This window comes from Paraburkholderia sp. Ac-20336, assembly GCF_017105025.1.
Classification (GTDB): domain Bacteria; phylum Pseudomonadota; class Gammaproteobacteria; order Burkholderiales; family Burkholderiaceae; genus Paraburkholderia.
The window spans coordinates 345,650-403,320 of the sequence record NZ_JAAGPS010000001.1; the positions used below are offsets into that span (position 1 = coordinate 345,650).

The 57,671-nt window shown below is 62.5% G+C and carries 48 protein-coding genes (2 of these 48 running past the window's edge); 27 read left to right on the forward strand and 21 right to left on the reverse strand.

The window, feature by feature from the left end:
- Nucleotides 1-276 carry the 5' end (the start) of a mandelate racemase/muconate lactonizing enzyme family protein gene (locus GXB81_RS01500; protein WP_167037325.1) on the reverse strand. Its footprint begins 891 nt before the window's first position, so only the first 276 of its 1,167 coding nucleotides appear in the window; the start codon lies at nt 274-276; its stop codon lies beyond the left edge, outside the window.
- A gap of 115 nt (nt 277-391) precedes the next feature.
- Here GXB81_RS01500 and GXB81_RS01505 point away from each other — a divergent pair, with 115 nt between their 5' ends.
- Nucleotides 392-1,294, forward strand: a complete 903-nt coding sequence (locus GXB81_RS01505; protein WP_167037322.1) for a LysR substrate-binding domain-containing protein — start codon at nt 392-394, stop codon at nt 1,292-1,294.
- A gap of 123 nt (nt 1,295-1,417) precedes the next feature.
- Here GXB81_RS01505 and GXB81_RS01510 read toward each other — a convergent pair whose 3' ends face one another.
- From GXB81_RS01510 to GXB81_RS01525, 4 genes are all read right to left on the reverse strand, one after another.
- The gene (locus GXB81_RS01510) at nt 1,418-2,662 is read right to left on the reverse strand and encodes a citrate synthase (RefSeq protein WP_205988105.1); all 1,245 of its coding nucleotides are present in this window, start codon (nt 2,660-2,662) and stop codon (nt 1,418-1,420) included.
- Between the two features lie 104 nt (nt 2,663-2,766).
- Nucleotides 2,767-3,159, reverse strand: a complete 393-nt coding sequence (locus tag GXB81_RS01515; protein WP_167037316.1) for a VOC family protein — start codon at nt 3,157-3,159, stop codon at nt 2,767-2,769.
- A gap of 38 nt (nt 3,160-3,197) precedes the next feature.
- Nucleotides 3,198-4,520 (reverse strand): MFS transporter, encoded by a 1,323-nt coding sequence (locus GXB81_RS01520; protein WP_205988106.1) that lies wholly within the window; start codon nt 4,518-4,520, stop codon nt 3,198-3,200.
- Nucleotides 4,521-4,573: 53 nt separating this feature from the next.
- Nucleotides 4,574-5,332, reverse strand: a complete 759-nt coding sequence (locus tag GXB81_RS01525) for an SDR family oxidoreductase (protein ID WP_167037311.1) — start codon at nt 5,330-5,332, stop codon at nt 4,574-4,576.
- A gap of 272 nt (nt 5,333-5,604) precedes the next feature.
- Here GXB81_RS01525 and GXB81_RS01530 point away from each other — a divergent pair, with 272 nt between their 5' ends.
- Nucleotides 5,605-6,564: a D-glycerate dehydrogenase gene (locus GXB81_RS01530; protein ID WP_205988107.1), complete on the forward strand. Its 960-nt coding sequence runs from the start codon at nt 5,605-5,607 to the stop codon at nt 6,562-6,564.
- A gap of 143 nt (nt 6,565-6,707) precedes the next feature.
- On the opposite strand, the gene GXB81_RS01535 is transcribed toward GXB81_RS01530, so the two are convergent.
- Both GXB81_RS01535 and GXB81_RS01540 read right to left on the reverse strand, forming a co-directional pair.
- Nucleotides 6,708-8,120 (reverse strand): FGGY family carbohydrate kinase, encoded by a 1,413-nt coding sequence (locus GXB81_RS01535; protein WP_205988108.1) that lies wholly within the window; start codon nt 8,118-8,120, stop codon nt 6,708-6,710.
- Nucleotides 8,117-8,908 (reverse strand): DeoR/GlpR family DNA-binding transcription regulator, encoded by a 792-nt coding sequence (locus GXB81_RS01540; RefSeq protein WP_167037303.1) that lies wholly within the window; start codon nt 8,906-8,908, stop codon nt 8,117-8,119. The genes GXB81_RS01535 and GXB81_RS01540 overlap by 4 nt, the downstream gene beginning before the upstream one ends.
- A gap of 182 nt (nt 8,909-9,090) precedes the next feature.
- On the opposite strand from GXB81_RS01540, the gene GXB81_RS01545 reads away from it, so the two are divergent.
- The 9 genes from GXB81_RS01545 to GXB81_RS01585 all read left to right on the forward strand — a co-directional run bounded on the left by GXB81_RS01545 (nt 9,091) and on the right by GXB81_RS01585 (nt 17,417).
- Nucleotides 9,091-11,211: a bifunctional rhamnulose-1-phosphate aldolase/short-chain dehydrogenase gene (locus GXB81_RS01545; RefSeq protein WP_205988109.1), complete on the forward strand. Its 2,121-nt coding sequence runs from the start codon at nt 9,091-9,093 to the stop codon at nt 11,209-11,211.
- Nucleotides 11,212-11,341: 130 nt separating this feature from the next.
- The gene (locus tag GXB81_RS01550) at nt 11,342-12,832 is read left to right on the forward strand and encodes a sugar ABC transporter ATP-binding protein (protein ID WP_167037297.1); all 1,491 of its coding nucleotides are present in this window, start codon (nt 11,342-11,344) and stop codon (nt 12,830-12,832) included.
- 37 nt (nt 12,833-12,869) lie between these two features.
- Entirely contained in the window at nt 12,870-13,829 is a 960-nt protein-coding gene (locus GXB81_RS01555) for an ABC transporter permease (protein ID WP_167037294.1), read from the forward strand.
- 37 nt (nt 13,830-13,866) lie between these two features.
- A complete protein-coding gene (locus tag GXB81_RS01560) occupies nt 13,867-14,868 on the forward strand; it encodes a substrate-binding domain-containing protein (protein WP_205988110.1) in 1,002 nt (333 codons plus the stop codon).
- Nucleotides 14,869-14,997: 129 nt separating this feature from the next.
- Complete coding sequence (locus tag GXB81_RS01565; RefSeq protein WP_205988111.1) at nt 14,998-15,756, forward strand: SDR family oxidoreductase; 759 nt, start codon at nt 14,998-15,000, stop codon at nt 15,754-15,756.
- Between the two features lie 57 nt (nt 15,757-15,813).
- Nucleotides 15,814-16,203, forward strand: coding sequence for a hypothetical protein (locus GXB81_RS01570; RefSeq protein ID WP_167281312.1), 390 nt, complete (start codon nt 15,814-15,816; stop codon nt 16,201-16,203).
- Nucleotides 16,204-16,326: 123 nt separating this feature from the next.
- Nucleotides 16,327-16,845, forward strand: a complete 519-nt coding sequence (locus tag GXB81_RS01575; protein WP_167037283.1) for a DUF2778 domain-containing protein — start codon at nt 16,327-16,329, stop codon at nt 16,843-16,845.
- Nucleotides 16,826-17,083 (forward strand): hypothetical protein, encoded by a 258-nt coding sequence (locus GXB81_RS01580; protein WP_167037281.1) that lies wholly within the window; start codon nt 16,826-16,828, stop codon nt 17,081-17,083. Before GXB81_RS01575 ends, GXB81_RS01580 begins: the two co-directional genes overlap by 20 nt.
- Nucleotides 17,084-17,159: 76 nt before the next feature.
- Complete coding sequence (locus GXB81_RS01585; protein ID WP_205988112.1) at nt 17,160-17,417, forward strand: hypothetical protein; 258 nt, start codon at nt 17,160-17,162, stop codon at nt 17,415-17,417.
- Between the two features lie 56 nt (nt 17,418-17,473).
- Here the strand turns inward: GXB81_RS01585 and GXB81_RS01590 are convergent, their stop codons facing one another.
- Entirely contained in the window at nt 17,474-19,159 is a 1,686-nt protein-coding gene (locus GXB81_RS01590) for a methyl-accepting chemotaxis protein (RefSeq protein ID WP_241016179.1), read from the reverse strand.
- Between the two features lie 887 nt (nt 19,160-20,046).
- On the opposite strand from GXB81_RS01590, the gene GXB81_RS01595 reads away from it, so the two are divergent.
- A complete protein-coding gene (locus GXB81_RS01595; RefSeq protein WP_205988113.1) occupies nt 20,047-22,707 on the forward strand; it encodes a glycosyl hydrolase family 28 protein in 2,661 nt (886 codons plus the stop codon).
- A gap of 162 nt (nt 22,708-22,869) precedes the next feature.
- On the opposite strand, the gene GXB81_RS01600 is transcribed toward GXB81_RS01595, so the two are convergent.
- From GXB81_RS01600 to GXB81_RS01625, 6 genes are all read right to left on the reverse strand, one after another.
- Entirely contained in the window at nt 22,870-23,301 is a 432-nt protein-coding gene (locus tag GXB81_RS01600) for a DUF4188 domain-containing protein (protein WP_205988114.1), read from the reverse strand.
- A gap of 63 nt (nt 23,302-23,364) precedes the next feature.
- Complete coding sequence (locus GXB81_RS01605; protein WP_205988115.1) at nt 23,365-29,727, reverse strand: type I polyketide synthase; 6,363 nt, start codon at nt 29,725-29,727, stop codon at nt 23,365-23,367.
- Nucleotides 29,727-30,626 carry a hypothetical protein gene (locus tag GXB81_RS01610; RefSeq protein WP_205988116.1) on the reverse strand — a complete coding sequence of 300 codons (900 nt, stop codon included), beginning with the start codon at nt 30,624-30,626 and terminating at the stop codon, nt 29,727-29,729. The genes GXB81_RS01605 and GXB81_RS01610 overlap by 1 nt, the downstream gene beginning before the upstream one ends.
- Nucleotides 30,627-30,834: 208 nt before the next feature.
- Complete coding sequence (locus GXB81_RS01615; RefSeq protein ID WP_167037261.1) at nt 30,835-31,689, reverse strand: hypothetical protein; 855 nt, start codon at nt 31,687-31,689, stop codon at nt 30,835-30,837.
- Between the two features lie 1,101 nt (nt 31,690-32,790).
- Nucleotides 32,791-34,104 (reverse strand): MFS transporter, encoded by a 1,314-nt coding sequence (locus GXB81_RS01620; RefSeq protein WP_167037258.1) that lies wholly within the window; start codon nt 34,102-34,104, stop codon nt 32,791-32,793.
- A gap of 117 nt (nt 34,105-34,221) precedes the next feature.
- Complete coding sequence (locus tag GXB81_RS01625) at nt 34,222-35,235, reverse strand: ABC transporter substrate-binding protein (RefSeq protein WP_205988117.1); 1,014 nt, start codon at nt 35,233-35,235, stop codon at nt 34,222-34,224.
- Nucleotides 35,236-35,477: 242 nt separating this feature from the next.
- On the opposite strand from GXB81_RS01625, the gene GXB81_RS01630 reads away from it, so the two are divergent.
- Both GXB81_RS01630 and GXB81_RS01635 read left to right on the forward strand, forming a co-directional pair.
- On the forward strand, nt 35,478-36,143 hold the full coding sequence (locus GXB81_RS01630) for a response regulator transcription factor (RefSeq protein ID WP_167037252.1): 666 nt from the start codon (nt 35,478-35,480) through the stop codon (nt 36,141-36,143).
- Nucleotides 36,130-37,536 (forward strand): sensor histidine kinase, encoded by a 1,407-nt coding sequence (locus tag GXB81_RS01635; RefSeq protein WP_205988118.1) that lies wholly within the window; start codon nt 36,130-36,132, stop codon nt 37,534-37,536. The genes GXB81_RS01630 and GXB81_RS01635 overlap by 14 nt, the downstream gene beginning before the upstream one ends.
- Nucleotides 37,537-37,665: 129 nt before the next feature.
- Here the strand turns inward: GXB81_RS01635 and GXB81_RS01640 are convergent, their stop codons facing one another.
- Complete coding sequence (locus GXB81_RS01640; RefSeq protein ID WP_205988119.1) at nt 37,666-38,583, reverse strand: LysR family transcriptional regulator; 918 nt, start codon at nt 38,581-38,583, stop codon at nt 37,666-37,668.
- Nucleotides 38,584-38,676: 93 nt separating this feature from the next.
- Between GXB81_RS01640 and GXB81_RS01645 the strand changes: the two genes are divergently transcribed.
- The 4 genes from GXB81_RS01645 (at nt 38,677) to GXB81_RS01660 (ending at nt 44,813) form a co-directional block, all read left to right on the forward strand.
- A complete protein-coding gene (locus tag GXB81_RS01645; RefSeq protein WP_205988120.1) occupies nt 38,677-40,227 on the forward strand; it encodes an AMP-binding protein in 1,551 nt (516 codons plus the stop codon).
- Nucleotides 40,228-40,239: 12 nt separating this feature from the next.
- Nucleotides 40,240-41,424: an acyl-CoA dehydrogenase family protein gene (locus GXB81_RS01650; RefSeq protein ID WP_205988162.1), complete on the forward strand. Its 1,185-nt coding sequence runs from the start codon at nt 40,240-40,242 to the stop codon at nt 41,422-41,424.
- An 82-nt stretch (nt 41,425-41,506) separates the two neighbouring features.
- The gene (locus tag GXB81_RS01655) at nt 41,507-42,808 is read left to right on the forward strand and encodes an MFS transporter (RefSeq protein WP_205988121.1); all 1,302 of its coding nucleotides are present in this window, start codon (nt 41,507-41,509) and stop codon (nt 42,806-42,808) included.
- Nucleotides 42,809-42,881: 73 nt separating this feature from the next.
- A complete protein-coding gene (locus GXB81_RS01660) occupies nt 42,882-44,813 on the forward strand; it encodes an alkyl sulfatase dimerization domain-containing protein (protein WP_241016180.1) in 1,932 nt (643 codons plus the stop codon).
- Nucleotides 44,814-44,853: 40 nt separating this feature from the next.
- Here the strand turns inward: GXB81_RS01660 and GXB81_RS01665 are convergent, their stop codons facing one another.
- The gene (locus tag GXB81_RS01665) at nt 44,854-45,228 is read right to left on the reverse strand and encodes a BON domain-containing protein (protein ID WP_240158677.1); all 375 of its coding nucleotides are present in this window, start codon (nt 45,226-45,228) and stop codon (nt 44,854-44,856) included.
- 46 nt (nt 45,229-45,274) lie between these two features.
- Nucleotides 45,275-46,336 (reverse strand): porin, encoded by a 1,062-nt coding sequence (locus tag GXB81_RS01670; RefSeq protein ID WP_205988123.1) that lies wholly within the window; start codon nt 46,334-46,336, stop codon nt 45,275-45,277.
- Nucleotides 46,337-46,749: 413 nt separating this feature from the next.
- On the opposite strand from GXB81_RS01670, the gene GXB81_RS01675 reads away from it, so the two are divergent.
- Nucleotides 46,750-48,756: a gamma-glutamyltransferase family protein gene (locus GXB81_RS01675; RefSeq protein ID WP_167037235.1), complete on the forward strand. Its 2,007-nt coding sequence runs from the start codon at nt 46,750-46,752 to the stop codon at nt 48,754-48,756.
- Here GXB81_RS01675 and GXB81_RS01680 read toward each other — a convergent pair.
- From GXB81_RS01680 to GXB81_RS01695, 4 genes are read right to left on the reverse strand one after another with little or no spacing between them, the layout of a single operon-like run.
- Nucleotides 48,746-49,054, reverse strand: a complete 309-nt coding sequence (locus GXB81_RS01680; RefSeq protein WP_241016181.1) for a hypothetical protein — start codon at nt 49,052-49,054, stop codon at nt 48,746-48,748. The two genes, GXB81_RS01675 and GXB81_RS01680, sit on opposite strands and share 11 nt — an antisense overlap.
- Nucleotides 49,055-49,074: 20 nt before the next feature.
- Nucleotides 49,075-49,248: a hypothetical protein gene (locus GXB81_RS31850; protein WP_345889816.1), complete on the reverse strand. Its 174-nt coding sequence runs from the start codon at nt 49,246-49,248 to the stop codon at nt 49,075-49,077.
- Between the two features lie 49 nt (nt 49,249-49,297).
- Nucleotides 49,298-49,558: a hypothetical protein gene (locus tag GXB81_RS01690; protein WP_167281289.1), complete on the reverse strand. Its 261-nt coding sequence runs from the start codon at nt 49,556-49,558 to the stop codon at nt 49,298-49,300.
- A complete protein-coding gene (locus GXB81_RS01695; protein ID WP_167037223.1) occupies nt 49,539-50,057 on the reverse strand; it encodes a DUF2778 domain-containing protein in 519 nt (172 codons plus the stop codon). Before GXB81_RS01695 ends, GXB81_RS01690 begins: the two co-directional genes overlap by 20 nt.
- A gap of 541 nt (nt 50,058-50,598) precedes the next feature.
- Between GXB81_RS01695 and GXB81_RS01700 the strand changes: the two genes are divergently transcribed.
- The 8 genes from GXB81_RS01700 to GXB81_RS01735 all read left to right on the forward strand — a co-directional run.
- Nucleotides 50,599-51,378, forward strand: a complete 780-nt coding sequence (locus tag GXB81_RS01700) for a YkgJ family cysteine cluster protein (protein ID WP_205988124.1) — start codon at nt 50,599-50,601, stop codon at nt 51,376-51,378.
- Nucleotides 51,379-52,104: 726 nt separating this feature from the next.
- Nucleotides 52,105-52,971 carry an ABC transporter permease gene (locus GXB81_RS01705; RefSeq protein ID WP_205988125.1) on the forward strand — a complete coding sequence of 289 codons (867 nt, stop codon included), beginning with the start codon at nt 52,105-52,107 and terminating at the stop codon, nt 52,969-52,971.
- Nucleotides 52,972-53,066: 95 nt separating this feature from the next.
- Nucleotides 53,067-54,074: an ABC transporter substrate-binding protein gene (locus tag GXB81_RS01710; protein ID WP_167037214.1), complete on the forward strand. Its 1,008-nt coding sequence runs from the start codon at nt 53,067-53,069 to the stop codon at nt 54,072-54,074.
- Nucleotides 54,075-54,087: 13 nt separating this feature from the next.
- Entirely contained in the window at nt 54,088-54,609 is a 522-nt protein-coding gene (locus GXB81_RS01715) for a MaoC/PaaZ C-terminal domain-containing protein (RefSeq protein ID WP_240158674.1), read from the forward strand.
- Nucleotides 54,609-55,460 carry an ABC transporter ATP-binding protein gene (locus tag GXB81_RS01720; protein WP_205192501.1) on the forward strand — a complete coding sequence of 284 codons (852 nt, stop codon included), beginning with the start codon at nt 54,609-54,611 and terminating at the stop codon, nt 55,458-55,460. Before GXB81_RS01715 ends, GXB81_RS01720 begins: the two co-directional genes overlap by 1 nt.
- A gap of 51 nt (nt 55,461-55,511) precedes the next feature.
- Complete coding sequence (locus GXB81_RS01725) at nt 55,512-56,306, forward strand: enoyl-CoA hydratase-related protein (protein WP_205988126.1); 795 nt, start codon at nt 55,512-55,514, stop codon at nt 56,304-56,306.
- Nucleotides 56,307-56,344: 38 nt separating this feature from the next.
- Nucleotides 56,345-57,085 (forward strand): hypothetical protein, encoded by a 741-nt coding sequence (locus GXB81_RS01730; protein WP_205988127.1) that lies wholly within the window; start codon nt 56,345-56,347, stop codon nt 57,083-57,085.
- A gap of 167 nt (nt 57,086-57,252) precedes the next feature.
- Nucleotides 57,253-57,671, forward strand: partial view of an IclR family transcriptional regulator gene (locus GXB81_RS01735; protein ID WP_167037205.1) — the 5' portion only. The gene runs 397 nt beyond the window's last position; 419 of the gene's 816 nt are visible here — the first part of the coding sequence; it begins with the start codon at nt 57,253-57,255; its stop codon lies off the right edge, out of view.

Genomic DNA, 57,671 nt, shown 5'->3' on the forward strand with positions numbered 1-57,671 from the left:
CCAGACACGGTGCGGGTCGAGATTGTCGCCGGCATCGTTGACGAGCGTCGCCGGATCGGCGTCGAGCACGCGCGGAATGAAGCGCTCGCGCATCAGCTTGCCTTGGCCGTAGCGGCCGTTCGAGTTGAAGCCGTAACCGATGACGGGCTTGCCGTCGCGGATCACGTCCGTGACCACGGCGACGAGACTCAGCGTCATCTTGCTGAAGTCGATGTAGGCGTTGCGGATCGAGGAGCTGATCGGAACGGTCTTTTCGCGGATTTCTACGATTTTCATGGATGTCTCCAGATGGCACGGCCAGTGTTCGGAATGACTGGCGGTTCAAGGCGCTAGATTAGGCGTTGGAATCGGTACTATGATTCACCTGAATTCACTTCTTTATTAACCTGTGGTGAAAAACGACCTGACCTCGTACCTCGAGTTTTTCGTCCTGCTCGGGCGCTACGGCAACCTGTCGGCCGCCGCGCGCGATCTCGACATTACGCCGCCGGCGGCGACCAAGCGCCTCGCGCAACTCGAAGCGCGGCTCGGCGTGCGGCTCGTGAATCGCACCACGCGCAGTGTCAGTCTGACCGCCGAGGGCGAGACTTTCCTGCACTACGCGACGCGGATTCTCGCCGAAGTCAGGGAGATGGAAGACATCGTATCGTCGAGCCGTTCGGTGCCGCGCGGCTTGTTGCGCGTGAACGCGACGCTCGGCTTCGGCCGCACGACGATTGCGCCGTTCGTGTCCGAGTTCGCGAAGCGCTATCCGCATGTCGAGGTGCAACTGGACGTGACCGACAGGCCGATCGATCTTGTCGAAAGCGGAGTCGATCTCGCGATTCGCTTCGGCGAATTGCCGGACAAGCGACTCAACGCGCGCCGCATCATGGCGAACCGGCGCTTTCTATGCGCGTCGCCGCGTTATCTCGAGTTGCACGGCACGCCCGAAAGCCTGGCCGATCTTGCGAGCCATCAGTGCATCGTCCATCGGCAGAACGACGATGCCTACGGCATCTGGCGTCTCGAACGCAACGGCGAGCCGCACTCGGTGAAGGTGCGCGGCGTGCTGTCGAGCAACGACGGCGACATCGTGCTGAGCTGGGCGCTCGATGGTCACGGCATTCTGCTGCGCTCCGAGTGGGACCTTGCGAAATACCTCGAAAGCGGCCGCTTGCGCGTGGTGCTGCCCGAGTTCGTGCAGCCGTCGGCCGACCTGTTCGTCTATTACCCGAACCGGCGCAATCAGTCGGCGCGTGCCCGCGCTTTTATCGACTTTCTGGCGGAGCGGTTTGGGCGGCATGGGGCGTAGATTTTGACGGCGGGGGCGAAGAGGTGCCGCGGCACGCGGGCTGCATCGCTGCCGTTTGGGCGTTGTCGCGTTTCGGGTGAGATTCGAACGGCGTTCGGGCGGATCTCGAACACGTCGGCCCGTTCAGCGGGCAATCGTCTTGAAGACCCGATTCTTGTCGAGCAGGACGGGATCGAGCGTTTTGTCTTCGTTCTCCGCCGATCCATCCGTTCTGCTTTCTTCTAGAGCCGGGCCGGTATAGCGTCCTCGCGGCCGGATGACTTTGCCTACCCTGAGCTGCTCGATGCAATGCGCGAGCAGTCCGACGCTGCGGGCGGTTGCAAACAGACCGAATGCGGCGTCGCGCGGAAGCTGAAATTGCGTGGCCAACGTCGCGAGCGCGACGTCGATAGTCGGTTGCAGACCCGTGAGCGTCACGACCTTGTCGATGAACGACGCCAGTTCCTTGGGCGGATCGAGCCGATCCAGCAAGGCACGCGCTCGCGGGTCGCCGTCCGGATAAAGATGGTGCCCGAAGCCGGGAATCGGGATCGCGGATTGCAGATGGTGGCTGACAACGTGCTCGGCGCCCAGTCTTTCGACGTCGTCGAAGACCGCGCGCACGCGCCCCGATGCATCACCATGCAAGGGACCGGAGAACGTGGCGAGCCCGGTCAGCAGGCACCCGGCCAGCGATGCACCGGTAGACGCGGTAATTCTCGCGGCAAACGTGGAACTGGTGATTTCGTGGTCGGCGATCAGTACCAGCGCTCGCCGGATCAGATCGGCCACGGCGGCGTCCTGCCGCCAGCCCAGGGCAAGCCGCTCGTGGGTCCATTGGGCATGGCCGTCGCATTGCGCGCCGAACGCCTGCGCGACAACCGCGACCAGCCGGCCTGTCTCGGCATGCAGCGCACTGTCGGTACGTCCGTGCGTGGAGTGTCCGTTGGCGGCCAGCGCCGCGAGCGACATGAACGCGCATTGTCTGCCGCGCTCGTCGCCTTGCAGCGGGATGCTGGCGGACTCGAAAGAGATGGGTGGCCGCGCGTTCCACAGGATCGCGGCGACTTCTTCGAGCGTCGCCGTCTCCGACAGCCGGATGCTGTCGTGTCCGCGATAGTACGCACGCCCCTTCGAAAAGGTCGTGATACCGCTATAGATGCAAGGCTCGGCACCGAATATCGTCCCGGCAGCGAGTGCTTCGCGCTTGCGCCCGACCTGTTTTTTCCGGCAGAGCCCGAGCACGTCCTCGGCCCGGTAGAGACTCTTTCTCGGATCGAGCGGATCGGGCATGACGGCAATGCTGCCTCGACTGACGTACGCATAGACCGTTTGCGGTTGTACGCCGAGTTGTCGGGCCGCGTCAGTCAGGGTGATCCAGTTGCGCATGAAATGGATGCGTCGCGATGCAGTGGATGAGAGGGAAGACCGCACGATAGTAATCGCACATGGCGCGCCGTCGCTATCGATGCGGTTTCGATATTGACCGCTTTTCAGGTAAAAGTCATCTCGGCGGGCTTGCGCTCCAGGATTTCGACGAGGATGTTGCCCGGGGCACGCACGAAGCAGGCCCGGACACCGGCCCGAACCGGCTTGATGGGCTCGACGATATCCGCTCCGCAGTGGATCAGATGTTCGAATGCCGCGTCCAGATCATTCACGGTGACGCCAAAATGATCGATGCCTTCTTTCCGGGCTCCCGCGGGCAACTGAACAGCGTGCGCTTGCGTCAGTGCGGTGATGAAGAGATTGATGCTGCCGAGACGAAGATCCACTCTTGCGGGGCGACGTACGATTTCGGCGTTCAGACAGCGGGCAAACCATGCAGCTGTCGCTTCGGCGTCGGTGGAACAGAGCTGGAGATGGTCCCATTTGAATTCAATCATGTCGTTGTACCTGATCTATTTCACCGGATGTTTCTGGATCAAAGTTCGATACGGGAAAGTTTCCCGAGAAAAATCGAATAGGAGAACGTGCCAAGCAGGCAGATGGCACCCATCAGGTTGAGTGCCCAGTAGAAGTGGCCGGTATGGTGCGTGATATAGCCGATCATGAGCGGCGTCGTCACCCCCGCGATGTTTGCCGCGAGACTGGTGATGCTGCTGGTCAGGCCCACGTACTGTCGCGGCGCGATTTCCGAAACCGCGGCCCACGACATCGAGCCGATCCCCTGGGCAAAGAATGCAATCGTCAGGATCGCAATTACCATGGCGTTCGATTCGACAAAGTTCACGAAGACAACGGAGGCACCGAGCAGCGTGCCGATGATAAGCGGCGCCTTTCGGGCCGCGGAAACGGACACGCCGCGCCGGATGAAGAAATCCGACAGCGACCCGGCGACGAGAATGCCTGCCGTTGCACCGAGGAATGGAAGCGCCTGAAATATGCCGACCTTGATCATCGACATATGACGCGCTTCGATCAGATAGGTCATGAACCAGGTCGTGAAGAAAACCAGCAGGGTGTTATTGCAGAATTTCCCGAGGCAGATCGCGAGAATCTGCCGGTAGCGCAGCAACTGGAGCGCCATGCGCCAGTTGAATTTCTCGCGGGCTTTCTGTACCCCTGTCGAGCGTCCTTCGTTGATGTATTGAAGTTCCGCTGCGTTGACGGTCTTGTGCTGATGCGGGTCGCGATAGAGGCGATACCACACGAGGCTGAAGAGAATACCGCATGCGCCCGTGACGAAGAAGACCGAGCGCCAGCCGTAGGTGGTGGAGATCCACAACAGCAGCCCGGTGAAAAGCGGCGTTCCGATGTATTGCCCCATCACGTAGACGCTGGTCGCAAAGCCGCGTTCCTGGGCCGGAAACCACAGTGTCACCGAACGGGCATTGGACGGAAAGGCGGGCGCTTCGAGCGCGCCCATCGTGAGCCGGGAGCCGAGCAGCATGTGATAACCGTTGGCGAGACCCTGTGTCAGCGTAGCGAAGGACCAGCCGACGAGAGAGAGCGCGTAGGCGAGCCGCGAGCCCAATACGTCGGCGAGCAGCCCGCCTGGCAGCAGCGCGAAGGAATAGGCGAGGCCGAAGGCGGCGAACAGCTCGCCCATCTGCATCTTGTCGAGCGACAGACTTTTGGACAGGCCGGGTGCCACAATACCGAGTGCCGATCGGTCGACGTAATTGAGGGTGGTGGCGACGAGCAGCATCGCGAGCACCACGTATCGGACTTTCGACGGTTTGGCCGCGATGACGTAGTCGGACGAATCCTGAATCGACATCGGTTGTTCTCCTACCGCTTTCATCGGTGTCTCCTTAACAGTCGCCTGTTGTTGTCGTTATCTGGCGGGAAGCCGGGTTATCCGCGGCCGACAAAAGGCATGGCAGTCGCCATGATCGTCATGTTCAGCACGTTGGCCTCCAGCGGAAGACTCGCCATCTGCACGACGGCGTCGGCAACGTGCCCGACGTCTATTCTTGCCTCGGGAGCGGTGCTTCCATCGGCTTGCAGGACGCCGCGTTTCATGCGCTCGGTGAGCGGCGTGGCCGCGTTGCCGATGTCGATCTGGCCGCAAGCGATGTGGTAGGCGCGTCCATCGAGAGCCAGCGATTTTGTGATGCCGGTGACGGCGTGTTTCGTCGCCGTATAGGCGATCGTATTGGGGCGAGGAGAATGCGCCGAGATCGATCCGTTGTTGATGATTCTTCCGCCTTGCGGCGTTTGCGTTTTCATCAGACGCCATGCCGCCCGGGCACACAGGAACACGCCGGTCAGATTGGTCGCGACGACATCGCTCCAGAAATCGAGTTCGTATTCTTCGAGAGGAACCGCGCCGGCGTTCCGGCCGGCATTGTTGAAGAGCACGTCCAGGCGGCCGAATTCCTGCGCAATACGGGAGAACGCATGCTCGACGGAAGCTTCGTTGGTGACGTCCGCAGGAAACACCCGCGCCTCGCCGCCCTCGGACCTGATGGCCTCCAGCGTTTCCAGCAGCGGTTCTTCCCGGCGCCCGATCAGCGCGACGGTGAATCCCGCGGCGGCCAGCGCCTGCGCGGCGGCGCGGCCGATGCCTGAGCCGGCGCCCGTGACGGCGGCGAATTTCTTCAGTGCGGACATTGCTCGATGCTCCTCGTCAGTGAAGTGATGACGAAAGAAGAATTGCATTGACACAAAGCGCGAGGCAATCTTGATTCGTTGAATCAACATCCAATGTCTTGACTGGCGGGCCTGACATCAGGGTTTTCCTGAGGTTCGAGAGGTGGACGTGTTGTGCCGGCCGAAACAGGGACGCATGGAGACGCGCTCAAGTTGATTCTTCCAATCAACATTGACCGCCGGGGATCGGTTTTCGTAGCCTAAGCGCACCCATCGATCTCAAGGAACCTCTCATGTCTGAAAACAAACCCCAACTCCTGGTTGCCCGAAGGGTTCCCGCTGCCGTGGCAAGTCGCGCGGTCAATGACTTTCATGCCTTCGTGACCGATGCCGATATGGACTCGTGGTCGGTCGTCGACTTCTGCAAGCAGCACGAGGTGCCGGCTGTTCTCATCGGGAAAAAATCGGGCTTGCAGAAGGAGCACATTGCGGAGTTGCCTGCCAGCGTCAGGATCATTGCGAATGCCAGTGCGGGTGTCGATCATATGAACGTCGCGTTCGCCCGCGAACGCGGAATCGCCGTGACGAACGCACCCGATGCATTGACCGAATGCACCGCCGATTTTTCCATGCTGCTGGTTCTCGCCGCGAGCCGGCGCGCGTCCGAATACGAACGGATCATGCGCCAGGGCTGGGGGAAATCGTTTGGCATGACTGACATGTTGGGAACGCGTGTGCATGGACGGACGCTCGGGATCGTCGGATTCGGCCGTATCGGACGAGCCGTGGCGAGACGCGCGCAAGGATTCGGCATGCGCGTCGTTTATACGGACATCCAGCGTGCGTCGCCGTCGCTGGAGAATGGCGCGACGTTTTACGGCAGTCTCGACGAATTGCTGCCGCACTGCGAGGTACTGACACTGCACGTTCCCGGCAGCGGCACGCCGATCATGACGAAAAAAGAATTCGCCCTGCTGCCGAAGGGAGCGGTTTTCGTCAATGCCGCTCGTGGCGCGCTGGTCGACGAAGAGGCGCTCTACGATGCGTTGACATCGGGACATCTGTTCGGCGCGGGACTCGACGTTTACCGGAACGAGCCCAACGTCGACCCGCGCTTCGCCGGTCTCGATAACGTGTTCCTTTCGCCTCACATGGCGAGTGCGACAGTCGAGACGCGCGACCAGATGGGTTTCACTGCTTTGGACAACATTGCGGCGGTGCTTGATGGGCGGTTCGCATTGAACCCGGTCTGAAGTTCGTTTTCACGGAGAACGCGAAAACGGAGCGCTTGCCGACGGCTGAACCGTCGGCATTGCCGAATGCCGATCCGCTTGCGGCGCTGCGCGGCCGGCGCATCCGGGCATCGCAAGGATGCGCCGGCGTATTGAGCGCGGGCTTAAGGATGCGCGTACGGCGCGTGTGTCAACGCATTGCGCCAATCGGCGACATAGTCCGACATCGGCAACGTCGCAACGGGCCGCGCGCGCGAACGCGGCGGGTCGTATGCCGTGGGCCGGCACGCCAGAAGATAGGCGCCACCGGTCGTCCCTGAGCGGTCTTCGGATACCCACACCGCCTGTGCGGGCCGCAGTGTCGCGAGCAGGGCGGCGAAGTGGGGATTGGCCGTCAACGGGCCTTCGATAACGATCTCTCCGCTGCTATTCAGGCGCGAGAGACAATTGTCGGCGACCAGCGCGGTGTAGAGCGTGGCCAGTGCATAGGATTCCTGTGCGGAAGCCGGTTGCGGTCCGCGAATTTCACCGCGCCGGTCAGGCCAGGGGCCGCCCAGCGGTGCGAAGCTCGGTAGCGCGAGGGTTCGGCGCGCGACGAGCGCGGCGATATCTTCCCAGCGGCAGTCGTTCGCGTGTCCCGCATTGAGTATCAAGAATTCGCGTCCGCCCATGAAGCGGGCGCATGCGACCGGACGGCCCCACGCATCGACGTTGGCCAGCATGTCACGTCGTGGATCGAGTACCGAGAGCGGTGCGCCGATACCCGCTACGAGCGTCCACGTACCCGATGAGATGACGTTCAACGGCGCTTGCGGAACTCGTGCGCCATAGACGTGCTTGACCATCGACGCGTTGCTGTCGTGGATGCCGCACACGACGCGGCAATCGGCGGGCAGGCCGGTGCGCGCGGCCACTTCCGGCCGTAATACGCCGAGGACCGCATCGGCCTCGCGCAGCGGCGGAAAAAGATCCTGCCAGCCCATCTTGCGTACCATCGGCGCGAGTTCGCCGTTCGCCACGTCCCACAGGTCGGTATGACAACCCCACGAGGTGATTTCTCCCGCCGCCACGCCACACAGACGCCACGCCCAGTACTGCGGATAAGGCACGATCGCGCGCGTCCGCGCAAATGCCTCGGGAAACCGCAGCGACTGCCAGTACAGTTGCTTGCCGACATTCAGGCCGCTGGGTAGTGCCGGCGAAAACGTGCGATCGAAATCGTCGCGCAGCGACGCATAGGCGGCGTCGACTTCCTCTATGCCCGTGAATTCGTAGTCGAGCACGGGTAGGGCGAGTTCCGCGTCGCCCAGCAACGCAACGGTGGCGCCGTGGGTCGTCGTAATGATCGAGCCGATCCGGTGCGGCTCGGAAAATCGCGCCAGTTCGCCTAGCAGCCAGTCCCAGATGGTACCGACGTCGAAGTGCGGATAAGGGCCCGCGTTCACGGCATGATTGGCGCGGCGGGCTTCCGCAAGCGAGGTACCGTTCTCGTCGATCAGGCTGAGTTTGAGGTTGGTCTTGCCGATGTCGAACACCGCGACCCTGCCGCCGCCCGGACGGCCTGGCGCGGCGCTCATGATGCCACCGGGTCGGCCTCGACCACGATCACGTCGATGCCTTGGCCTTGCAGCATCTCCACGGTTTCCGCCGCGACGCCGCTGTCGGTGATCAGCATCTTCACGCGCGAGAGCGGGCATACGATGAGTCCGCCACGCCGGCTCGCGAACTTGGAACTGTCGACGAGCACGATGATCTCGTCGGCCTGCTTCATCAGCTTGATCTCGGCGCGCACGAGCAGCGGATCGCTTTCGAGCAGTCCTAACGGCGAGACGGCGGCGGCGCCGATGAACATCTTGCTCGCGTAGTGATTCTGGATCACGTCGTTCTCGAAGGGACTGACGATCACGTTCTGCTCGCGATAAACCTTGCCGCCCGGCAGCAGGATTTCGTTGCGGCTCTGCGTGAGCAACTGCTGGGCCGTGAGGAACGAGTTGGTCAGGATGGTGAGCTGACTCTCGGCGAGGTACTCCGCCATCATGTGCGTGGTGCTTCCGCCATTGATGATGACGGTCTCGCCATCGAGGCACATCTGCGCCGCGCGCCGGGCGATCGCCCGCTTGCGCTCGGGATGCACCGCCGTGCTTTCCCGGAAGTTCGATCCCACCAGTCCACCCGGTTTGTCAGGCGCGATATGCTGCGCGCCGCCGTGCACCTTGACGAGTTGTCCGCTGGTTGCCAGCACCGCGATGTCGCGCCGGATGGTGGCGGCGGACGCGTTGAGCGCGCCCTCGAGTTCGGTGACGGTCACGCTGCCCCGCTCAGCGAGGATTTTCAGCAATTTCTTGCGCCGCGTATGGTTGATCAAGGCCGGTTCTCCATGTTCAGGCGGATTATGTCATTTGCTCACAGAACAATCATCAATTGCCTGATAATGGAAAACCCTCGCTCAAAACAATCAAAAAGTTGATCCGAATTCGATTGAAAAATGAGCGTTTTGTAGACAAACTGCGCTCCATCAATCCACGAAACCCGCGAGACAACGCTTCCATGAAGACCTCTTCCGATCTTGCCGCTTCGACCCCGATCGTCTCCCTGTGGGACGACACGCGGGCTGCATCGATGTCCGAGCCGGAGCTTTTGCTGTATCGCTCCAATCTGCTGGGTAGCGATTTGCGCATCACCAATTTTGGTGGTGGCAATACGTCCGGCAAGATCGACATGCCCGATCCCCTGACCGGGCAGCCGGTGCAGGTCCTGTGGGTCAAGGGATCGGGCGGCGACGTCGGCAGTATGAAGCTCGACGGCTTTGCCACGCTCTATATGGACAAGCTGCAAGCGCTCAAGTCGCGCTATCGCGGACTCGCTCACGAGGACGAGATGGTGGCGATGGCCTCGCATTGCACCTTCAACCTGAATCCGCGCGCCGCGAGCATCGACACCGCGCTGCATGCGTACATTCCGAAAGCGCACGTCGATCACATGCACCCGGACGCGGTGATCGCAATCGCGGCGAGCGAGAACGGCGAGCAGCTGACGCGCGAGATCTTCCATGGCGAGCTTGCCTGGGTGCCGTGGCAACGTCCCGGCTTCGACCTCGGCGTCCAGCTCGGCAACATCACTCGCGACCATCCGGGACTCAAAGGGCTGATGCTGCAAAACCACGGCCTTTTCACCTGGGGCGACACCTCGAAGGCGTGTTACGAGAACACGGTGCGCGTAATTGCGCAGGCCAATGCGTGGCTCGCCGCGCGCGGCGACAAACCGGCCTTCGGCGGCGCGGTGCAGGCGCCGCTCGACCGCGAGGCGAGGTTGCGCGTGGTCGAGCGGCTCGTTCCGGTTTTGCGCGGCAAGATTAGCGGCGCGGCGGCGGGCGGCCAGTACAAGCAGGGGCATTTCGACGATCGCGCGGAAGTGCTCGAATTCGTGTGCAGCAAGGAACTGGCACCGCTGGCCGCGCTCGGCACATCCTGTCCCGATCATTTTCTGCGCACGAAGATCTATCCGCTGGTGCTGGACTTCGATCCGCAGCGCAACAACCTCGACGAGGTGATCGCGGGCCTCGACGTCGCGCTCGAGCAATACCGCGAGAACTATCGGGACTACTACGAACGCTGCAAGCGTCCGAACAGCCCGGCCATGCGCGACCCGAACGCGGTGATCTACCTGATCCCCGGCGTGGGTATGCTGAGCTTCGCGCGCGACAAGGCCACGGCCCGCATCGCGAGCGAGTTCTACATCAATGCGATCAACGTGATGCGCGAGGCGCAGCGTGTCGACCGCTATGTCGGTCTGCCCGAACAGGAAGCGTTCGACATCGAATACTGGCTGCTCGAAGAGGCCAAGCTGCAACGCATGCCCAAGCCGAAGAGCCTGGCGGGCCGCATCGCATTGGTCACCGGGGCGGCGGGCGGCATCGGCCGGGCGACCGCCGAGCGCTTCTTGCAGGAAGGCGCGTGCGTGCTGCTCGCCGACATCGATGCGAACGCCTTGACCGAAGCCGAGGCAAGCCTGCGCCAGCGTTTCGGCAAGGACATGGTGGCCAGCGCCGTGACCGACGTGACGAACGAGGCGTCGGTGCAGGCATCGATGGCCGCGGCTCTCGCGAGTTTCGGCGGGCTCGACCTGGTGGTGTCGAACGCGGGCATCGCGTCCTCGGCGGCGATTGGCGATACCAGCCTCGAACTCTGGAATCGCAACATGAACATTCTGTCGACCGGTTATTTTCTGGTCGCGCGTGCCGCGTATCGGCTGTTGCGCGAGCAGGGTGTCGGCGGAAGCATCGTATTTGTCGCGAGCAAGAACGGGCTCGTTGCGTCGGCGGGCGCGGCCGCCTATTGCACGGCCAAGGCGTCGGAAATCCATCTGGCGCGTTGTCTCGCGCTGGAAGGCGCCGAGCACGGCATTCGCGTCAACGTCGTGAATCCCGATGCGGTGATACGCGGCTCGAAGATATGGGACGGCAAGTGGAAGGAAGAGCGTGCCGCCACCAACAAGATCGCGACGGACGACATCGAAGACTTCTATCGCAAGCGCAGCATGCTCAAGCTCAGCGTGCTGCCCGAGGACATTGCCGAAGGCGTGTACTTCTTCGCGAGCGATCTGTCGGCCAAGTCGACCGGGAACATCCTCAACGTCGACGCAGGCAACGCTGCCGCCTTTACCCGGTGAATCCGGTGAAATCCGCTGAGATCCACTGAGCCCGCTGAGCCACCGGCTGCCTCACGCACCCCACAGCGGGCGGCAGCGAATCTTTCGGCATCGATCGGGACACCGTATAAAAACGCAACGTGGTGGAGACATGGACAACGATCACTACCTGCTGCATGCCGCGGGTGTGCAGAAATCGTTCAACGGCGTGCCGGCGCTGCGCGACGGCCGGCTCGAACTGCGGCCGGGCACGGTGCACGCATTGTGCGGCGGCAACGGCGCTGGCAAGTCGACGTTTCTGAACATCCTGACCGGCATGCTGAGGCGCGACGGCGGCACGATCAGTTGCAAGGGCAAGCCGGTCAATTTCGAGTCGCCGGCGGACTCCCTGGCGGCCGGCATTGCGATGATCAGCCAGGAGCTGAATCCGTTGCTCGACATGACTGTCGCGGAGAATCTGTTTCTCGGCCGCGAACCGATGAAGCTCGGCGGGCTCGTCGTCGACTACCGCCGCCTCTTCAAACGCGCGGCCGAACTGATGGAGTCGCTCGGTTTCTCGATCGACGTGCGGGCGCCGCTGCGACGCTTGAGTCTCGCCAAGCGCCAGCTTGTCGAAATCGCCAAGGCGATCAGCTACGACAGCGACATTCTGATCATGGACGAGCCGACTTCCGCGATCGGCGAGGCCGAAACGGCGATCCTTTTCGACGCGATCCACCGGCTGACCGCTCGCGGGGTGGGCGTGATCTACGTCTCGCACCGCATGAGCGAGATATTTTCGATCGCCACCGAATACACGATCTTTCGCAACGGCGGCTTTATCGAAGCGGGGAGGCTCGCGGATATCGACGCCGCGCATCTGGTGCATGGGATCGTCGGCGAGCGCGTGACGAAGAGCCAGCGCCCGACCACGCTGCCCGACGCGCCGGTCATGCTCGAAGCGCGCGGCTACGCGCAGCGCAAGCGTTTTACCGGCATCGATCTGCAGGTCAGGCGCGGCGAGATTCTCGGCATTTATGGGCTGATGGGCGCGGGCCGCAGCGAATTTCTCAATGCCGTATTCGGTCTGACGCGGCCCGACGAAGGCACGCTGCTGATCGACGGAAAACCGGTGCGCATCGACAAGCCGGCCGATGCGCTCGGCAACGGCCTCGCGCTTATCACCGAGGATCGCAAGGACACGGGTCTCGTCGGTTGTCGTTCGGTGCGCGAGAACGTTTCTCTCGCGGCGCTGCGCGGCTATTCGAAAGCCGGCTGGATTCGCGCCGAACGCGAACGGCACGCCCTCGCGCAGATGGTCCAGCAATTCTCGATTCGCACCAGCTCCGCTGAAATTCCCGTGCAGCAACTCTCGGGCGGCAACCAGCAGAAAGTCATTCTCGCGCGTTTTCTGCTCACGCAGCCGCGCATTCTGCTGTGCGACGAACCGACTCGCGGTATCGACGAAGGGACCAAGCAGCAGATCTACGAGTTTCTCAACACGTTCGTGGCGGATGGCCGATGCGCGATTGTCGTGTCGTCGGAGCTCGACGAGGTGATGCAGGTCAGCGACCGGATCGCCGTGTTCGCGCGCGGCCGGATCACCGGCACGCTGACACGCGCCGAGGCTTCACATCATGCGTTGACGCATCTCGCGTCGTAGGCGCTGCCTGTTCTCGCACTTATCTGGACTCCACATCATGATGCTTGCACAACGCTCCCTGTCGATGAAGCACCTGTCGCGCTATGGCATCGTCGCGGCCTTTGTCGCGATCTGTATTGCGCTGTCGTCGATGAATCCGTATTTTCTGACCATCAACAATCTGCTGAATATCCTGCAGCAGGTGTCGATCAACGGTCTGCTCGCCATCGGCATGACCTTCGTGATTCTCGCCGGGGGAATCGATCTGTCGGTCGGTTCGGTGCTCGCGTTTGCCGGCATGGTTGCGGCGAGCGTCGTCGCGGGCGATGCACCGCACGCTCCGTTCCTCGCAGTTGTTGCGGGCGTCGCGGTCGGCGTGGCGTCCGGCGCGCTCAACGGTCTGGTGATTGCCCGCTTTCGCGTGCCGGCTTTCGTCGTCACGCTCGGCATGCTCAGCATCGCTCGCGGTGCGACCCAGATCTACAACGACGGCATGCCGATCTCCGGCCTGTCCGATGCGTTTCTGCTGATTGGCCAGGGGAAGGTGGCCGGCGTGCCGATTCCCGTGCTGATCTTCCTGGCCCTGTTCGCCGCCTCGCTCGTCGTGCTGCGCTATTCCCGCTTTGGCCGCTATGTCTATGCGGTCGGCGGCAACGAAAAGAGCGCGCGTGCGAGTGGCGTGCCGACCCGGCTGATCCTGCTGTCCGTGTATGCGATCTGCGGCGGTTGCGCGGGACTCGCCGGCGTGGTGCTCAACGCGCGCACGACTTCGGCGCTGACCCAGGCGGGGGTGGGGTATGAACTCGATGCGATTGCGGCCGTCGTGATCGGCGGCACGAGTCTGTCGGGCGGGATTGGCGGCGTCGCGGGCACGCTGTTTGGCGTACTGATCATTGGTGTCATCAACAACGGACTCGATTTGATGGGCGTGTCTTCGTATTACCAGCAAGTCATCAAGGGCGCGGTCATCGTGTGCGCGGTTCTGCTCGATATCGCCGCGCGCCGGGAAAGCAACTGAGGCCCTGCCTCGCGCAAACTTACAACCAGGAGACGATATGAAATCAGCAAAATGGCTCACGGCAGTTACGCTCGGTGTCGCGTGCGCGGCGGCGTTCGCGCAAAGCGCGCCGGTCAAGACATGGAAAATCGGCGCGGCCGTGTATGGGCAGAGAAACGAGTATGCGCAGCTATGGGTGAATGCGCTGAAGGATCACCCCGCGGTGAAGAGCGGCCTCGTCAATCTGACGGTCTTCGACGGCCGCTACGATCACATGACGCAGGACGGCCAGTTCGATACGATGATTACGCAGAAATACGACGGTGCGCTCTATATTCCGATCGACTCGATTGCCGGCGGCAATGTGGTGCGCAAGGCCGCTGCCGCGGGTCTGCCGGTCGTCGGATCGAACGGCCCGGTCAAGAGCGATCAACTGGTTTCGTATATCGGCTCGAACGACGTGCTCGGCGGCGAGCTCGAAGCGGGCGCGGTCGTGAAGAAACTCGGCGGCAAAGGCAACGTCGTGATTCTCGAAGGTCCGGTCGGACAAATGGGCGCGATGCAGCGCGGTGAAGGCATCGACAAGGTGCTCAAGCAGAACCCGGGCATCAAGGTGCTGGAGCGCAAGACCGCCAACTGGTCGCGTGCCGAAGCGTTGACGTTGATGCAGAACTGGATCACGGCTCATCCCGGGCAGATCAATGGCGTGATTGCCGAAAACGACGAAATGGCGCTCGGCGCGATTGCCGCGTTGAAGGCCGCGAATATCGATCCGAAGACGGTCCCCATTGCCGGCATCGACGGCGTGACCGATGCGATCAAGGCCATCGCCCGCGGCGAGATGGTGCTGACCGAGCGGCAGGACGCCAAGGCGCAGGCGCAAGGCGCGCTCGATATCATGCTGCGTCACGAGATCGGGCCGAGCTACAAGCCGCAGTCGACGATCTGGCAGCAGTACGCGAGTACCATGCCGTGGGGCGACGGTACCGCGAAACTGTACGCGGTGCCCTGGACCGAAGTGACGAAAGCGAACGCTGCGCAGTTCGAGACGGCGCGTTAGGAAAGCGTGATGCGTTGGCCGGGGTGCGGAGGGTTTGTCCGCCGGGTTTATCTACGGATTGATCTGCGGGTTTGTTTCTGCTCCGGCCAGTTTTTCCCCGTACTCCGTATCTAGAAAGGTTGTGTTGTCATGCCCGGATCTTTTCAGCAAGCGTTCGACTTTAGCCATAAGGTCGTTCTGATTACCGGCGGTGCCTCGGGTATCGGCCTTGCCATTGCCACCCAGTTCGTGGCCCAGGGCGCGCGCGTCGCGCTGGTCGACATCAGCGACGAGGTCGAACGCGTTGCGGCGTCGTTCGGCAACGGCAGTGCCGGATGGTGTGGCGACGTCAGCGACGAAGCGCGCACGCAAGCTATCGTGGCGGACGTTATTGCCCGTTTCGGACGCATCGACGTACTCGTCAACAACGCGGGCATCGGCTTGATCGAGAAAGCCGAGGACATGAGCGCGGCGCTCTGGGATCAGACTATGGCGATCAATCTCAGGGGCCCTTTTCTCTACACGCGCGAGGTCGGGCGGCATATGCTGGAGCGGGGCGCGGGCCGCATCGTCAACATGGCGTCGCAGGCGGCGCTCGTGGGGCTCGACAAGCATCTGGCCTACAGTGCCAGCAAAGCAGCGCTACTCGGCATGACCCGCGTGCTGGCCGGCGAATGGGGGCCGCGCGGCATTACCGTCAACGCGATTTCACCGACCGTCGTCGAAACGGAACTCGGGCGGCGCGCATGGGCCGGCGAAGTCGGCGCGCAGTTCAAGCGCAAGATTCCGTCGGGCCGCTTCGCGCAACCCGATGAAATTGCGTTCGCCGCGCTCTATCTCGCAAGCGATGCTGCGGCCATGATCAATGGAGAAAACCTTGTGGTCGATGGCGGTTATACGACGCAATAGGGTGTTTTCAGGCGGCTTGCAATAGGGCGGATCAAGTCATGGACCGGATAGGGGCGCGTGCCTCTATCCGGCTTATGGCTTTTCGATCGACGGCGGTTTACGCTGCTCAGAAATTTTCCATTCCGACACATTGTTTTCTGCCGCGATCGCAACCCCGAACACAACCGCTACGAACCGGAACAGCAAAAAGGCGGCGACCTGCGCGCGGCTACCGTGAAGTGGATCGAGGCTAGTGCTGACATGCGCACGCCGTACCCACACAAGCTACCGGGGACAGGTGACTTCAGCGTGCCGCCCACTGCCCCGACGAAGCCCGCCTTGCGCGGGCTTTTTTGCGATGGCGTTAATTCTCGCCAATTCACATTCTTCTTTGCGCTGGATCACTTCCTGATTCTCCGTTATTGGGGCAGTGTAGCGAAGGCGTTGATCAAGCAAGGCGTGCCTTGACTGAAACGCTTCTCTCAATATTAGGAGGTCTGACTTAGCATGTTCGCACTACGTGCCATTGCCTTGATGGGAATATCAAATACACAGACTCGTGCAGTAAGCGTGGATAGGGAGGCGTGAAAGATGGCTCTTACGGGAAAGTTTCTGGTCAATAACGAGCTTCTATCGCCACTCAGCTTTTTGGGTATCGGCACATTTGAGGCGTATTCGGGTGACAAGCAATACCGCAATCGGGGTGGCTGCACGGCCGTGCCCGATAACGGTCCGATTCCCGCTGGTAAGTACTGGATCGTCGCGCGTCCTACTGGTGGCATCCGTTCGAAGACTTATGCATGGACGAAAGATACATGGAATGCCATCAAGGGGACTCCGTCCGATCACGCTGAATGGTTCGCCCTATACCGGGATGATAGGGTGATTGATGATGTGACCTGGGTCAATGGGGTCAAGCGTGGGCAGTTCCGGTTACATCCAGCAGGCGGCCAAGGTACTTCATTAGGCTGCATCACCCTGTCGCGTCATACTGACTTTTTGATTATCCGGCGTGCGCTTTTGCACACCGCTACGATCCCGGTGCGTAATTCGGGGCTCCACGCGTATGGAACGATCGAGGTAGTGACATATGGCAACACTTGTCCGTAGGATTTTCAAGGTCGCGCTGTTTCTCGGCCTGTTTGTTCTTGCGATTCGTTATGTCCATACGTACCCCGACCCGATGACGGAGAGCCAGTTGCTCGTGTGGTGGAATGCTTCGGAATGGCTCGGTATTCGCGATCCCGAGGACTTATATTTCGTGGTGTGGGTGACTATTCAATTGATCGTCACCACTGCGGTGTATCTGACGCTCATGAAGCTATGGCGGCGGTATCGCGCGAAGTAGATGGACGCCCCGTTCGCTACGATCCCCATGCGTAATCCGAGGCTCCACGCATATAAAACGATCGAGGTAGTGACATATGGCAACACTTGTCCGTAGGGTGTTCAAGGTCGTTCTGTTCTGCGGCCTGTTCTGTCTTTTGCTGCCGTACGTCCATCCCTATCCCGTGAAGTGGACAGAAAGCCAGTCGCTCGCATGGTTGAACGCCGCTAACCGGTTAGGCATCCGTGACCCCGACGATTTATTTTTTGGGATCACGGTAGCAATGAACCTCATCGCAACTACGCTTGCCTATGCGGCAATCATGAGGCTATGGCGGCGATATCGCACGAAGTAGAAAAAGCCCCGGCGACGGGGCTTCTTTTCAAAGCCATCAGCAGCACTTCACGCCGCTCAAAAATTTTCCCATTCCTGCGCATTGCTGGCTGCCGCGACCGCAACCGGTGCCGGCAGGGCCGCAGCTGTTACCTTCGCCACCTGCGGCTTCACCGGCTGCGCGGCTCTCGTCTCCTTGAAAGCAGCCTGCTGGACCGACGATACTTCCTCGCCGAGCCTGAAGAACATCACGTCGGCTTTCATCTTGCCGGCCTGTTCCTGCAGCGACTGAGCCGCAGCAGCAGCCTCTTCCACCAGTGCCGCGTTTTGCTGCGTCACCTCGTCGATCTGGTTGATCGCCTGGTGTACCTGAACGATGCCTTTGCTTTGCTCGTCCGAGGCCGCCGAGATTTCGCCCACGATATCGGATACCCGGCCAATCGCTTCGATGACCTTGTCCATGGTTCCGCCCACTTCGCCGGCCTGCTGCGCACCGCGCTGAACCTTGCCCGACGACGCCTCGATTAGCTCCTTGATCTCCTTGGCCGCCGCCGACGCGCGTTGCGCCAGCGAGCGCACTTCGCCGGCGACCACCGCGAAGCCGCGGCCCTGCTCACCGGCACGGGCTGCCTCGACTGCCGCATTCAGCGCCAGGATGTTGGTCTGAAACGCGATGCCCTCGATCATCGCGGTGATCTCCGCGATTTTTGCGGAGTCGGTACTGATCTCCCGCATCGTCGCCACCATCGTGCCGACTGCCGTGCTGCCCGCATCGGTCATCTCGCGCGCATTGGCCGCGAGCGAATTGGCCTGGCGGGCGTTTTCGGCGTTCTGCTTGACCGTCTCGGTCAGTTGGGACATGCTCGCGGCGGTTTGTTCGAGCGACGCCGCCTGTTCTTCGGTGCGTGCCGAGAGGTCTTGGTTGCCCGCGGCAATCTGCCCCGAAGCGACCGTTACCGATTCGCTGCCGGCGCGAATGCCGCGAATCGTGGTGGCCAGTTGCCGGCTCATGGTCTTCATGGCTTCCAGCAACTGGCCGAACTCGCCGCCCACATCCACGGTGATCTGACCGTCGAGCCGGCCTTGCGAAATGTTGCCGGCGATGCGCACGGTCCGGTCCAGCGGCCGCGTAATGGCGCGTACCAGATAGACCGCCGCGCCGATGGACAACAAGGTGCCGGCGAGAAGCAGCGCGCCGGAAATCCATTTCAGTTGTCCGGCGCGAGTCGTGCCATCGCGGTCGTTGTCTCTTGCATGGTTGGCGTTGATCCGCGCATCCTGCGCAAGCAGGGAGGTGAGACTGTCGCCCACCGGAGTGACGGATTGCCCCTGCCAACTGGCCGCCTGGTCGAAATAGCCTTGCTCGATGATCTGCAATTCCTTGTCGACGGCCTCGCGGTACTGGGTAATCTGACCATCCATCTTGTCGGCCACTGCACGTTCTTCGCTGTTCGACACGCCGTTCGGGTAGTAGCTTTTCCAGTCCTTTTCCAACTGTGCGGAATAGTTGCGCGTCTTCGAAACCAGCGTCATGTCCTTTTGCGCCAGCGTGCGCCAGAGCATCAGGCGGATATGCAGCAGGTCGGCGCCGCTGGCATTCACGTTGTTCATCGGGATGACGATGTTGGCGTAGGTGTCATGTAGCGATTCGCTCAGTGCCGATATCCCACGCAGGCCGAAGGCGCCGATGATCAAGGTGAGTGCCATGCAGGTCACGAATACCACGATGATCTTGGACCTGACAGTCGAGAAAAACTGGTTCAAAAGGAGTCCCTTCAGGAGATGTGGTTTGACGTAAGGTGCTGATGCACGTCGGCTCACCTGGAATGCGTCGCCTGAGCAGCGGTATCAAATCGCATGGCACGCGGGCGTGTTGCCAAAGAACGGGGGCCGAAGATGTCGATCAAGTCGCCGTAAGGATTAACGACGCATCGGGGAAATTCTTTAGCGTCCCCCTTTCTTGCAGAAGAAGCCCTGTGTGGTTCGTCTGGTGTCGGGTGCTCGCGTGGCATGAGGTTGCGCGGCGCGGACGATCGCATGGGCGATCCGTCCGTATCTGTCAGCAAGGTCTCTCGCTGCGCTCATGATTTGTCAGGTTTTGGATAAATATGACTGACAACATGAGCCTCACAAACTTCGACCGATCAAGCCGGATGGCATGTCCGAAAATCGCGCCATTCAGCCTCTCTTTACCCCGTCCCAACGTGATCCTGCTCCGAAAGGGTGGGGTTTACTGTAATTGAAAGAGCCGGGTCGGCTGACGCATTATTCGGCACACGTTGTACGATGAATTACGTCATTGCTCGACGACTTTGCTCCGTGAAGTTTGCCGAGGCCGGTCATTGCCGGGCGGCTGGCCTAGTAGGCAATCAGCGGCGAGACATCGCCTCATGCAGGATGAAAATTCCTGTTGCAGTGCGGTTTTCAGGCGTTCGGCCCGTGGCTGTATCGCCCTGTCGGCATACGTGTCGCGATATCCGTGGAAGTTTTCGCGGACCGGCTCGCCGCCCAGAATTTAGGTTGTGTCTTATACGATGTCTTATAACAAACACTAACGTCTCTGCCTGATCTGCTGCGTTCCCGGCATCGACACGAGGAGCGGAAGAGGTCTGACAAGAGCACGGACTGGATTCACCCCAAGGAGATGACTCATGAAGATGCGCTCAGCCCGAGAGCTGGTCGTGCTCGGCCTGCTGGTCCTGACCGTTGCCGGTTGCGGCGATGGAAACGGCCTTGCAAGCTCCAGCACCAGCTCGACGACGCCCCCACCCACCAACCCGACCACGCCGACTACCCCGGCCTGGACGCCGGGCCGCTACGCCGCCGACGCGAACCTGCCCGATTCCCCGGCATTGCCGTCGGATACCCAGGTTTGCTCGGTTCTCGAAGCCAGCAACAAGCTCGTCAAGAACGCGGACGGCTCGCTACCGGTCAGCGCGGACCCGACGCCCGCGACCTATGGTGGCGCGACGACGGCGCTAAACAATCCGGACCAGGCGCGCATCCAGGCCGCGCTCGACGCATGCGGCGCAACCGTCGACGCGGAAGTCGGCGCGAAGATCGTGCAGGCCGATCAGCAGGCTGCTGCCACGCAACAGGCGGCCAATAATCCGCTCGTCAACATCGCGGGTGCCTCAAGCGAAACACTCTCGAATCCGTCCTACAAGGCCACCAAATTCGCGGTGCGTCTGGTCAGGAACAGCGGCGGCGCGGGCAATGCGTTCCTGAGCGGTCCGCTCGTGCTGCCGTCGGGCGTGACGCTGTGGATCGACGACGGCGTCACGCTGTTCGCGAGCCGCGACGTCGTGGTCTACGACAAGAGCGCGCAAGACCGGCCGAACGCGATCACCTGCGGTGCCGCGATCAACAATCCGAGCGGGCTGCCCGCACCGGCCGGCACTGTCAACGCGGGCCAGGCGACGCTCGCGGGCGTCAGCGGCATGCAGAACTGCTATCCGCTGATTCGCGGTACGCATACGGTCAATACCTCGATCATGGGTAACGGCTCGATCGACGCGCGTGGCTATATGCCGCTCATCAGCTCGTCGTCGCAGTATCCGACGATCCGCTGGGCAACCGGCGTCACCGAGGCGTTCACGTATTCGGGCAACAACATCAGCGGCGTCACGACGCCGAAGTTCAGCTGCACGAACACGATCGCGGCTTACCGTGCGGGCACGCTCGCGCCCGAAGGCACCGCTTGCGACGTCGTGACCGCGATGGGCAAGACGACGCTCACCACGCCGGCCGTCACCTATGTGGTGAACCGCCAGGCGACCAGCGTGCCGGGCGGCATGACGGTCACGGGCGGGGGCTGCAATGCCGGCACGGCCGGTTGCGCGCGTTGGGTACCGGCGAGCTGGTGGGACATCTCGTATCACGGCAACAAGGACATCGGCGGCGGCCCGTACAGCTTCCAGGGCAACCCCGGCATGGTCTGGATGCAACAATCGAAGAACCTCTCGCTGTATCAGATCACGCTGCGCAACAGCACCTTCTTCACCGTCGAAGCCGACGGCGTGGATGGCCTGAGCGTGTGGGGCATCAAGATCATCACGCCGTTGCTGCCCGACGCGGCGAATCAGGCGAGCGTCGGCATGAACAACGACGGCTTCGACGGCGTCAGCGGTTCGTACTCGCATCTCTACACGGGCGCGACGATCGACGCCAGCTCGACCGGCGTGAAGAATACCGATGGCGTCGATCCGAGCGTTGCGGCGGGGCCGGAGCACGCTGCGCTCGGCACGGGCAGCACGACGACGTCGGCGGGGCAGGTCTACTTCGACGGTTATGTGAAGAACGTCGCGATCGTCTACAACTACCTGAGCCCGTCCGACGACAACGTCGCGTTCAAGGGCGGCCTGCAGGACCCGCGTCCGGCCGCGACGCACGGCGCACAGAACGGCTCGGCGGCGGCCAATATGGCGTGGGGCATCGACGGCAACCGCGACGTTTCGTCGAACCGCACCTACGGCATTACGGTTGCGCACAACCACAACTACAACGGTCACGGCCTGTCGATCGGCAGCCCGACCAATGCAGGTATCCGAAACATTCACTTCTACGACAACTACTTCGACAATATCTACGACGGCACCAATGCGTCGACGGATATGGGCATCGTGGGTCTGCGCATCAAGAGCGGCCAGGCGCGCGGTGGCGACGTCAGCAACATCTACTACGACGGCGCATGTATGCGTGGGGTGAAGGACTTCCTCGTGTTCGACATGTACTACACGGGCCCGAGTGCCGATCCGATTTCGTACACCGGTCTTGGCTGGTTGATTCCGAGCTTCCACGACATCAACCTCAGCAACGTCCGGATGATGAACATTCCGGCCAACAAGGCTGCGGGTAAAGCGGGCGGCGGCAATCTGACCTTCCGCGGCCTGCATGCCGATACGAGCTTCGCCAATACGCAAAGCGTCATTCAGTTGAACATGAATAACGTGGTCGCGGATAACGACGTTGTGCTCGGCATCTCGAACCTGAGCAAGGGCGTGGTGAACATCGGTTCGACCGACGGTTCTTCGCAATCGAAGGCGGCCAATGCGACGCTGAACCTCGGCGCGAATGTCAGCCTGATCGGCCAGTCGTTCGCTCACGGTACAGGCGGTATTCTGACGAACACGTCGAGCGGCGCGGGCAAGTACACGGCCACGACGAACACGCTGAACCTGACCGTCAACGGCAGCGACGACGCGGGCGCGGCGGGCGACACGAACCCCGCGGCGACGATCGTCGCGCAGAATCCGAAGCTGTCGCTGTGCGATCAGGCATCGTCCTGGCCGGTGTTTCCGAATGTGAAGTAAAGGTCGTTCTCTTGAAGGTGCGGGACTCGTGGTGTGATGCCGCGAGTCCTGCTGGAAAAAAGCCCCACAGGCGACTGCGGGGCTTTTGTTGTGCACCCTGTTCACCCAGGGCACACGCCCCACCGAGCCCGAACATCACGCAAGGCACGCTCACGTCCCGGCTCACTGTTTGCGCGACGACCTCAACACCCCGGCTCTCCCCAACCCGAACCGCGGCATGTTCACATAAACGTTCTCGAACGAACCGGCGGTCACCAGATAGGTTTCGTGCCAGATGCCCACGTCGCCGCGAGTGCCGCTCAGGCGGTTGAACGCGCGCCACGCGGGCAGATGTTCCGCTGCGGGATTCGCGGCATAGGCGCGCAGTTGTTCGAGCGAGCGCCAGTACTGCACGGCGATCGTGGTGCGTCCAGGCCACATTTCGTACGACAGCAGGCCCGCGTCCGGCATCGTCTTCAACTCGCGCAGCATGCGCGGCAGCGCGCGCACCACCGGCAACCAGCGATGGATTTTCCAGAGCCGGTTGATGCGCATGCCGATCATGAACACGACGAAGTCGCCCTCGATTTCAGCGGTGACGCGATCGTGCATCATCAACGGGGCTGCGAGGCTCGCGACGGCGGTTCTTCGGTATTCGCACCGTCGCGAGTCATGCCTCTACGCTTGCAGGATGTCATCGAGAATCTGCGTGGACAGTTCGGCGATGGTCGGGCCGCGCACGAGAAAGAGCGCGCGGAACCGGTATCCGGTGCAGCGTTCGAGCACGAGTGCGATCTCGGTTGCCATCAGCGAATCGACGCCGAGATCGGTCAGGTTGCTGAGCGCATCGACGCGGCTCGCGGGCAGCTTGAGCACGCCGCAAATTCGCTCCGCGACTTCGGCGTAGACCTTCTGCCAGCGCTCTTCCGATGCAGCCGTCGCGACGTTCTGGCGGAACGGCGCAGCGGGATGACTATTATCGGCCGATACCGACAGCATTTCCGACAGGCGCCGCGCCGGTGGTCCCGCGAGGCGTTCCTGCCAGCGTTGCCAGTCGATGTCGAACGCGCCGAACTGGCCCCAGTGCTCCTGCAGCGCGCTTTCGAGAACCGCGAGTGCCTGCGCCGACGCCATGCCGCGCAAGCCGAGCAGGTCGAGGTGGCCGGCGAGCGACGCATCGCGCGCGACCATGCCGACATCGCCGATGACACCCCAGCCGATGCTCGTACCCGCTTGACCCTGCGCGCGCCGGTGCAGCGCGAGTCCGTCGAGGAATGCATTGGCCGCCGCATAGTTGAGCTGGCCCGCATTGCCGAGCGTCGCGCTCACCGACGAATAGCAGACGAAGAAATCGAGCTTCGACTGCGCGAGCGCGCAATGCAGGTTCCATGCGCCGAGCGCCTTGGCCTGCATCACACGTTCGACCGCCGCGGCCTGCAACGTGGCGATGCCGGTATCTTCGGCGAGTCCGGCGGAATGGATCACCCCGCGTATCGGCGGCATATTCCGTTCGATCTTCGCAATCGCCTGTTGCACGGCGGCCGCATCCGCGATGTCGAGTTGCTCGCTCCACACCTGTACCTGTTCATCGCGCAGCGAATCGAGCACACGTTGTGCCTCTTCCGTGCGCGGACCGCTGCGGCTCAATACCGCGATATGGCGCGCACCGTTCATCGCGAGCCATTTGACGGTTTCGAGACCGAGGCCGGTGAAGCCGCCCGTCACGAGATAGCAGGCTTGTTCATGCGCGAGTGGGCGCGGCAGGCACGTTTCCAGTTCGACGACCTGATCCCGCAAATCGATGCTGACGTTGCCGCTGTGCGTGTCTTTGGCCAGCATCTGCCAGGCCTCGTCGACGTGCGTGAGAAGAAACGTCGAGGTCGGCAGAGGCTTGAACGTTGCGTCGTCGAGCAGCGGTGTCAGCGTATCGAGCGCGCGGCGTAATGTGTCGGCCTGCTCGCGGCGGACGCGCTCGGGATCGAGCGGCACATAGACGAAGCCGCGTTCGAAGACCTCCGGCGGCACGCTTGCACGCTGCCGCGCGCTGGATGCTTTCGCGATGTCGACAAACCTGCCGCGCGAGGCGAGCAGTCCGAAGCATCGATCGCGCAGATTGCCCGATGCACGGTTCAGCACCACGTCGACTCCGGCGTTCGAGGTCCATGCGCTGACTTCATCGACGAAGCGCAGTGAGCGGCCATCGGAAACATGGGCGATGCCGAAATCGCGCAGCAGGTCGCATTGTTCCGCCGTGCCCGCGGTCGTGAACACGGTCGCGCCTTTCCAGCGCGCCAGTTGCGCCGCGGCGATTCCGAAGCCGCTTTCGGCGCGATGAATCAGCACCGACTCGCCGTGACGCAACTGCGCGACGTCGAAGAGCGCGTGCCACGCGAGCGCCCAGTCGAGCCGGGTCGCGGCGGGATGCGCGGCAACCGCCGGTCGGCATGGGACTGCATACGCATGAGGCACTGTGACGTGCGATACGAGAGACGAGGTGGGCGCAAGCACTGCGACGCGGTCGCCAACTTGCAGGCCGCCGGCCTCGCGGCCCGCCGTCACGACGATGCCGCTCGCGCGGCCGTCGAGTTCGCCGGTATCGGAGACGTCGATTGCATAGTCCTGCAACGCAATCTCGACTTCGCCGTCGCGTGGCGCGCAGCGCGCGATCTCATGGAAGACGATGCGCGCGTTCGGAGCCGGCGCGACAGCCTGCATCGCGTAGCCGGTGGCCGGCGTGGAGCGCGCCGGTTCGCGGCGCGGTTCGCGCCAGGGCACGATGCGCGCGACGTAGCGTTCGCCGTCGCGGAACGCCACTTCGGTTTCGTCGCTGCCGCTCACGAGTTCGCCGAGCAGCGTTCTGGCCGCGCTCAGCGGCTGCGCGCTGTTCAGATCGATCATGCGCACGCGCGACTGCGGCCGCTCGAGCGTCAGAACGCGGCCGACGCCGAGCAACGCGTGCTGGCCCGGCGCGTCGTGAGGTTCGTCGCGCACGACATGCTGGGTGCGCAGCGTGGCGATACTGAGCGCGAGATCGTCGGTGGGACGGGCGCGCTCGAATTCCTGCACGATATGCAGCAGGTCGATCGTATCGACGATGCCGGTCGCGACGCGCGATTCGCTTGCCGACATGTTGGTGGCGGCGTCGAGTCCCCATAGATAGATTGCCGCGTCGAGCTTACGGTCGGCGAGTGCGGCCATCAGGCGCGCCATGTCGTCGCGCGACTCGCGCGCCACCTCATAGCTGGCGTCGCCGGTCTGACGGAAACCCTCGCCCGGTGTCACCGTGATGCAGGCGATGCGTTGTTCGTGCGCCCGTGCGGCCAGTTCGTCGCCCATTCCGTCGGCATCGTTGAATATGAGCCATTGTTGCGTGAGAAATGCCTTGCCGGTTTTGGCGGTCTGCTTGCGCCAGTCGGTCTTGTACAGAAGCGCATCGCGTGACGATTCCGCCTCGGCCACGACTTTTACGGCTCGGGCGCGCACGCCGAAGAGTTCGACCGCCACCTGACCGTGCGCATCGTAGAGAACCAGATCGCCGGAGACTTCGTCGGCTTCTCCGCTGGGCTCGCGCGTCAGCCGCGCATGGCAGATCGCCATCGTGCCCGGCTTGTGCTGGAAGCGAACCTGATCGATCGAAACGGGCAGGTAGATCGAGCGATCCGTCGGCGCATCCGCCGTTTTCAGCGCGAGCAGGGTTTGCAGTGCGCCGTCGAGCAGCACGGGATGCACGTAGTAGTCGATGGCATCGGCCGCATGCTCGACGGGAATCTCGATGCTGGCTTGCGCTTCGTCGCGGCCGGGATTCGTGCGGACCGTTTGCAGGCAGCGAAACGCGGGGCCGTATTGCAGACCGAGACCGGCAAAGGTGCGATAGAACGAGTCGAGATCGACCGGCAGCGAGCAACGGGTCGCCAGCGCAGTGTGGTCGAGCGCGGCACTGCGCGCGGGCGCGGGTATTGCCGAGAGCCGTCCCGACGCGCCGAGCGACCACGGCAATGCGGCGTCGCGCGCACGGCTGTGAATCGTGAAGCGCGAGCCTTCGTCGTCGAGTTGCAGCCGCACGATGGGCGTATGCGCGAGGCTCAGCGAGCGATGAATCGTCAATGCGTCGATGGCAATGGGCTCGCCCTTCGAACGTTTGGCGACGAGCGCCATTTCGATGAAGGCGGCGGCCGGCAGAATCGCTTCGCCCTGGACCTGGTGGTCCTGCATATAGGGGTACAGATGCGCGGCCAGTTCGCCGTCCCATGCCGCGTGCGGTTCGTCCAGCCGCTGCGCAAGCAGGGGATGTACCTTGTTGCTGCCGAGCCGGTCCGCGCGCGAGAGTTCGGTCTCGCTCCAGAGCACGTCGCGATCCCACGGATAGTTCGGCAGCGCCACGCGCTGTCCCGCCGGATAATGCGCGCGCCAGTCGATTGCGGCGCCACGGCAATAGAGTTGCGCGACGCAGCCGAGCAGCGTGTTGCGGCTGTCCTGATCGCGCCGCTGCAACGGCACGCTGATACCTTCGGCGCCGGCATGCCGGAGACACGCATTGATCGCGACAGCAAGAACCGGATGCGGACCGACTTCGACGAACGTGTCGTAGCCGTCGGCAATCATCGTGGCGAGCGCGTCGGCGAGGCGCACCGGCTGACGCGCGTTTTGCCACCAGTACGCAGTGGTTTGAGCCGCCGTGTCGAGCAGCGTGCCGCTCACGGTCGAATACGCGGGCAAGGTCGGGACATGCGCGACGAGCGACGCGAGCGAGGCATTGAATTCGGCCTCGAACGGATCGATGTGATGGCTGTGATACGCGACTTCGACCTTGAGAATACGGCTGAAAATATGCTCGACCGTCAGTACTTCGTTAAGCTGAACGATGGCGTCCGAATCGCCCGCGACCGTGACCGACGTGGGACTGTTCACCGCCGCGATCGTCGCGCGGCCCTCGACGCTTTTGAGGAACGGCGCGATCTCGTGCGCGCCGAGGTCGACCGCCAGCATCTTGCCGAGCCCGGCCGTGCGCTGCATGAGCCGGCTGCGATGATAGGTCAGCAGCAGTGCATCGGCGAGGCCGAGTGCGCCGCTCGCATAAGCCGCCGCGATTTCGCCGACGCTATGGCCGACCACGGCCTCGGGGTGCAGGCCATAGCTGCGCGCGACTTCCGTGAGCATCAACTGCAAGACGAGGTTGCCGACCTGCGCATGCTCGGGCGCCGTCATCGGCTGGCCGCTCGCGTGCGTGAACAGTTCGCCGAGCGACCAGCCGGCGAGCGGCTGCCAGATCGCCTCGCAACGTTCGAACATACTGCGCGCGAGGGGTTCCCGTTCGATCAACTCGACGCCCATGCCGTAGAACTGCGGGCCCATGCCCGTGAAGACGAAAGCGACCTTGCGCCGCGTGTGCGCCGCATGGGGGCCGCTGACGATCAGCGAATCCACGGCCTGTTTGTCGGCGAGCAGGCGCAACTGCTGCGCGAGCCTGTCCGGCGAATCCGCAACGATGCCGACGCGGTGCGGGTATTGCGTCCGATGGCGCGCGACGGTGTAGCCGATGTCGTTGAGCGTCATGGCGGGATTACCGTCGAGCAGATCGGCGAACTGACGGGCTCGTGCGATGAGCGCGGATTCGCTCGCGGCCGATAGCGGAAACACGGCGGGGCGAGTCCGTTCTTCCGGCACGGCGCACGGGCGCTGCGGCGCTTCGAAGAGAATCGCGTGCGCGTTGGTGCCGCCGTAGCCGAAGCCATTGATCGCGGCACCGGCCGGCCCATCGTGCGCGGGCCACGGTTCCGGCGTGACCGGAACGTGCAGGCGCAGCGCAGCGAAGTCGATGTCGGGGTTCGGTGTGTTGAAGTGCAGGTTCGGCGGGATCACCCGATGTTCGAGCGCGAGCACGGTCTTGATGACGCCGGCCATGCCGGCCGCTGCTTCGAGGTGGCCGATATGGGTCTTGGCCGAGCCGATGCGCAGCGCGTCGTGACCGTTGCGTTGTGTCGCAATGCTCGCGCCGATCGAGCCGCTTTCGGCGCGATCGCCGGCGCGCGTGCCGGTGCCGTGCGCCTCGACGTATTGAATCGCATCGGGATTCACGCCCGCGCTTGCCTGTACCTGGCGGATCAATGCGCTTTGCGCCGCGGCGTTGGGCGTCGTGATGCCTTCGGTGCGGCCGTCCTGATTGATGCCGGTTCCGGCGATCACCGCGCGGATCGGATCGCCGTCGCGCAACGCTGCATGCAAGGGCTTCAGGATCAGCAGGCCGGCGCCTTCGCCGCGGCCGTAGCCGTCGCCGCTCGCATCGAACGCCTTGCTGAGGCCGTCCGGCGCGAGAAAGCCGCCCTTGCACATCGCGACCATATACTCGGGCCGCAGCATCACGTTGACGCCACCGCACAGCGCCATTTCGCATTCGCCCGCGAGCAGCGCGCTGCAAGCGACGTGCAATGCGACGAGCGACGACGAACACGCGGTGTCGATCGACATGCTGGGACCGCGCAGATCGAACGTATACGAGAGGCGATTCGACAGCATCACCATCGTCGAGCCGATCGCCGTGTGGGTCGTGATCGTGTCGCGGTTGTAGGTGTTGAGCAGATGCGTCTGGTTGTCGAGCATGAAGCCGCCGACATAGACGCCGGTCTGCGAGCCGCGCAGCCGGTCGAGCGGAATGCCGCCGTCGTCGAGTGCTTCGGCCGCGACTTCGAGCAGCAGACGCTGCTGCGGGTCGAGCAGCATCGCCTCGCGCGGCGAGATGCCGAAGAAGGCCGCGTCGAAGCGGTCGAGCGGTTGCTGCAGGAACGCCGCGCGCCGTACATAGGCGCGTCCCGGCACGTTCGGGTCCGGGTTGAAAAAGCGTTCGAGGCTCCAGCGCCCGGCGGGCACTTCGCCAACCGCGCTCGTGCTTTCCAGCAGCATGCGCCAGTAGGCGTCGGGCGAGATGGCGGGCCCCGGAAACCGGCAGCCTATGCCGACGATCGCGATGCGCGCATCGCGCGCGGAAACGGATTCATCTGGCCGCAACGCGTCGGCGCTACGCCAGTCTTCGAGGCGACGGTTCATCAGATATTCCAGTTAACTTTAACGGGGCCTTGCGGCGTGGTCGTATCGTTCAGCCAGCTTTGCAGCGTGGCGTCGGTCTGGCTCATGATGACCGGCGCGTACGCGGGCCAATGCTGGCTGTCGAAGCGCAGAATGGTGCGCCACAACTGCAGCGATGCGTTGTTGGTCACGGTATCGGGCGAATGCTTGCCGCCGTGCTGAACATCGGTTCTCATATCGATGAAGCTCTGATACAGGTACACCTGCAAATCGGCACCGGCATTCAGCGTGTTCTGCGTGAAGAGGTTCTGCGTTTCGTTGGTCGACGGCGTGCTCGACGCGGCCTGTGCGAGAGACCAGAGTCCGGCGCGAATGTCCTGCAGGTCCTGAGCGGCGATGCCGACGTAATACCCGACGATCTGGTTGATGACCGAGTTCCAGTCACCCGACATGTTCGGCGTCACTTCGTCCTTGAGTTGCGCGGAAAATAGCGGGCATTGCAGGAGTTGACCGACGTAGGCGAGAAAGCCGTTGAGATTGCCGGCCGCCGCGGGACTCGACGGGTTGAAACCCGAGGCGCGTTGCGCGAGGCTCATCGCCATCGCGCAGCCGGTCGCGGGGCTGGCCGCGAGACTGGCTTGCAGTTGTTGCGGCTGGCCCGACGCGCGGGCGCGCGCAACCGCCTGGTCGGCGTTCAATACCTGCTGTGCGTTCGGCCCGACCAGCTTGCCGTTCGACACCACCGGCTGTCCGTTCGCAGTCGCCACCAGCGACTCGATGTGAGGCAGGGTGGCCAACACGCTGCTGGACACCACGGCGCTTTTGCGGGCGACGTCGCGAACCGTATCGGGCGCATGAGGGTGGGCGTTGCGAGCGACCCATTGTTCGAACGCGGCGATACCGGTATTGATCTCAGCCATCAGTTTTCACCTTCACGACGAGGGCGTGGAAAACAGCGCGAACATTCGATGAGGATCGCGCTGGCGCGGCAGGGCAATGCGCGAGATTCCGTCATGACACTGAACGGAACCTCACGTACGCGCGCTGCCGCGCGCCTTGATGCAATCCGGCCGGATGAAGCAAAACGGCTGCTGTCAGGCACTCATCCGGCCAGCTCGACCCGCGCGGTTAGCCGTTGAGCGCCGGGATCGGCTGCGTGCCGGCCGTGCTGGTCGCGTTGCTGTTGAGCCAATCGTCGATGCTCGACGTGTACTTGGCTGCAACCGCTGCTGCATATTGCGGCCACAGCTTGCTCTGGAACTCGAGGCGCAGGCGTGTCACGTCGTAGGAACTCTGCTTCGTGTCGTAGCCCTTACCTTTTTTCTCGTAGAAGCTGACGGTACTGTTGTACAGGTAGAAGCTGATGACGCCGTCGACGTTCATCGCGTTCTGCACGAACACGTTTTCAGTCTCGGTCGTTTCCATCGTGCTCGAAGCAGCCTGCGCCAACTGCTTGAGGCCGGACACGATCGAGTTCTTGTCTTCGTTGGCGATGCCCGTGAACGTGTCGGCGATCGCGTCGATCAGCGTGTTCCAGTCCGAGGTCTGCTTCGTGATGGTCAGCCGGTCCGACATTTTCAGCACGAACAGCGGGCAGCTGCCGATCCGGCGCAGATATTCCTGATAGGCGGCGGCCGATGCCGAGTCGTTGGTCAGCGTTTGCGGCTGATAGCCGGCCGCGTTGCGCGCCATTTCCGAGAGCGTCATTGCGCCGCCGACGAGGTCCTGATTCCATAGGTCGAGGAAGCCGGGATCGCTCGGACCCTTCGCCTTGAGAAGCGCTTGCGCCTGTTTGTCCGTGGCGATGGCGGCCGATGCGCCCGCACCCGTCAGCGTCGCTTGTGACGGCGCCTTTTCGGTGGAGCCATTTGCCGCTGCGACCATGCGCAGCGTGTCCTTGACTTCAGGCGTATGAATGCCATTCGGGCCCGTGAACAATACCGGGTCGTGCAGGGTCAACCACGATAAGACTTTGTCCGTCATGATTCTCTTCTCCAAAGAGTCTTGCGCTGAATGGAACTCGGGCCATGCTTTCATTCCATAAGGTATGCGAAGTAAATGACCCATTCGAAAATCCATGCTGATCGAGCTACGTCTACTACGCCTTTCTCCCACTGTTCAGGGAAAAATCTGTCTATTGCATAGAGGTGCGTACAGCCAGCCGACGGCCTGGCTAGCCATTGGCGCAACGGTTATGTGCAGATAAATCCAGTCGAATCGTTCTGTCGTGCGTCGATCGGCAAACGCCGGATCGGCTACGCGCGAGCTGTCATCAGCCGGTCAAAAAAATCCGGTAAGGAAATGGCAGGTTGATCTGCCATCCTGACTATAGGGAGTGGATTGCGTTGCGCTGGTCTGTGGTCAAAGTGATCCCCCGTATGTCGGCCTCGCATGCGCATCAAGTATTCGATTGAACTTGTTTAACACGATGCGAGTGCGTGAATCATAGTCAGAATAAAGAGACAGTCAAGAGATCGATGTGATGGCGCGTCGGCTGGGGATTTGGTTATGCAGGGTAGATTCGAGACGTGCACCGGCCGGTGCGGTGCATCGGCCTGATGCTTACGGGTTACTGTTTGAAATGTTTCCAGGCATGCCGAAACTTGTCGAAGTTCTTTCGCGAGAACGATCCTCGACGTTCGGTTCATGGGACGATATGGATGCGCTGCCACAGGACGGATTTCATCGCGCCACTCAGTCAGTAAGCACACCATCGTTTGTGAACGTCGGATGCCGAGTGGTATGAGCGACGGGACTCGCCGCGTGCGTCATCGTGCGCGCAGAGCAGGGCGTGGAGAGAAGGGGAGAATAAGCGGCCACGGGCGGCCGGACGTTACGCCGGCTGCTATGTGCGCAGCACTGTGTCGGGCGATTTTCCGACCGTACGCTGGCGAGTGGTGCGCACCTTCACACCTGGGGCACGCCTGGGTCACACCAGGAACACAGGCGCCCGTGGGTTCGATCATTGTGCCTCGATTCGCATGCGCTCACCGTATCCGGACCGAGCGTGCAAATCGAGGCGGCATGGCAGGCGACACAACGTCGTCGCTCGTATCGGCTTCGTGGTTCGACATCGAACCTCGTTCAGGCTCTTGCAACGGCCAGTTGCTCTTCACCCGCGCGCATCCAGGCCACGATGGCGCCGAGCCCCAGCAGCGCGAGACAGGCGATAGGCACGATCATCGGACCGAACGCTGTTCCCGTGAGCTTGCCGGCGAGCGGCATGAGGTTCTGGCTGAAGAAGCCGCCCAGATTGCCGATCGAATTGATTGCCGCGACGCTCGCGGCTGCGCGGGCACCCGTGAAATAGCGCGGCGGCATCGACCAGAAGCACGGGTAAAGCAGCGGAATGCACGCACCGCCAAGAACCAGCGCAATAAAGCGCAACGGTGTAGTGGGCAGCAGCAGGCTGAGAAGAAAACCGAGCGAGCCGAGTGCGGCGACGATTGCGATCGTGCGCAGGATACTTTTGCCATGACGCAGCCGCTTCGGCAGATACAGCAGCAACAGGACCGCGAGCGCCCACGGCAGCATGCTCAGAAGACCGTTCGTGGTGTTCGACACGCCGAACGATTTCACGATTGTCGGCAGCCAGTAGGTCACGCCATACAGGGACGTCGACATCAGCATGTACGTACCGGCGAACAGCATGACGCGTGGGTCCAGCAGTGCCTTCCACGGTTGCGAGTGCACGGCGTTCGCGGGCTTTTCGCGCTCGAGTGCCGCGGCGACTACCTGCTTTTCCCGCTCGTTCAGGAAGCGCGCTTCGCGATACGACGCGGGCAGGATGCGAAACACGAGAACCCCGACGAGCACGGCAGGCAACCCGGTCGCGATGAATACCCATTGCCAGCCCGCGAGGCCGGCGGCACCGTCGAGGCTCAGAAGCAGGCCGCCCACGAGCGAGCCGAGCATGTTCGCAAGCGCGCTGCCGAGCGTGAAGACACCGAGAACGCGGGCACGGTAGCTTTGCGGAAACCAGAGTGTCAGGTAATAAATGACGCCGGGATAGAAGCCCGCCTCGGCGATGCCGAGCACGAAGCGCAGGCCGTAAAAAACCGGCACGGACGTGGTGAAGCCCATCAACACGGTAATGAGGCCCCACGTCAGCATGATGCGGGCAAGCCAGATACGGGCGCCGTAACGATGCAGCGCCAGCGTGCTAGGTACTTCGAAAATCAGGTAGCCGATAAAAAACAGCGAAGAGGCGAGGCCGAATGCGGCTTCGGTCATGCCGAGGCTATGAACCATCTGCAGCTTCGCGAACCCGACGTTCTGTCTGTCGATAAATGAAATCAGAAACATGACGACGAGGATCGGCAGAAGATGTCGGGACATCTTTGCCATGACCTGCTGTTCCTCCGTATTGCGCTGTTCTGTGACCGGATTAGCGTTCATCGCGTATTCCTCCAGATATCCATGTTGATGAACTGATACGGCATCCTTAAAGGATGTCGCGCGTATCGACGAAAAATCGCGGACAAGCAATCGAATGACTCTCCGCCAGCCGGGGCGCTAGGCCGGGTATTGGCCGAGCTCCGCGACGAACATGTCCTGCCACGCGCGAGGCTTGTTCTTGATCGTGCCCGCCATCGACAGGAATTGGACGTAATCCATCAATTGATCCGGCTGTAGCGAGAAGCGCGTGTGCGGCGCACCGAGCATTTGCACGACATCTTCCTTCGACACCTTCAGGCCCGATGCCGCGACGTAGATCGCGGCGGCAGCGCCAGGGTCCTGACGGATGAGCCGGTTCGCCTCGGCCAGTGCGTCGAGGAAGGCCGATACCATCGCGGGTTCGTCGTCCACGAGGCGCTTCGGCGAAAATACGACGTCCAGCGTCAGCGGCCCCAGCACATCGACCGAGTCCGCGACCTGGTGAATACCGGGCTGACGCAGTTCGAGCGTCGAAAACGGCGGCGACGTGAAGTGCGCGGTAATGCCCTGTTCGTGTTGCAACAGCGCATGCATGGCCTCGGGATGAGGCAGGTTCACGGTGATGGAATCGAGCCGGGCGAAGTGCTGCGCCCCGAGCAACCTGGCCGCCAGCATCTGCAACACGACTGCGGACAGCGACGTGCGAATTCCCGGCACGGCGATCCGGTCAGCCTGGGTGAAGTCGCCCAATGAGACGATCTGTTGCCGGTTCGTGTTGAGCGACAACGCGGTTGTCGATAGCCCAGATATGCCGATCACTTCCACATTCGGTATGCCGCGTGCGCGGGCCCACAACTCGATGAAGCCGGGTGCACCGGCGCTCGCGAAGTCCAGCGTGCCGGCCATCATCGCGTCGTCGACCGAGTTCCCGCCGTCGAGCAGCACCCATTCGACGTTGACGGCCTGCTGACCGTGGCGTGCGGCATTCCGCTCGAAAAGGCATTGCTTCTCCATCACCAGGAGCGGCAGATAAAGCAGGCCGTAACCCTTCGAGATGCGAACCGTGCGGGGACGCGCAAAAGCGAGCGCTGGCGCAATCGACGCGGCAAGTCCCCCGGCGATGAGCGCACGGCGTCGCAACGACGGCTTCATCGAACTGTCTCCTCCATCGGATTCTTATCTGGTCAGTACAGGTTATCGGCTGAATCTGAGAAAATGCTGACATCGAGCCTTGGGGAAAACCCGTGATCCGACACGGGGCCGAAGGCGTCAATATGAGTCTTCGCGTCATGGAAGGGGCAGTGCGGTCATCGTCGAATACCGGCGCCGCGCTCGAAAAATTGCCATGAATCACGGGAAAACCGGAATCTGAACCTAAGCGCCGGAAAGACAACATGCGCATTCTTGTCGTCGAAGACGATGCGGAGATCGGTGCTGCAATCCGGGGCCGGCTAAGCCGGCTGGGTCATGCGGTCGACCTTGAGATGGACGGGGGCGTCGCAAATAACCTGCTCGCGGTCGAGACCTTCGACCTCGTCGTGCTGGACGTCATGCTGCCGACGCTTGACGGCTTCGCGATTCTGCGCAACCTGCGCGCGGCCGGCAATACAACGCCGCTGCTGCTTCTGACCGCGAGGTCGGCAATCGACGATCGCGTGAGCGGTTTGGCACTCGGGGCCGACGACTACCTCGTCAAGCCATTCGACTACCGCGAATTCGAAGCGCGTGTCCAGGCACTGCTGCGTCGCGGTAGCGGCCAGGCGCATGACCTCATCAGGCTCGGCAGTCTCGTGATCGACCGCACCAACCGGCTGGCCGAGTGCGACAGAAAGCCGTTCCCTTTGTCGCGCCAGGAATTCGCACTGCTCGAGATTCTCGCGAGCCGTCCTCAACGCGTGTTTTCCAAGGAAGAGTTGCTGACGCTGCTGTTCAACTTCGATAAGGAGCCGAGTGCGAACGCCGTGGAGCAGTACGTGACCCGTGTGCGCAAGAAGCTCCAGGGCGCGGGCGTCGAGATTCGCACCGTACGCGGCGTGGGATATCAAATTGCGACGCTTTGACCGGTTTGCCGGGACCCTGTTCGGCCGCACGTTGCTCTTCATCGCACTGGTCGTGGCGACGGGCGCGGCGGCCCTCGCCATCATCGCCCGGTTTTATGCGGGCGTCGCGGCCGAGCGCGCCTACGATCAACTGCTCGCCGGCGCGACGATTCAGGTTGCCGAGAACCTTTACGTTCAGGGCGGCGTCCTTGCGCTGAGCCCGCCGGTCGCGGCACTGTCCACGCTGTCCCGCTACGACAGCGTGTACTACAAGGTGATCGATTCGCGCGGCATGGTGGTCGCCGGTTACCCGGACCTCGACAGCGCGGCGAATCTCGCGGCGGCGAAGCGGGGTCCGGTATTCGCGAACGGCTCATACCAGAACAAGCCTGTTCGCATCGCGACGATAGCTCGCTATATGCCGGAAGAACGGACGCCGGGCTGGGCATCGGTCACCGTCGCGCAGACAACCAACGCGCGTCAGCAACTGACGAACGAAATGAGCTTCAAGGTCTGGACACTGATCCTGCTGATGAGCGCGCTCGCCATCGTGGCGAGCGCGCTTGCTATACGGCGCGGTTTGCGGCCCCTCGCGCAGATCGAGAGCATCATCGCCGCGCGGGACCCGGCCGACCTGCGTCCCGTCGCGGTCGAAACGCCGAGCGAGATGCAGGCGATCATCGGCGCGATCAACGGGCTGATCGCGCGCCTGGCGGAGCGGATTACCGCCATGCAGCGGTTTATCGCCGACGCGGCGCACCAGATGCGTACGCCGCTGGCTCGACTCGACGCGCAGATCGAACTGCTCGACAGCGAAACGAATCCCGCGCAGGTTGCCGCGCGCCTCGCGGCATTGCGCAAGACCAGCTCGGATGTCGGCCGGCTCACGGGCCAATTGCTCAATCACGCGATGGTGATTCATCGCAACGAAGTCATTCCCTTTCAGCCCGTGGAACTCGTGAGCCTCGTCAAGGAGGTACTGGGGCGCTCCATTCCTCTGGCCGGCGAGCGCGATGTGAGAGTGTCGTTCGAGAGCGGCTGCAAGCAGATCTGGCTGTCCGCGGACGCGATCAGTCTGCAGGAAGCGATCTCCAACGTGCTGCACAATGCGCTGCTCCACGGGAAGGCCGATACCATCGACGTATCGATAGCCGGCCACGGTGACACGCTCCACGTCACCGTTACCGATAACGGGCCGGGCATTGCGCCGGAGAACTGGGATGCCGCGCTGCGCCCGTTTTCGCGGCTCGGCGAAACGGGGCAGGGAACGCGCGCGGGTTCCGGGCTTGGGCTGGCGATCGTCGACGAGGTGATGAAGGCTCACGGGGGAAGCGTGCATTTCGCGTTGCCCCCGTCTGGTGGATTCTCGGTGGTTCTGGTACTTCCACGGCCACCGGGGGCAGGTAGCGAATAACGGGGGTATTGCAACTCAACTCAGCCAACCCGGTCAGTTAGTTCAGCCCGTTCAATCAGTTCACGAGACCACCGCTAGTTTTCCGATCGCATTGCCATCGCATATCCGCTTGCAATCGACCGCGCAACCTCACTCCATCGGCACAAGCCGGCCCGCGTGCGGCCGCGCGCGTTGCAGCAACTCCACGAGCCGCTGCGCGAGCGGCGAGACATAGCCGCCCGTGCGTAACACCGCGCCGACGTTGCGCGCGAGATTCAACTCGGTCTCGTCGACATTCAGAGGCAAGATTCCGCTCTGCGAGTTGGCCGTCGCATTGCCCGCGATGCAGAGCATGCGCGAGCCGCGCACCAGTTCGAGCAGCGCGGGAATCGCGAAGTCCGTTTCGACCCGCAACGCCGGTTCAGGCAATCCCTGGTGGCGAAAAGCGTCGTTCACCTGGCGGCGCAGCGGGATGTTCATGCCCGGCAGCAACCATTCCTCATTCGCCAGATCGTGCAGCCTGAGCCGCGTCTTGCGGTGCAGCGGGTGCGATTCGTCGGCCATCACATGCAGACGATCGCGAAAGAGCGGCAGCGTGTCGAACTCCTTGCTCATGTCCGGCGGCTCGGGCGCGACGGCCATGTCCAGTTCGCCGGCCTTCATCAGCGTGAACAGGTCGTTCGCGAGCCGCCGCCGCAGACGCAGCCGCGCGGCCGGGCGCTCGTTCATCAACTGCCGGCAGGCGCGCAGCACGATCGAGTCGGGCACCGTGGGCGAATAGCCCACGCGCAGAATGCCTTGCTCGCCGGTCTGGATCGCGCGCAGTTCCTTGAGCGCGTCTTCGTATTCGAGCGCGATACGCTGCGCGCGCTCGACGAACACCGCGCCGCCAGGCGTGAGCGCGACGCCGTTCGGGCCGCGATGAAACACCGCCTGGCCCACTTCACTCTCGATGCGCTTGATCGCTTTGGTCAGCGCGGGCTGACTCATGCCGAGTGCTTCCGCGGCCTTGCCGATGCTGCCGCAGCGACGGACTTCCAGCAGATAGTCCAGATCGCGTGTCTCCATGCCATTCCCCTTGGTTATGGGTTTATAGCCACCGCTTCATTGCGGGAATGAGCGATATCTTACACACTGGCTCGACATTCATTGGAGACCTGAATGAGCTTTCCGTATTTTCTGCGGCGCGCGGCGGCCTTCTGGGGTGACGTGCCCGCCGTGATCCATCGCGACCGCCCGCTCACTTACCGGCAACTCGAGGCGCGTTCGAACCAGCTTGCACACGCGCTTATCGCCCTTGGTCTGCGACGCGGCGACCGCGTGGCGGTGCAGTCGCGCAACTGCACGGAACTGGTCGAGATCGAAAGCGCGCTGTACAAGACGGGTCTCGTGAAAGCGGCGCTCAATCCGCGCTTTACGACGGCCGAAGCGTCGGACGTGGTGGAAAACTGCACGCCGCGCGTGCTGATCGCGGGCCGCGGTTATACGGGCTATACGCGCGCCACACTGGGCTTTGCGAGCGTCGAGACGTTCATCGCCATCGGCGGCGCCGAAGGCTATGTCGATTACGAAGCGCTGTTGGGCCGGGCCGCCTCGCACGCGCCCGATTTCGCCAGTCACGCGAACGATCTCGCCGTGCTGCATTTCTCGTCGGGCTCGACCGGCAAGATCAAGGCCGCGATGCAAAGCTACGGCAACCGCATGGCGTCGCTGCGCAAGCTGCTGATCGGCATGGACACGCAGCCGCGCCCCGGTGACCGGCTCGCGCTCGTCGGGCCGATCACGCACGCGTCGGGCATGCTCATGCAGCCGTTTCTCTATTGCGGCGCCACGCTCGTGCTGTTCGACGCATTCGAGACCGCGCAATTTCTCGCCGATCTCGAACGGCTACGCGTCACGCACGTCTTCATGGTGCCGGCGATGATCAACATGCTGCTCAACGAGCCCGCGCTCGCGCACACCGACCTGAGCGCGCTGAAGTCGCTCTCGTATGGCGCCGCGCCGATGGCTCCCGCGCGCATTCAGGAAGCGTGGGCGCGCTTCGGGCCGATTCTCTCGCAAGGCTATGGCGCGAGCGAATCGACCTCGGGCGTCACGCGTCTCACGATTGCGGACCACGCGTATGCGATTGCGCAGCGGCCGGAACGTCTCGCCTCGTGCGGGCGGCCGATGGGCGAGACCGAAGTGTGCGTGCTAGGCGAAGACGGGCGGCCGCTGGCGGCGGGCGAAGTCGGCGAGATTGCGGTGCGCGGCGAGGACGTTTTCAAGGGTTACTGGGGCGCGCCCGACCTCACGGCCGAAGTGCTCGTGAACGGCTGGCTGATGACGGGCGATCTCGCGCGCACCGATGAAGACGGTTACCTGTATCTGGTCGACCGCAAGAAAGACATGATCGTTTCGGGCGGCTTCAACGTTTATCCGACCGAGGTCGAGGCCGTGCTCTATCAGCATCCCGACGTGCTCGAAGCCTGTGTGTTCAGCGTGCCCGACGAGCGCTGGGGCGAGGGCGTGAAAGCGGCGGTGGTGCTCAAGCCGCAGTGTACGGCGAATCAGGACGCGCTGGTCGCGCATTGCCGCAGCCTGCTCGCCGACTACAAGCTGCCGCGCTCGATCAGTTTCGTCGCGGAACTGCCGCGCAACGCGAGCGGCAAGATCGCGCGCAAGATCGTGCGTGAACAGTACTGGCAAGGCGCGGAGCGGCGCATCAACTGAGGATTTCCCATGATGTTCGAACAGGTAGGCGACGCGGTATTCGACGCCACGCGCGAGGGCATTCGCCATTTCGTGGCCGATGAACTCACGCCGACGGAGCGCGAACTCGGTCTCGATTCGGAGAGCGTCTGGCCGAAGGACGTGTTGCGGCGCGTGTGGCGGCGTTCCGCCGAACTCGGCTATTACTCGGCGTGCCTGCCGGTGCAACTGGGCGGCAAGGGCTTTTCGATTCTGCAGCAGTGCGCGCTGAAAGCCGATCTCGCGGCGAGCGGCTGCTCGCTCGCGATGCACGTGCTCGGCGATCTGGGCGGGCCGCCGCGTGTGGGCAACATGCTCAAGTACGCGACGCCGGACCAGTTGCAGCGTTACTTCATGCCGGTGATACGTGGCGAGAAGTCGACCTGCTTCGCGTTGACCGAGCCGCATTCGGGCTCGGACGCGCAGAGCATCGCGACGAGCGCCGTGGCGGACGGCGACGATCTGATCGTGAACGGCCATAAGCACTACATCAGCGGGGCGCCGTTCGCGGACTTCGCGATCGTGATGTGCGTGACCGACGCCACGGCCACGCCGCCCGCCATCAGTGCGGTACTCGTCGATCTCGATCTGCCGGGCGTGACGGTCGAACAGGCGTACGTGCCGATGTCGGGCCAGCATATCGACGCGGACATCCGCTTCGAGAACGTGCGCGTGCCGCGCACCAACCTGTTCGGCGGCGCGGGTAACGGCTTCAAGCTCGGCATGTCGCGCATCAACGTGAACCGTCTGCTACATTGCCCGACCATGCTCGGGCTCGCGACCTCGGTGTACGAAGCGTCGCTCGATTACGCGCGCAGCCGGCGGCAGTTCGGTGGCCCGATTGCGAGGTTTCAGGCGATCCAGCACATGCTGGCCGACATGGCGGCCGCGCTGTGGGCCTGCGAAAGCATGATTGCGCAGACGGCCATGCTCGCGGATGCCGGCGGCGACCTGCGCATGAAGGCGGCCGCGTGCAAGGTGTTCGTTTCCGAACGCTGCTTCGAGATTGCCGACAAGGCAGTGCAGATTCACGGCAACGTGGGCGTGACGCGTCATCACCCGGTGGAGCAGGCGTTCCGCAAGCTGAGGATGTTCCGCATTTTCACAGGGACGAGCGAGATTCAGCGCAACACGATTGCGCGCGCGATTCTCGATACCGGCGGCGCGCAGGGCTCGTAAGCGGTAAAGAGCAGGCTGGATGAACCCGTGGGGTTCGCGCTGCCGCCTGGCGGCGAGCAAGAGAAAAAGACTGGAGACAAGGATGTCCGCATACGGCAGAGACAACCACAACTATCGGCCCGCACGCGCGTGGTCGATCGCCATCATGCTCGCGTTGCTGATGACGGTGAACTTCCTCGACAAGGTGGTGCTCGGCATGATCTCCGTGCCGATGATGCGCGACCTCGGCCTCACGCCCACGCAGTTCGGGCTGATCGGCGGCAGCCTCAACTGGCTCTTCGCGATTGCCGCCGTGGTGGGCGGCGTGCTGGCGGACCGCGTTGCCACGCGCGCCATCCTGCTGCTGATGGCGCTTTCGTGGTCGCTGCTGCAATTGCCGATGCTCTTCGCGGGTTCGATGACGGTCGCGCTCGTCACGCGCGTGCTGCTCGGTGCCGGTGAAGGTCCGGCGTCGCCCGTTTCGCTGCACGCGCTTTACAAGTGGTTTCCGGACCAGAAGCGTGGGCTGCCCGCTGCCGTGCTCTATCAGGGCAGCGCGCTGGGCCTGTTCGTTGCCGGCCTCGCGATACCGGTCATCACCGCGCGCTGGGGCTGGCGTGCCAACTTCGCCGTGCTGGCCGCGCTCGGCTTCGTGTGGTGCGTGTGCTGGTTTTTCTTCGGCGCCGAGGGTCCGCTCGAACGGCCGCGCGCCCTGCGTGACGAGCGGCGCGTGCCCTGGCGCACGCTGCTGGCTGACCGTACCGTGGCCGGCAATTTCTGCGGGCATTTCGCAGCCAACTGGGTGCTCGCCACCAGCCTCACGTGGATGCCACACTATCTCCAGGCCGGACTGGGCTTCAGCGCGGCGAATTCGGGGCGGCTTTTCGCGCTGTTCGTCGCGATCACTACGCCGATGGGCCTTGGGCTCGCGTGGTTCTCGCAGCATCTGCTGGGCGCGGGGGTGCCGTCGCGCAAGTCGCGCGGCGTCTTTATCGCCATTGCGCTGGTGGTGGCCGGTGTTCTGCGCTTCGCGGTGTATCTGCCCGCGCTCGGGCCGCTCGTGAAGGTACTGATGCTCACGCTGAGCAGCGGGCTCACGCTCGCGATGTATTCGGTCGGCCCCGCCATGCTCAGCGAAGTCGCACCGGATGGTCAGCGCGGCGCGGTCCTCGCGTTGAGCAACGCGATTGGCTCGCTGGCCGGACTCGCCGCGCCCGTGCTCACGGGCGTGCTGATCCAGCACGCGCACGGCGTGACGGCCACGGCGCAAGGTTTCGAGCAATCGTGCGTGCTGTGCGGCTTCGTGCTGATCGGCTGCGGCGTGCTGTGCGCGCGCTGGCTCGACCCGCAGCGCTCGCGTGCCGCCATGCAAACCGTGCGCGAAGCCGAAGCCGTGTTGTCCTGAGCGCGGCGGCGCTTTCGCCGTTATTCCCCTGCGCAGGGCCGCTGGTCCTGCGCGTCTCTCATTTCATCACGTCATGCAAAACACTCCGACTTCATCGGCGCTTGCCGATCTGCCCGTGCAGCGCGCGACCGAGGCGACCCGGCAAGCTCATCGCAACGCGTTGCAGGCTCTGCCCGCGAACGACGATCTCGACATGGAAGAAGCGCAACGCGGCTTTATCGGCACGCTTGCCGACGCCGAGATTCGCGATGCCTATGGCCGGCTCGTCTGGAGCATGGCCGACTATGCGTTTCTCGACGAAGCAGCCGCGCCGCCCACGGCGCATCCCGCGCTATGGCGTCAGGCGCGGCTCAATCGCCTGCATGGGCTGTTCGAGGTCACGCCGCGCATTTATCAGGTGCGTGGCTTCGATCTCGCGAACATGACGCTGATCGAAGGCGATACGGGGCTCATCATCATCGATCCGCTCACGTGCCGCGAAACGGCGCAGGCGGCACTCGAACTCTTCTACGCGCACCGGCCGCGCCGGCCTGTTCGCGCCGTGATCTACAGCCATAGCCATACCGATCACTTTGGCGGCGTGAAAGGCGTGGTCGACGAGGCACGCGTGCGCGCGGGCGAGGTCGCCGTGATCGCACCGGCGGGTTTCATGGAAGAGGCCGTCGCGGAAAACGTGATGGCGGGCACGGCCATGGAGCGGCGCTCGCAATTCCAGTTCGGCCAGACGCTCGCGCGCAATGCCTGCTGCCAGATCGACGCGGGGCTCGGCAAGACGATGCCGAACGGCACCGTTACACTCATCGAGCCGACCCAGCTGATTCATCAGGAAAGCGAAACACATGCGATCGACGGCATCGAGATCGTGTTCCAGCTCACGCCCGATAGCGAGGCGCCTGCCGAAATGCACTTCTTCTTTCCGCAATTGCGGGCGCTGAACGTGGCGGAGAACGGCACGCGCACGCTGCACAACCTGTGTCCGCTGCGCGGCGCGCAGGTGCGCAACGCGAGGGCCTGGTCGAGCTATCTGCATCAGGCGCTCGAACGCTACGCGGGCGGCGCGGACGTCGTGTTCGCGCAGCATCACTGGCCCACGTGGGGCACCGCGCGCCTCACGCGCTTTCTCGAACAGCAGCGCGATCTCTACAAGTATCTGCACGACCAGACGCTGCGCATGATGAATCGCGGCGGAACCGCCGCCGAAATCGCCGAACGGATGACGCTGCCCGATACGCTTGCCGCGCAATGGCATACGCGCGGCTATTACGGCACGGTGTCGCACAATGTGAAGGCGATCTATCAGCGCTACCTGAGCTGGTACGACGGCAATCCGGCGCATCTGCACGCCTTGCCGGACGAGCTTTCCGCGCCGCGCTACGTGGAGTACATGGGGGGTGCCGAGGCGATGCTCGAACGCGCGCGCCGCGATTTCGAGCGCGGCGAGTATCGCTGGGTCGCCGAGGTGATGAACCGCCTCGTGTTCGCGCAGCCGACGCTGCGCGAGGCGCGCGAACTGGGCGCGGCGGCGCTCGAACAGATGGGCTTTCAGGCGGAATCCGCGACGTGGCGAAATGCCTACCTGCTTGGCGCGCGCGAGTTGCGCGAAGGCGCGGGAGCGGGGGCTGGGCAGATCATGCGCAGCCAGGACCTCGTGCGTGTGCTGAGCGATGGCGCATTTTTCGACTACCTGGCCGTGATGGTCGACGGCCTCAAGGCGCAGACGCTCGACATTCGCATGACGTGGCGTTTCACCGACCGCGATGCGTGCTATGCGCTGTATCTGAAGCATGGCGCGCTGACCTGGTCGGCTACGCCGCATCGCGAAGGCCACGACCTGGATATCGCCATGACGCGTGCCACGCTCGACCGCATTCTGCTCGGCCAGACGCAGTTCGGTGCCGCTCTGGCGGAAGGCGAGATCGTGCTCGAAGGCACCAAGGCGCTGTTCGGCGCGTTCCTCAAGACGCTGGAAAAGCCCGACGGACGTTTTAACGTCGTCGAGCCGTGATGTCGTGCAGGCGCATCCGGCGCGCAGCCGGATGCGACCGTCAGAGCGAGGCGCCCGATACGCGAATGCGGTTATCGACGTCGATGACGCCTTCAACCTTGCGCGCGGCCTCGACCGCGAACGTAATCTGCTCGTTGTAGTTCACGGCGCCGGAGAGCGTGACGTGTCCGTCGCGTACTGTCACGATGATGCGCGCGGAGTTCAGGCCGCGCGTGCGCGCCAGCGCGTTTTCCACGCGGTGCGCGAGCTTGCGGTTCGCGGCCCTGGCGGCTTTGGCGTCGCTTGCGGCGGCCTTCGTGCCGGTCGCGGACGAGGGCGCGGCCTCAGCGGCAGCCGGTTGGGCGCTCGCGCAGTCGCTGAGCACGGCGAGCATCACCGCGACGGCGATGCATGGGATGCGAGTGGATATCTTCATGTTGTGACGTGTGAGTGCAGAGTAAGGAAAGGCGCGGCAAAACTACCTAGAACCGTGTCATGAGGCCGAGCGTGACGCCGGTCGTCGAGCTTGCGCCGCTGCGCATGCCGAGCCCCGCGATGTTCAGGGCATCGGTTCGATAGGCGCCGGAGAAGCCGTTGTAGTCGGCTTCGGCGTAAAGCTCGGTGCGCTTCGAGAGGTAGTACTCGGCGATGGCAAAGGTCGTGACCTTGTGCCCGCTGCCGTCCTGGGCGTTGGCGAGATGACGGGCGCTGTCGTAGTACGCGGCCGCCGTGAATTGCAGCTCGGGGGTGGCCACGACCATCACGCCGATGCTCGGAATATGATCGCGCCGGGTGGGCTGGCCTTCGGTGGCGGCGCTTACGCTGAAATCGGCGTAGCTCATGTAGAGGCGCGCAGGACCGAGTTGCAGCGAGCCGCCGGTGTGGAAGGTCTGAGCCCATTGCGTCGCGGTCGCGCTCCAGGTTTTCTGATAGCCGAAGCCTCCGAGTGCCGGCCCCCATTGGTACATGGCGGTTCCGGAGACATTGGTGCCCGAGCGCAGATTGCCGGCGACGCCGCCCGGCGAATAGCTGCCGCCAAAGTGGAAGCCGCCCGCGTGGCCGATATAGCTGATCGTGTTGTTAAAGCGCGTGTCGTCGGTGAAGTAGTTGAAGAAGTAGAGCGCGTTGGGCTGGATGGCGAGCGACTGTGCCTGACCGCCGGTGGGATCGACGAGCGTGGCGAAGTACTCGCTCGCGCTGACCTGGCGGCCGAAGGTCAGCCGCCCGAAGTCGTTTGAAAGACCGACGAACGCTGCCTGCGAGAAGAGCACGCCGGCGTTCTTCAAGGCGCCGGTTCCGCTGTTGAAGGCGTTTTCGAGCTTGAAGATCGCAGAGAGGCCATTACCGAGGTCTTCCTTGCCGTAAAGGCCGAAACGATTCACGGCGAGGATGTTGTTGTTGAACATGACTGCGCTACCGCCCTTCTGATTATTGACCCAGCGCACGCCTGCGCCGATGTCGCCATACAGCGTGACGCTGGATTGCGCATGGGACAGACAGGGTGACAGACCGGCAATCAGCGCGGATAAAACGATCTTTTTCATGTGTCTCCTTCGTTCGTTGTTATTCGATAAGGCATGCGAAGTGATGGGCGATGACAGATTCGTCCCGACAGATTCGTCGCTGCCTTCGGATAGTGTGGAGCAGGAGAACGCCCTCGGCCATCAAGCGTCGGGAATAGAACCATTCCTTGTGGAAATGTCCGTGTTAACGCGAGGCCGGGGTAGCCGGGCCTCTGTTTCCGGCAGAGCGTGTGGTCGCGTTGGGTATCGGCAAGGGCCGCGATGCGGACGGCGACGAGATATCGGCGGGTTGTGGCCGGCACCACAGGCGATTGCTGTAATCCCTCCGTAAGTGGGATTTATTCCAATTGCCTTTCTGAATATTTTAAGAAACCATTCAGCGGCAGGCCCCACCTCGATTCCGATCTCCTGAACGACAACGCCGAACCTCGACAATGAAAATCAACACGATCCGGCCTTACGCTTCCGTGCTGTTCGCCGCTGCCTTGATGAGCGCCTGCAACGGCGATTCCGATAACCTGAAGTCCCAGCCATCGACCTCTCCGTCTCCGACGTCGCCGCCTACCGCCGACACAAGCTGCCTCGCGGTCGACAACAACGGCTCGACCGTCGTGGTCGGCTCGAACCAGCCCGGCGATCCGTCGCTTCCCGAAGCCGCGTCCGGATACCGGACAGGACTCAAACCGAGCTACGCAAAAACCTATATGGTCGTGACCTCGAACGCTTACGCCAGCGCGGCCGGTTGCGCCGTGCTGAAACGGGGCGGCACGGCAGCCGATGCGGCCGTCGCCGTGCAGGCGGTGCTCGGCCTCACGGTACCCGAGGCGACGGGCCTCGGTTCCGGCGGCGTGCTGCTGTACTACGACGGCCGCAACAAGACACTGCAGGCCTACGACGGCCGCGAAACGGCGCCCGCTGCCGCGACGGAAAACTATCTGCAATATGTCGACGACACGAGCGATCACTCGACGCCGCAACCCAACGCGCGCGCGAGCGGTCGCTCGATCGGCACAATCGGCGTGCCGCGCCTGATCGAAGCGCTGCAACGCGATCATGGCAAGCTGCCGTGGAAAGGCCTGTTCGACGACGCGATTTCGCTTGCCACGAACGGTTTTCCGATCGGCGGGCGCCTTGCCGCGGCAATCGCGTCGAATGCATCGAGCCTGAAGCGCGATGCCGAAGCGACCGCGTATTTCATGAATGCGGACGGCTCGCCGAAGGCGCTCGGCACGATCCTGAAGAACCCGGCGTATGCGGATGCACTGACGCAGATGTCGCAATCAGGCGCAAACGCGCTCTATACCGGTCCGATCGCGCAGGATATCGTCGCGAAGATCGCGGTCGCGAAGGGCGCCGACGGTTCGACGCTGACGCCCGGCAAGACGACGCTCTCCGACCTCGCCGGATATCAGGCGAAAGTCCGCGAACCTGTCTGCACGACGTATCGCGCCTACTGGGTCTGCGGGATGCCGCCGCCGTCGTCGGGAGGGATCGCGGTTGCGTCGGCGCTCGGGATTCTCGAGAACTTCGATCTGAAATCGATGCCGCCGACCGCGCTCGATCTCGAAGGCGGCAAGCCGACCGTTGCCGCCGTGCATCTGATCACGGAAGCCGAGCGGCTCGCGTATGCCGACCGCGACAAGTACGTTGCCGATACCGATTTCGTCCCGCTACCGGGCGGCACCTGGGATACGCTGCTCAACAAGCCCTATCTGAAGAGCCGCTCGGCATTGATCAGCATGTCGAAGAGTATGGGCACCGCACAGCCGGGCGATCTCGGCGCGGTGCCGGTCGGTGTCGCGGCCAATCAGATCGAGCACGGCACGAACCAGTTCACGATCGTCGACGGCGACGGCAGCGTGCTTACCGCGACGACGACGGTCGAGTCGAGCATGGGTTCGTTCCACATGACGCACGGCTTCCTGCTGAACAACCAGTTGACCGACTTCTCCGCGGCCCCGACGGACAGTGCCGGCAATCTGATCGCGAACCGCGTGCAGCCGGGCAAGCGTCCGCGCAGTTCGATGGCGCCGACGCTGGTGTTCAAGATCGCGCCGGACGGCTCCAGGGGCGACTTCGTGATGGCGACCGGTTCGCCGGGCGGCGGCACGATTCCGCAATACGTGGTGAAGACGCTCGTCGGTACGCTCGACTGGGGGCTCGACGCGCAGCAGTCGTCCGGCCTGATGGACTTCGGCGCGAGCAACAGTCCGACTACGACGATCGGCGGCGAACACCCGGATCTCGATCTGTCGGATAACGGCGTGCACGATCCGCTGATCGCAGGCTTGACCGCGCTCGGACATAAGGTATCGACGGCTGCGCAGGCGAGCGGCATCAACACGGTGATGCGTGTCACGCTCGGGCAGTCCGCCGTGCTGCAAGGCGGCACTGATCCGCGCCGCGAAGGCGTTGCGCTTGGCGATACGTTCAAGCCTTGATGATGGGGGCCGCGCGGCGGCTGGTAGTGCGCCGCGCGGTCAGGATGTGAGGACAGTGTTGCCATAACCTGATGATTGCCGCATAGGTAAGCATTGCTACGATCAGTTCAATCGTTACCCACGCCACGAAAATAAGATCTTCTGGGTCCCGGATGCCGAGCCAATCCGAAGCACGCCACCAGACGTCTAGCTGGCTTTCCGTCATTGGATAGGGAGACGGGCGGACATAGCGAACCGAAAGAACGAATAGACAGAAAAACAATGCGATCTTGAACATCCTACGGGCAAGTGTTGCCATGTGTCATTACCTCGATCGCTCTATACGCATGAAACCCAAAATTGCGGACGGCATAGTGACGGTGTGCAGAAGTGCGCGCCAGACACGTAGAAAATCGGTATGGCGGGCAGAGTGATGCAGCCAAGTAAAACATCTTGACCGTCAGCCGGATGCAACCGGAACTGCCCGCGCTTGACACCATTGATCCATGTCACATCATCGATTACTCCGTCATTCCGATACAGGGCGAAACATGCGCTGTGATTACTGCTTCGCCCGATAGTGCCGCCATAGCCTCATGAGCGCGAGATACACGAGCGCAGCTACAAGCAGATCAATGGTGACCCACACCACGAAATACAAATCTTCGGGATCACGGATATCAAGCCAGCGCGACACACCCCACCATATCGCCGACTGGCTTTCCGGCATCGGCCAAGGGTACGTGTGAACATAGGGCACGGCGAGACAGAACAAGCTGACAAACAGCGCGACCTTGAACACCCTACGGACAAGTGTTGCCATATGTCACTACCTCGATCGTTCCATATGCGTGAAGCCCCGAATTACGGACGGGGACAGTAGTGGTGCCCAGAAGTGCTTGCCGGATAAACATAAAATCAGTATGGCGTGGCAGAGTGATGCAGCCAAGTGAAACACCTTGACCGCCTGCCGGGTGCAACCGGAACTGCCCGCGTTTGACACCATTGACCCAGGTTACGTCATCAATGATGCCATCATCTCGATACAGCGCGAACCATTCATTGTGATTCGATGGCGTGCCGAATGCGGAATTGAAGGTGTCTTTAGCCCACGTGTAAGTCTGGGAGCGCATGCCACCCGTAGGGCGATCAACGATCCAGTATTTGCCCGCTGGTATGGGTCCGTCGTTAGGTACCGCCGTACATCCGCCGCGATTTTTATATTGATGGTCGCCCGAATACGCTTTAAATGTGCCGAGGCCGACAATAGTGAGCGGTGATAGAGGCTCGTTATTGACCACAAACTTCCCTGTATAAGCCATCTTTCACGCACCCTTATCCGCGTTCATTGCACGAGTTTGTGTATTTGATATTGCAATCAAAGTAATACCACGTGATTCGATCATAACAAGTAAGACATCCTAATATTGAGAGAGGCGTTTCAGTCAAGGCGCGCGTGGCCTGGGCGACGCCTTCGCTACACTGCCTCAATAACGGAGAATCGGGAAGTGACCCAAGGCAAAGAAAAATGCGAATTGACGAGAATTAACGCCATCGCAAAAAACCGCCGGGGAGATGGCGGTCGTTGCAGTGCGCCTGGTTCCAGGTACTGTCTTGCGTGTCAGGTTGCTTGCCCAGCCGTTGAGCCGTTTATGGCTTCACGCATCTCAGGTCGCAAAACCAGAAAGTGACTGCGTATTTGGACACCGAGTCGATCTGTTCGCTACCCAATCCAAAACAACATGACGGTTTACGCACATTGCATAAGCCGTCTCTGCAGATTCCTGTCTTCCAGAAAACGCGAAAAAAACGAACTAACGTTACCATGGCACACACAAACCCGAATTCGACAACGTCCCTGCCATGAGCCAAACCATCCATTTCGCCTGCACGATGTGCGGAAAGTGTTGCCACGACCTGCGATTACCACTGAGTATCGATGAAGCGATCGTCTGGCTTCGCGATGGTGGCGAGGTCGAGTTCTTCTGCGAGGCGATTCCGTGGCCGGAGGAGCCACCCGAAGATAATCTGCTCGCCCGTCATAAGCGGCAGCGATCGTTTGCCACAGCCAGTGGCGAGCTTCCGGTCCGGATTGTCGTCAACCTGGTGGCTTCGTTCGAAGGGGCGTGTCCGTTTCTGCAGACGGACATGCGATGCGGTGCGTACACGAAGCGTCCACGCGTCTGCCGGATCTATCCCGCCGAAGTCAATCCATTCATCGAGCTCGATCCCGGCAGCAAGGCCTGTCCGCCCGAGGCATGGAGTCAGGACAACCGTGTCCTCGCGCGTCACGGCGTCATTGTCGATGCGGAAATCGCGGAGCTTGCGGCACAGTCAAGAAGAGTCGACGCGCAGGACGTGGACGCGAAAGCGAGAGCATGCGCCGCTCTCGGCATCTCGACGGCGGCGTTGGCGAATGAAGGTTTCGCCATCCATTCACCCGATCGCGACTCGATGCTCCGTGCACTGTCCGCTGCGCGCGAATCGACCGGCAGCGAATCTGTCGACCCGATGCAATGGTCGTTCGTGAGCAACCGCTCTTCGACGCGTCAGGTTCTCGATGAAATTGGCGCGAAGATCACGCCATCGGAAGACAGCGCCACGAGCGGATTCCGCTATTTCGCGTTTCATGCGGCTGACTGATGGTGATGCGGGACTTTCTGCGTGATGACGCGGCACCATCGGCGGTCGTTCTTATTTATTCCACACTTTAAAAAAACAGGGCACCAGGTTGCGCGTGTGGTCGCAATTTTGTGTGCAGCCTAGTCTTCAGTGCGCGTGAGGGTTGGACGGAATTCATTGGCGATCGTATTGATCAGTTCCGCCTTATCGGTTATCCCATTGGGCATCGTGAAAGAGCTCGGTGCAAATTCGATGCTCCTGGCATTCAAGCTTGCGATTGCCTGTGTGTGCGGGGTTCGAATGCAACCCCCTGTGTTCGATGTCGCCAAATCCGGCATGCGGCTTTAGAAGATTTCCGTTATCTGCTACGTACAAATCCAATAGCGGGCGAGGCCGTCCTCAATATCCAGCCAAAGCCAAAGCGCGCTCGCGCCCCATCACGATCCCGCCCCAATTGCCTGAAATCAGACCCCAACCGGCCTGTCTATCCGCCTGCACCTCTGCCTGGACATTCGCCTGAACACCCCGCCAGGACAGTCGGCGGCTTCCCTTAGGTGGAATTCCCTAGAGGTGTTTTTCTCAAGATGGAATAGAGTTCAATCAAAGAACGTCATAGCATCTTTGTTCATGGGCTGACACGGCACCGCAACACCGCAACGTTTCAGGCATGAATCCCAACTGTCGCGCTGCTCTGGTTAGGGATCGGCTAAACCTGCATCGCACTCTATCCATCAGAGAGGAGACGGCATGTCACTCAAGGTATCGTCGCGCCAGGTCGATGGCGTAAGCAGCACCAGCGAAGACCCATCCGCCCGCGCCGGCAATTCGACTGCCGGGCCGTCGCGAGGGATGCGCAAGCTGAAGCGCATCTGCTGGAATTTGCTGCCGCCGCTGACGTTTGTCGCCATCGTCGCGTTCTGGGCCGCAGTGGTGCGGCTCTTCGATATTCCGTCCTATGTTTTGCCCGGGCCGGGTCTGGTGTTCTCGCGTCTGATCGAGGAAGTGCCTCAGCTGTGGGACAACTCCCTCGTCACGGTTGCCGAAATCGTGTGGGGTTTTGGACTGACGATTCTGACCGCCATTCCGCTCGGGCTGGTCATCGCCTTGTCTCCGATCGCGAAGCAGGTGGTTTATCCGCCGCTGATGTTCCTGCAACTCGTGCCGAAAATCGCCGTTGCTCCGTTGTTCCTCGTATGGCTCGGTTTCGGTATCGAATCGAAGATTCTGCTGACCGTGCTGATGACTTTCTTCCCGTTGCTGCTGGCGAGCATGAGCGGTTTTCAGATTCTCGATAACCGTCTGCTGTATCTGACGAAGTCGATGGGCGCCAGCTCGTGGCAAACCTTCCGCTATCTGCGTCTTCCCGCCGCGCTGCCGGTCATCTTCTCCGGCATCAAGACCTCGGCGACCATCGCCGCCACGGCCGCCATCGTCGCCGAGTTCGTCGGCGCGAACAAGGGCCTCGGTTACGTGCTGCTGCGCGGTACCAGCACGATGGATATCGGTTTGACGTTCGCGGTCATCGCCGTGCTGACAGTGATCGGTATTGCCATCAACTACATCGTCGAGTTTGCGGAGTGGGCCATGACGCCGTGGCAACGCAGCAAGCAATAAAGCGCAGAAGCCGGCACACAAGCAGGCGCACAAGCCAGTACGACTCAACAACCGGACACGGTCCGAGTTCGATCCAAAAATAAGGAGACACAACGATGAACCGATTTATTCGCAATCTGGTCGCCGCCGGAGCCGTAACCTCGGCCCTGGTCATGGGTAGCACCGGCACCGCAGCCGCAGCTACGCCCGTTACTTTTCAGTTGAACTGGGTGGCGGGCGGTCCGAACGCCGGCTTCGCGGTCGCGCTGACGGAAGGCTATTACAAGGACGCCGGCCTCGACGTCACGCTGGTGGAGGGCAACGGCTCGGCCACCACGGCTCAACTGGTCGCCGCCAATCGGGCGCAGATCGCCTATGCCGACGCGGTCGCCGTCAGCCAGCTCATTGCCAAGGGGGCGCCGATGAAAGTGGTCGCCACGCTCTATCAGTCCAATCCGAATGAAGTGTCAGCACTGAAAAAGTCGGGCATCAAATCGATCAAGGATCTGGTCGGCAAACGGGTCGGCGTGCCGTCCGGCTCGTCGCAGACGACGATGCTCCCGTTGTTCCTGAAAGCCAACGGACTCAAGGAATCCGATGTCAATCTCGTCAACATGCCGCTTACGTCGCTGGTGCCGACTCTGCTGCAGGGCCAGGTCGACGCCATTCTGGGCTCGGTCGACTCATACCAGATTCAACTGGAAGCGCAGGGTGCGCAATTGAACAACTTCCGCTTTGCCGACTACGGCGTTCCGACCGTGAGCACGTCGATATTCGCCAATAACACGTATCTGAAAGAAAACCCGGACGTCGTCAAGAAGTTCATTGCGGCCAGCCTGAAGGGCTGGAGCACCGCGCTCAACGATCCGGCGAAGGCAGTCAAGTCGTTGAAGAAGGTATTTCCCAACATGAGCGAGAAGACGGCAACCGCCGAGATGGCCGCCGTCGCTCCGCTGTTCTGCAGCGGCGGCGCGAAGTACGTGGGCAAGGCGGAAGACGCGCTGTGGGTGAAGACACAGGATCAGTTGTCTCAGGTGGGGCTGTTGCCGCAGGGACGCGACCCGAAGAGCTATTACACGAACGACTACCTGCCGCCGGATTCGGCGCTGCGTCCCTGCAAATAAACCAGAGGCTACTATGACTGAACAACGGAACATTGGACTGCGTTACACCGATCTCTACGTCGGCATGAATTTCCGCAGCCCCGGACGAACGATCACGGATGCGGACCTCGTGGGATTCGCGGGTCTCACCGGCGACTTCTCCGAGCTTCACACCAGCGACGTGTACGCGAAGAACAGCCAGTTCGGCCGCCGTGTCGCTCACGGCATGCTCGGACTCGCCTATGCGCACGGTTTGATGTGGGCGCGCACGGGCGAGCTGCGCGAAACGGCGATTGCCTTCCTCGGCATTAGCGAATGGAAGTTCCTCAATCCCATCTTCGTCGGCGACACCATCTTCGTGAACTATCAGATCTGCGAACTTCGCGAGAGCAAGTCGCGGCCCACGCAAGCGATCGCGACCTTCGACGTCGAGATCGTGGATCAGGACGGCCGCGTGGTCCAGAAGGGCAAAAAGGCCTTGCTGGTGTCCAGGGTCCCCCTCTCCGCCGTTGCGGCCAGTACGGCGTCGCCCTCGGCCAGTCAGGAGCAAACGTGATGAACAGGCAAGTCGCGGACAGGCAGGAGGCGGATGCCCAATCGGGCGTGCCTATTAGCATTCGGCAAGTAGCGAAAACATTTGGCGAAGAAAGCGACAAGCCGTTTCATGCGTTGAAAGAAGTCAACATCGACGTCAACCCGGGAGAGTTCATCTCGATCGTGGGGCCGTCGGGTTGCGGAAAAAGTACCTTGATGTTGATGGTCGCGGGGCTGCTCAAGCAAAGCCGGGGAGAGATTCTGGTCAATGGGAAAGCCGTGACCAAACCGATCACCGACGTCGGCATTGCGTTTCAGGATCACCTGCTGCTCGAATTCCGCACCGCCCTCGAGAACGTGATGTTGCAGGCCGATATACGCGGACTGCCGAAGAAAAAAATCGAGGCGCGCGCGAAGGAGCTTTTCGAGCAGTTGCGCCTGACGCATGCGATGCAGAAGTATCCGCGCCAGTTGTCGGGCGGCATGCGTCAGCGTGTCTCGCTGGTCAGAACCCTGGTTCACGACCCGTCCGTGATCTTCATGGATGAACCGTTCGGCGCACTCGATGCATTGACGAGACTCCAGGTGCGGATGGATCTGGAAGCGCTGTGGCTGCGCCGCCGGCCTACCGTTCTTTTCATCACGCATAGCGTGGAAGAGGCGGTCGGCCTGTCGGACCGCATCTTCGTCATGAGTCCGAGCCCGGGCGAAGTGGTGGACGAGATCGTGGTGGATCTGCCGCGTCCGCGACCGATCGTGCTTGGCGATGCGCCGGAATTCGCCGCCTACGTGGACCGCATCTATGGGCACTTCGAACGCATGGGCGTGCTGCACGGCATTGGGGTTCCGAAGGCCGGCACGCACGCTTCCTGAACCTGTGCGCTGCAATGGGCAACATGAGCCGGACAACATGAGCGAAGCAAGATGAACACTGCAACGGAAAACGCGAGTCGCCTGGTCACCCTCGACGTGGATGGAGCGATCGCCGCGCTCGGGATTCACCACGGACCGCTCAACCTGGTCACCCACGAACTGTTGCGTGCGCTGAACCACGCGTTATCGGAAATCGCGGTTCGTGACGACGTTCACTGCCTGATCGTGCACGGCGGTCAGGCACGCGCTTTTTGCGCGGGCAGCGACATCAAGGAATTCGCGCATCTTCGCGAGAACGCCAGCGAATTCAAAATCCTTTTCGAGGACATGGTGCTGCGGCGGCTGGCACGCCTGCCCATGCCGACCATCGCGGCGCTCGACGGCGCGGCGCTCGGCGGCGGGCTCGAGCTTGCTCTCGCCTGCGATCTGCGCGTGGCGCGGCATGGGATCGCCATGGGGCTGACCGAGTCGCGACTGGGCGGCCTGGCCGGCAGCGGGTCGGTGAGGCTGACACGCCTGATCGGTCCGGCGCGCGCGAAAGAAATGCTGTTCACCGGCGAGACCATCGACTGCGACCAGGCGCAGGCCTGGGGCGTCGTGAACCGCGTTGCGCGCGACGGTTCGGCGCTGGACCTCGCCTACGACATGGCGCGGACTATCGTCGCCCGAGGCCCGGTATCGAACCGGCTCGGCAAGGAACTGGCCGATGCCGCGCAGGATTTGCCGCTGGATGCGGGCCTGTCGATGTCGACCGTAGCCCAGCAGAAGATATTCGACAGCAACGATTTGCATGAGGGCGTCGCGGCATTTTTTGCGAAGCGTTCGCCGTCCTTTATTGGGCACTGAAGCGGCCACTGAAACAATCACTGAACCAGGTTGACATCATGAGCGAACTGAAGCATGCAGCCTTGCCCCTTGGGGACGTTCAAACCACGAGCGGCGCAATGCTCGGCGACGGCGCTGTTTTTATCTGGAACGACGTCGACCCGTCGGGACTCGACCCGTTCTATGCGTGGCATGACCGGGAGCATATTCCGGAGCGTCTCTCCATTCCGGGATTTCGTCGCGGACGGCGCTACATTTGCCCCGGCCATTCGCCCGAATGGCTGACCTTGTACGAAGCGGCGGACCTCGATGTGGTCGTCTCGCCGACCTATCTGGAGCGGCTCAACAATCCGACGCCGGCCACGGTCGATACGCTGCGCTATTTCCGCAACACGTCGCGAGCCGTGTGCCGGATCGTGCATTCGCTCGGTTCGAGCAGCGGCGGCTATGCCCTTGCGCTGCGCGTGGACGTCGCCGCGGCCCAAGCGGATGCAATGAAAGAGTACTTCTGCGCGGACGTGTTTCCGCGCATCGCCACGCTGACCGGCGTGGTCGCCTGTCATCTGTATATGGCCGACCAGCCGGGCAGCTACCTGAACACGGCCGAGTCCGACACGCGTGAATTCGACGTGCCGGCGTGGGTCGTGCTGATCGAGACGACCACGCCGCAGGCCGCTGCAAGCGCCCGCGATCTCGTCGACGTACGCAAGCTCGCAGACCTGGGCGCAACGGTGCGCCCGGATGGCGCGGTTTATTCGCTGGAGATTTGCCGACTACCTTCGCCGGCGGCGGAACGCTGAACCCGTCGGCCGTATTCGACAGGGCTTCGCAGGCTCCCGTTCGCAGGGGGCCGTGCGCGAGGCAATGTTAATATCGGCCGTTCCGATGGCCCCGTCGTTGGAGGCGTCGGCTTCATCGACATCAGTCAGCACGCCGCGCGTCATTCATCTTTTTGACCGGTACTCATATGTCTCACATACCCGCAGAGCGCTGCCTGGACATCATTGAACTGCTCGCCGATGGTGCCGTTGCGATGCCGCTCGGCGAAATCGCAGCGCGGTTGCAGTTGGCCAAAAGCGGCGCGCATCGATTGCTCGCGACGCTGGTCGACCTGGGATGGGCCGAGCAGGATGCGGAGACCGGCTTCTATCGGCTGACAATGCGCCTCGCGATCCTCGGGCAGCAGTTTTTCGTCGCGACAGGTATCCCCGATATTTGCCAGCCGCTGGTGGATCGCCTCGCCGGCCAGTCGCGCGAGTTCGTCCGGCTGGCCGTGGTCGACGGCGCTTCGTTGACCTGGGTCGCGCACGCGCAAGGCGCAACGGGCGGGCTTCTCTATCAGCCGACCCTCGGCAGCAACACGGTGCCATTGCATGCGACGGCCAC

What these genes read in the sequence shown, in the direction of transcription:
- GXB81_RS01510 (WP_205988105.1), bottom strand. Translation starts at nt 2,662, where the DNA reads ATGCGCAACTGGATCACCCTGACTGACGCGGCCCGACAACTCGGCGTA.
- GXB81_RS01515 (WP_167037316.1), bottom strand. Translation starts at nt 3,159, where the DNA reads ATGATTGAATTCAAATGGGACCATCTCCAGCTCTGTTCCACCGACGCC.
- GXB81_RS01520 (WP_205988106.1), bottom strand. Translation starts at nt 4,520, where the DNA reads ATGAAAGCGGTAGGAGAACAACCGATGTCGATTCAGGATTCGTCCGAC.
- GXB81_RS01525 (WP_167037311.1), bottom strand. Translation starts at nt 5,332, where the DNA reads ATGTCCGCACTGAAGAAATTCGCCGCCGTCACGGGCGCCGGCTCAGGC.
- GXB81_RS01530 (WP_205988107.1), top strand. Translation starts at nt 5,605, where the DNA reads ATGTCTGAAAACAAACCCCAACTCCTGGTTGCCCGAAGGGTTCCCGCT.
- GXB81_RS01535 (WP_205988108.1), bottom strand. Translation starts at nt 8,120, where the DNA reads ATGAGCGCCGCGCCAGGCCGTCCGGGCGGCGGCAGGGTCGCGGTGTTC.
- GXB81_RS01545 (WP_205988109.1), top strand. Translation starts at nt 9,091, where the DNA reads ATGAAGACCTCTTCCGATCTTGCCGCTTCGACCCCGATCGTCTCCCTG.
- GXB81_RS01550 (WP_167037297.1), top strand. Translation starts at nt 11,342, where the DNA reads ATGGACAACGATCACTACCTGCTGCATGCCGCGGGTGTGCAGAAATCG.
- GXB81_RS01555 (WP_167037294.1), top strand. Translation starts at nt 12,870, where the DNA reads ATGATGCTTGCACAACGCTCCCTGTCGATGAAGCACCTGTCGCGCTAT.
- GXB81_RS01560 (WP_205988110.1), top strand. Translation starts at nt 13,867, where the DNA reads ATGAAATCAGCAAAATGGCTCACGGCAGTTACGCTCGGTGTCGCGTGC.
- GXB81_RS01565 (WP_205988111.1), top strand. Translation starts at nt 14,998, where the DNA reads ATGCCCGGATCTTTTCAGCAAGCGTTCGACTTTAGCCATAAGGTCGTT.
- GXB81_RS01575 (WP_167037283.1), top strand. Translation starts at nt 16,327, where the DNA reads ATGGCTCTTACGGGAAAGTTTCTGGTCAATAACGAGCTTCTATCGCCA.
- GXB81_RS01580 (WP_167037281.1), top strand. Translation starts at nt 16,826, where the DNA reads ATGGCAACACTTGTCCGTAGGATTTTCAAGGTCGCGCTGTTTCTCGGC.
- GXB81_RS01585 (WP_205988112.1), top strand. Translation starts at nt 17,160, where the DNA reads ATGGCAACACTTGTCCGTAGGGTGTTCAAGGTCGTTCTGTTCTGCGGC.
- GXB81_RS01595 (WP_205988113.1), top strand. Translation starts at nt 20,047, where the DNA reads ATGAAGATGCGCTCAGCCCGAGAGCTGGTCGTGCTCGGCCTGCTGGTC.
- GXB81_RS01600 (WP_205988114.1), bottom strand. Translation starts at nt 23,301, where the DNA reads ATGATGCACGATCGCGTCACCGCTGAAATCGAGGGCGACTTCGTCGTG.
- GXB81_RS01605 (WP_205988115.1), bottom strand. Translation starts at nt 29,727, where the DNA reads ATGAACCGTCGCCTCGAAGACTGGCGTAGCGCCGACGCGTTGCGGCCA.
- GXB81_RS01610 (WP_205988116.1), bottom strand. Translation starts at nt 30,626, where the DNA reads ATGGCTGAGATCAATACCGGTATCGCCGCGTTCGAACAATGGGTCGCT.
- GXB81_RS01615 (WP_167037261.1), bottom strand. Translation starts at nt 31,689, where the DNA reads ATGACGGACAAAGTCTTATCGTGGTTGACCCTGCACGACCCGGTATTG.
- GXB81_RS01620 (WP_167037258.1), bottom strand. Translation starts at nt 34,104, where the DNA reads ATGAACGCTAATCCGGTCACAGAACAGCGCAATACGGAGGAACAGCAG.
- GXB81_RS01625 (WP_205988117.1), bottom strand. Translation starts at nt 35,235, where the DNA reads ATGAAGCCGTCGTTGCGACGCCGTGCGCTCATCGCCGGGGGACTTGCC.
- GXB81_RS01630 (WP_167037252.1), top strand. Translation starts at nt 35,478, where the DNA reads ATGCGCATTCTTGTCGTCGAAGACGATGCGGAGATCGGTGCTGCAATC.
- GXB81_RS01640 (WP_205988119.1), bottom strand. Translation starts at nt 38,583, where the DNA reads ATGGAGACACGCGATCTGGACTATCTGCTGGAAGTCCGTCGCTGCGGC.
- GXB81_RS01645 (WP_205988120.1), top strand. Translation starts at nt 38,677, where the DNA reads ATGAGCTTTCCGTATTTTCTGCGGCGCGCGGCGGCCTTCTGGGGTGAC.
- GXB81_RS01650 (WP_205988162.1), top strand. Translation starts at nt 40,240, where the DNA reads ATGTTCGAACAGGTAGGCGACGCGGTATTCGACGCCACGCGCGAGGGC.
- GXB81_RS01655 (WP_205988121.1), top strand. Translation starts at nt 41,507, where the DNA reads ATGTCCGCATACGGCAGAGACAACCACAACTATCGGCCCGCACGCGCG.
- GXB81_RS01660 (WP_241016180.1), top strand. Translation starts at nt 42,882, where the DNA reads ATGCAAAACACTCCGACTTCATCGGCGCTTGCCGATCTGCCCGTGCAG.
- GXB81_RS01665 (WP_240158677.1), bottom strand. Translation starts at nt 45,228, where the DNA reads ATGAAGATATCCACTCGCATCCCATGCATCGCCGTCGCGGTGATGCTC.
- GXB81_RS01670 (WP_205988123.1), bottom strand. Translation starts at nt 46,336, where the DNA reads ATGAAAAAGATCGTTTTATCCGCGCTGATTGCCGGTCTGTCACCCTGT.
- GXB81_RS01675 (WP_167037235.1), top strand. Translation starts at nt 46,750, where the DNA reads ATGAAAATCAACACGATCCGGCCTTACGCTTCCGTGCTGTTCGCCGCT.
- GXB81_RS01680 (WP_241016181.1), bottom strand. Translation starts at nt 49,054, where the DNA reads ATGGCAACACTTGCCCGTAGGATGTTCAAGATCGCATTGTTTTTCTGT.
- GXB81_RS01690 (WP_167281289.1), bottom strand. Translation starts at nt 49,558, where the DNA reads ATGGCAACACTTGTCCGTAGGGTGTTCAAGGTCGCGCTGTTTGTCAGC.
- GXB81_RS01695 (WP_167037223.1), bottom strand. Translation starts at nt 50,057, where the DNA reads ATGGCTTATACAGGGAAGTTTGTGGTCAATAACGAGCCTCTATCACCG.
- GXB81_RS01700 (WP_205988124.1), top strand. Translation starts at nt 50,599, where the DNA reads ATGAGCCAAACCATCCATTTCGCCTGCACGATGTGCGGAAAGTGTTGC.
- GXB81_RS01705 (WP_205988125.1), top strand. Translation starts at nt 52,105, where the DNA reads ATGTCACTCAAGGTATCGTCGCGCCAGGTCGATGGCGTAAGCAGCACC.
- GXB81_RS01710 (WP_167037214.1), top strand. Translation starts at nt 53,067, where the DNA reads ATGAACCGATTTATTCGCAATCTGGTCGCCGCCGGAGCCGTAACCTCG.
- GXB81_RS01715 (WP_240158674.1), top strand. Translation starts at nt 54,088, where the DNA reads ATGACTGAACAACGGAACATTGGACTGCGTTACACCGATCTCTACGTC.
- GXB81_RS01720 (WP_205192501.1), top strand. Translation starts at nt 54,609, where the DNA reads ATGAACAGGCAAGTCGCGGACAGGCAGGAGGCGGATGCCCAATCGGGC.
- GXB81_RS01725 (WP_205988126.1), top strand. Translation starts at nt 55,512, where the DNA reads ATGAACACTGCAACGGAAAACGCGAGTCGCCTGGTCACCCTCGACGTG.
- GXB81_RS01730 (WP_205988127.1), top strand. Translation starts at nt 56,345, where the DNA reads ATGAGCGAACTGAAGCATGCAGCCTTGCCCCTTGGGGACGTTCAAACC.